This window comes from Actinoplanes subglobosus, assembly GCF_042650585.1.
In the GTDB taxonomy this organism is placed as follows: Bacteria; Actinomycetota; Actinomycetes; order Mycobacteriales; family Micromonosporaceae; genus Actinoplanes; species Actinoplanes subglobosus.
Genome location: NZ_JBHSBL010000028.1, coordinates 576,508 through 618,228, shown reverse-complemented (window position 1 = coordinate 618,228; position 41,721 = coordinate 576,508). Strand labels below are relative to the sequence as shown.

General features: G+C 68.6%; 32 protein-coding genes (1 of these 32 only partly in view). 9 read left to right on the top strand and 23 right to left on the bottom strand.

Annotated features, from left to right (window positions below; genetic code table 11):
- Positions 1-471 (top strand): hypothetical protein (locus tag ACFO0C_RS43075; protein WP_378072633.1); only part of this gene is annotated, 471 nt, incomplete at its 5' end.
- 104 nt (positions 472-575) lie between these two features.
- Here the strand turns inward: ACFO0C_RS43075 and ACFO0C_RS43070 are convergent.
- Genes ACFO0C_RS43070 through ACFO0C_RS43060 form a run of 3 tightly spaced genes read right to left on the bottom strand, consistent with a single transcriptional unit; the run spans position 576 to position 7,718 of the window.
- Positions 576-3,842 carry an MGH1-like glycoside hydrolase domain-containing protein gene (locus ACFO0C_RS43070; RefSeq protein ID WP_378072632.1) on the bottom strand — a complete coding sequence of 1,089 codons (3,267 nt, stop codon included), beginning with the start codon at positions 3,840-3,842 and terminating at the stop codon, positions 576-578.
- Positions 3,839-5,278: a glycoside hydrolase family 43 protein gene (locus ACFO0C_RS43065; RefSeq protein ID WP_378072631.1), complete on the bottom strand. Its 1,440-nt coding sequence runs from the start codon at positions 5,276-5,278 to the stop codon at positions 3,839-3,841. Before ACFO0C_RS43065 ends, ACFO0C_RS43070 begins: the two co-directional genes overlap by 4 nt.
- 13 nt (positions 5,279-5,291) lie before the next feature.
- Positions 5,292-7,718 carry a beta-L-arabinofuranosidase domain-containing protein gene (locus ACFO0C_RS43060; protein WP_378072630.1) on the bottom strand — a complete coding sequence of 809 codons (2,427 nt, stop codon included), beginning with the start codon at positions 7,716-7,718 and terminating at the stop codon, positions 5,292-5,294.
- Between the two features lie 307 nt (positions 7,719-8,025).
- On the opposite strand from ACFO0C_RS43060, the gene ACFO0C_RS43055 reads away from it, so the two are divergent.
- Positions 8,026-8,463, top strand: a complete 438-nt coding sequence (locus tag ACFO0C_RS43055) for a DoxX family protein (RefSeq protein ID WP_378072629.1) — start codon at positions 8,026-8,028, stop codon at positions 8,461-8,463.
- Between the two features lie 121 nt (positions 8,464-8,584).
- Here ACFO0C_RS43055 and ACFO0C_RS43050 read toward each other — a convergent pair whose 3' ends face one another.
- Positions 8,585-10,768, bottom strand: coding sequence for a putative bifunctional diguanylate cyclase/phosphodiesterase (locus tag ACFO0C_RS43050; protein ID WP_378072628.1), 2,184 nt, complete (start codon positions 10,766-10,768; stop codon positions 8,585-8,587).
- A gap of 229 nt (positions 10,769-10,997) precedes the next feature.
- On the opposite strand from ACFO0C_RS43050, the gene ACFO0C_RS43045 reads away from it, so the two are divergent.
- Positions 10,998-11,777 carry an NPP1 family protein gene (locus tag ACFO0C_RS43045; protein ID WP_378072627.1) on the top strand — a complete coding sequence of 260 codons (780 nt, stop codon included), beginning with the start codon at positions 10,998-11,000 and terminating at the stop codon, positions 11,775-11,777.
- Here ACFO0C_RS43045 and ACFO0C_RS43040 read toward each other — a convergent pair.
- The 7 genes from ACFO0C_RS43040 to ACFO0C_RS43010 form a co-directional block, all read right to left on the bottom strand.
- A complete protein-coding gene (locus ACFO0C_RS43040) occupies positions 11,769-12,377 on the bottom strand; it encodes a GyrI-like domain-containing protein (RefSeq protein WP_378072626.1) in 609 nt (202 codons plus the stop codon). The genes ACFO0C_RS43045 and ACFO0C_RS43040 overlap by 9 nt on opposite strands.
- Positions 12,374-13,180, bottom strand: coding sequence for a MerR family transcriptional regulator (locus ACFO0C_RS43035; RefSeq protein ID WP_378072625.1), 807 nt, complete (start codon positions 13,178-13,180; stop codon positions 12,374-12,376). The genes ACFO0C_RS43040 and ACFO0C_RS43035 overlap by 4 nt, the downstream gene beginning before the upstream one ends.
- 67 nt (positions 13,181-13,247) lie before the next feature.
- Positions 13,248-14,612: a hypothetical protein gene (locus ACFO0C_RS43030; protein WP_378072624.1), complete on the bottom strand. Its 1,365-nt coding sequence runs from the start codon at positions 14,610-14,612 to the stop codon at positions 13,248-13,250.
- 124 nt (positions 14,613-14,736) lie between these two features.
- Positions 14,737-15,765 carry a LuxR C-terminal-related transcriptional regulator gene (locus tag ACFO0C_RS43025; RefSeq protein ID WP_378072623.1) on the bottom strand — a complete coding sequence of 343 codons (1,029 nt, stop codon included), beginning with the start codon at positions 15,763-15,765 and terminating at the stop codon, positions 14,737-14,739.
- A 30-nt stretch (positions 15,766-15,795) separates the two neighbouring features.
- Entirely contained in the window at positions 15,796-16,821 is a 1,026-nt protein-coding gene (locus ACFO0C_RS43020) for an ATP-binding protein (RefSeq protein ID WP_378072622.1), read from the bottom strand.
- A gap of 24 nt (positions 16,822-16,845) precedes the next feature.
- Positions 16,846-17,136, bottom strand: a complete 291-nt coding sequence (locus ACFO0C_RS43015; RefSeq protein ID WP_378072621.1) for a hypothetical protein — start codon at positions 17,134-17,136, stop codon at positions 16,846-16,848.
- A gap of 37 nt (positions 17,137-17,173) precedes the next feature.
- Positions 17,174-17,548 carry a hypothetical protein gene (locus ACFO0C_RS43010; RefSeq protein WP_378072620.1) on the bottom strand — a complete coding sequence of 125 codons (375 nt, stop codon included), beginning with the start codon at positions 17,546-17,548 and terminating at the stop codon, positions 17,174-17,176.
- A 320-nt stretch (positions 17,549-17,868) separates the two neighbouring features.
- Between ACFO0C_RS43010 and ACFO0C_RS43005 the strand changes: the two genes are divergently transcribed.
- Complete coding sequence (locus tag ACFO0C_RS43005) at positions 17,869-18,099, top strand: hypothetical protein (RefSeq protein ID WP_378072619.1); 231 nt, start codon at positions 17,869-17,871, stop codon at positions 18,097-18,099.
- 52 nt (positions 18,100-18,151) lie between these two features.
- Here the strand turns inward: ACFO0C_RS43005 and ACFO0C_RS43000 are convergent, their stop codons facing one another.
- Positions 18,152-19,711 carry an ABC-F family ATP-binding cassette domain-containing protein gene (locus ACFO0C_RS43000; RefSeq protein WP_378072618.1) on the bottom strand — a complete coding sequence of 520 codons (1,560 nt, stop codon included), beginning with the start codon at positions 19,709-19,711 and terminating at the stop codon, positions 18,152-18,154.
- Positions 19,712-19,949: 238 nt separating this feature from the next.
- On the opposite strand from ACFO0C_RS43000, the gene ACFO0C_RS42995 reads away from it, so the two are divergent.
- On the top strand, positions 19,950-20,678 hold the full coding sequence (locus tag ACFO0C_RS42995) for an alpha/beta fold hydrolase (RefSeq protein ID WP_378072617.1): 729 nt from the start codon (positions 19,950-19,952) through the stop codon (positions 20,676-20,678).
- Here ACFO0C_RS42995 and ACFO0C_RS42990 read toward each other — a convergent pair.
- The gene (locus ACFO0C_RS42990) at positions 20,671-21,261 is read right to left on the bottom strand and encodes a TetR/AcrR family transcriptional regulator (protein ID WP_378072616.1); all 591 of its coding nucleotides are present in this window, start codon (positions 21,259-21,261) and stop codon (positions 20,671-20,673) included. The two genes, ACFO0C_RS42995 and ACFO0C_RS42990, sit on opposite strands and share 8 nt — an antisense overlap.
- 121 nt (positions 21,262-21,382) lie before the next feature.
- On the opposite strand from ACFO0C_RS42990, the gene ACFO0C_RS42985 reads away from it, so the two are divergent.
- Positions 21,383-22,357, top strand: a complete 975-nt coding sequence (locus ACFO0C_RS42985; protein ID WP_378072615.1) for a 2-dehydropantoate 2-reductase — start codon at positions 21,383-21,385, stop codon at positions 22,355-22,357.
- A 176-nt stretch (positions 22,358-22,533) separates the two neighbouring features.
- Here the strand turns inward: ACFO0C_RS42985 and ACFO0C_RS42980 are convergent, their stop codons facing one another.
- Both ACFO0C_RS42980 and ACFO0C_RS42975 read right to left on the bottom strand, forming a co-directional pair.
- The gene (locus tag ACFO0C_RS42980; protein ID WP_378072614.1) at positions 22,534-23,754 is read right to left on the bottom strand and encodes a hypothetical protein; all 1,221 of its coding nucleotides are present in this window, start codon (positions 23,752-23,754) and stop codon (positions 22,534-22,536) included.
- Complete coding sequence (locus ACFO0C_RS42975; protein WP_378072613.1) at positions 23,751-24,257, bottom strand: SigE family RNA polymerase sigma factor; 507 nt, start codon at positions 24,255-24,257, stop codon at positions 23,751-23,753. The genes ACFO0C_RS42980 and ACFO0C_RS42975 overlap by 4 nt, the downstream gene beginning before the upstream one ends.
- A gap of 79 nt (positions 24,258-24,336) precedes the next feature.
- On the opposite strand from ACFO0C_RS42975, the gene manD reads away from it, so the two are divergent.
- Positions 24,337-25,545, top strand: coding sequence for a D-mannonate dehydratase ManD (manD, locus tag ACFO0C_RS42970; protein WP_378072612.1), 1,209 nt, complete (start codon positions 24,337-24,339; stop codon positions 25,543-25,545).
- On the opposite strand, the gene ACFO0C_RS42965 is transcribed toward manD, so the two are convergent.
- Together ACFO0C_RS42965 and ACFO0C_RS42960 are read right to left on the bottom strand one after the other, a co-directional pair.
- The gene (locus tag ACFO0C_RS42965; protein ID WP_378072611.1) at positions 25,546-26,382 is read right to left on the bottom strand and encodes a dienelactone hydrolase family protein; all 837 of its coding nucleotides are present in this window, start codon (positions 26,380-26,382) and stop codon (positions 25,546-25,548) included.
- A gap of 257 nt (positions 26,383-26,639) precedes the next feature.
- Entirely contained in the window at positions 26,640-30,566 is a 3,927-nt protein-coding gene (locus tag ACFO0C_RS42960; protein WP_378072610.1) for a tetratricopeptide repeat protein, read from the bottom strand.
- 610 nt (positions 30,567-31,176) lie between these two features.
- On the opposite strand from ACFO0C_RS42960, the gene ACFO0C_RS42955 reads away from it, so the two are divergent.
- Entirely contained in the window at positions 31,177-32,130 is a 954-nt protein-coding gene (locus ACFO0C_RS42955) for an amidohydrolase family protein (RefSeq protein ID WP_378072609.1), read from the top strand.
- A gap of 1 nt (position 32,131) precedes the next feature.
- Here the strand turns inward: ACFO0C_RS42955 and ACFO0C_RS42950 are convergent, their stop codons facing one another.
- The 5 genes from ACFO0C_RS42950 to ACFO0C_RS42930 form a co-directional block, all read right to left on the bottom strand.
- Positions 32,132-33,190, bottom strand: a complete 1,059-nt coding sequence (locus tag ACFO0C_RS42950) for a hypothetical protein (protein ID WP_378072608.1) — start codon at positions 33,188-33,190, stop codon at positions 32,132-32,134.
- A 31-nt stretch (positions 33,191-33,221) separates the two neighbouring features.
- On the bottom strand, positions 33,222-34,406 hold the full coding sequence (locus ACFO0C_RS42945) for an extracellular catalytic domain type 1 short-chain-length polyhydroxyalkanoate depolymerase (RefSeq protein ID WP_378072607.1): 1,185 nt from the start codon (positions 34,404-34,406) through the stop codon (positions 33,222-33,224).
- Between the two features lie 39 nt (positions 34,407-34,445).
- The gene (locus ACFO0C_RS42940) at positions 34,446-35,213 is read right to left on the bottom strand and encodes an aminotransferase class IV (RefSeq protein WP_378072606.1); all 768 of its coding nucleotides are present in this window, start codon (positions 35,211-35,213) and stop codon (positions 34,446-34,448) included.
- A gap of 4 nt (positions 35,214-35,217) precedes the next feature.
- Positions 35,218-36,102, bottom strand: coding sequence for a GNAT family N-acetyltransferase (locus ACFO0C_RS42935; protein WP_378072605.1), 885 nt, complete (start codon positions 36,100-36,102; stop codon positions 35,218-35,220).
- A gap of 167 nt (positions 36,103-36,269) precedes the next feature.
- Positions 36,270-37,232 carry an EamA family transporter gene (locus tag ACFO0C_RS42930; protein WP_378072604.1) on the bottom strand — a complete coding sequence of 321 codons (963 nt, stop codon included), beginning with the start codon at positions 37,230-37,232 and terminating at the stop codon, positions 36,270-36,272.
- Between the two features lie 84 nt (positions 37,233-37,316).
- Here ACFO0C_RS42930 and ACFO0C_RS42925 point away from each other — a divergent pair, with 84 nt between their 5' ends.
- Positions 37,317-38,321 (top strand): LysR family transcriptional regulator, encoded by a 1,005-nt coding sequence (locus ACFO0C_RS42925; RefSeq protein ID WP_378072603.1) that lies wholly within the window; start codon positions 37,317-37,319, stop codon positions 38,319-38,321.
- An 8-nt stretch (positions 38,322-38,329) separates the two neighbouring features.
- On the opposite strand, the gene ACFO0C_RS42920 is transcribed toward ACFO0C_RS42925, so the two are convergent.
- Positions 38,330-41,721: the 3' portion of an nSTAND1 domain-containing NTPase gene (locus ACFO0C_RS42920; protein WP_378072602.1), read on the bottom strand. 760 nt of this gene lie beyond the right edge of the window; 3,392 of the gene's 4,152 nt are visible here — the last part of the coding sequence; the start codon falls outside the window, past its right edge; it ends in the stop codon at positions 38,330-38,332.

Genomic DNA, 41,721 nt, shown 5'->3' with positions numbered 1-41,721 from the left:
ACCGCCGCCGCCGTTACCGCCGCCGTTGTTGCCACCGCCGCCGTTACCGCCGCCGCCGTTACCGCCGCCGTTGTTACCGCCGCCGCCGTTACCGCCGCCGCCGTTACCGCCGCCGTTGTTGCCACCGCCGCCGCCGTTACCGCCGCCGTTGTTGCCACCGCCGCCGCCGTTACCGCCGCCGTCACCCGGGGGCGGGGGTCCGGGGTGGTTGGTGATACCGCCGACGGCGTCGGAACTCGCGTTTGTGCGGGAACCCTGAGCCTGCGCAGACGCCGGGAGTCCGATCAGCGAGCCGCACACCATTGCCATGCTGACGGCTGCGATCAGACGTTTGTTAGTCCTCATGTGAACCTTCCGGGTGAAAAGCTGATACGTGCGTACTTCACCACGGTTCAAGACCGTCAGAGCCCACTTTGGAAAACTGGCGACGTCTGGCGTACAAAATATCCGGAAGTGATGTTTATTCAGTAAATAGCCATTACGGCCGCCAGACAGTTTTAGTCTGAAAGGTCTACCAAAAAGCACCCGGCGGCGGTCCGCTGGGACCGCCGCCGGGCTTGCCGTTCACGAATTCGTCAGTTTGCGAAAGCCTTCACTTCCAGGAGCCCGACGGAGGCCGCACCACTCGTTAGAGCTACCCGCAACCGGGTGGTACTGATCTGCCCGAAGGCGACGGCGTTGTACTGGTTGGCGACGACGGGGTAACCGCTGGCCGAAGGCACGTCCACATAGGCGGTGCCGTTCCAGTACTGGAGTTTCCACGACGCGGGCAGGTCGATTCCCTGATTGTCGTCGAAGAAATAGACCTGTGCGGATTTCAGGGTCTGCGCGGTCGACCAGGTCAGTTCGGCCCATTGCTGGCCCTGGTTCGGCCAGGTGCCCCAGCGCGGATTGACGGTGTCGTTCGAGGACGGCGGGTCGATGCCGTCGTTGATCGCGGCCACGCTCTCCCACGACGAGGTGTAGGACGCGCTCGGTACGGCGGAGGCCGCCAGGTTCGGATTCGACGGGACCGTGCCCTGGCCGTACAACTTGATCTCGGTCAGTCCGGTTTTGACCGTGCCGGATGGCTGGGTGAACTGGACCCGCAACCGGGTGGTGCTGACCGGGGTGAAGGTGACCTTGTTGAAGTTGGCCTGCGGTGTGCCGGGCGTCTTGGCCTGGGAGGCGGCGTTGACGTAGGCGCTGCCGTTCCAGTACTGGACGTTGTAGGCGGTCGGCGGCCGGTAGCGGTTGCCGGCCCGGTCGTTGCGGAAGTACAGCCAGGCCTCGTCGACGGTCCGGGCGGTGCTGCCGAAGTTGACCTCGTACCAGTCGGTGGCGTTGGTGCTGCCGTAGCTGCCCCACAGTGGCGCGTTGGTGGGCAGCCCGTCGATGGCGCCGGCCGCCGACGTGCCGGAGGTGGTGTAGGAGGCGGTGCCGGTGGCGCCGGAGGTCAGGTTGGGCCGGTTCGAGGTGAGGTCGACGCCGGCCTTGGCGAAGACGTCGACGACGCGGGCGCTGCTCTGTACGACGTTCTGCGGTGCCTGGAGTGAGGCGAACGCGGTGTTGAACGCGACCGTTCCGGTGGTGGTGACGGCGCCGGTCGCCGGGTTGTAGGTGAACGGCACGAGCTGGTTCAGGGTGGCGACGCGGGTGCCGTCGAGGAAGATGGAGTAGCCCTGCGGCACTCCGGTGTACCTGGTCACGCCGTCGGACGGGTCGTCCCAGACGATCGACAGGTTGGCGTTGCGGTAACGCAGGTTGTTGACCGCGAAGTGGCTCCACCCGATGTTGATCGGCGAGAGTTCGATCTGCGCGTCGTTGCGGGGCCGCAGGCCGGCGACGTCCTCGATGATGGTCCAGTTGCTGCTGCCGAGGATGTTGTGGTGGATCCAGGAGCGGTAGGTGACGGCGCTGCCGTTCCAGTCGGCCCAGAACTCGTTGGCGTCGGGCCAGTTGGTGTCGCCGCCGACGTACTGTGCCCAGGCGTTCCAGTAGAGCAGCTTCTTGTAGTCGTCGGTGTTCATCCACGAGTTGGGGTAGTTGCGCAGCACCGATGAGTAGAGCCGGAACTGCACCGTGGAGTTGATCGTGGAGAAGTTGTTGCTGCCGGGGTTGCCGGCGGCGGCCGCGGCGGCCTTGTCGACCTGGTTGGCGGTGTAGAACGGGAAGATCGGGTACTGGGCGGCGTCGGCGAACAGGCGCAGGGCCTCGCGGTACTGCGCGGTGTTCGGCATCAGCCCGACCGAGTACGGGTAGTAGTTGTTGATCTCCTTCCAGGGCACGAACGCGTTCGTGGACACGTGTTTGTGCTCCAGGAGCTGCCGGTCCGGGTTCCACAGGGTGTTGATGACGCCGTTGCGGATCCGGTCGGCGAGGGTCTGCATCTCGGTGGCCTTGGCCGTGTTGCCGAGCAGGGTGTAGGCGTCCCGGGCGGCGTTGGCGGCGCTCCACACGTAGGCGGTCTCGGCGCGGTCGAGGTTGCCGGCGCGCCAGTGGAAGGAGACGGCGTCGGCGTCGTTGCCGGTCATCGCGCCCCAGTCGTACTCGATGACGCCGTTGTTGTTGGTGTCGTAGGTGGCGAGCTGGCCTTTGGCGTCGCCCTCGGCGTAGCGGGCGAAGTTGTTGAGCATGGCCGGCTGTCCGCCGTGGATCTGGTAGGCGCGCCAGGCCGCCTCGGCGATGTACTGGGTGTACGAGTTGGACCAGTTCTCCGGGTCGCCGGGGTTGTCGACGAAACGGCCGTTCGCCGAGTACTGACCGACGGCCAGGTACGGGCCGTAGGAGTACTCCGGGCTGCGCAGGTACTTGAGGTCGTCGATGTGCATCGGCTGGGTGAGCGCGATCGCGTTGTTGTAGCCGGTGACGCCCTCGATCGACTGCGGGAACTGGAAGTCCTGGCCGGGGATGTCGGCGTCGAGGTTGTTGAAGCGCATCAGCCACCAGCGGTAGTAGATGTTCTTCTTGATCGCGGCGTCCGGGACGTCGATGTAGGGCACGTTGTCGGCCCACCACCGGTTGTAGTCGCGGACGTGGGTGGCGAACGCGTCGGCGGCGGTGCGTGCACGGTAGGCGTCGTACTCGGTGCGTGACTCGGGGATCTCGTTGGCGACCAGGCCGAGCTGCACCTTGACCGTCACCGTCTGCCCGGCCGCGACCGTTACTGATCGGCTCAGTGCCCCGCCGGCGGCGGTGAAGCCGTCTCCGGAGAACCGCGGGTAGAGCGTCGTCAGGTTGTTCTTGACGGCCCGGGTGCCGGTCAGTTCGGTGCCGCTGACGGTGGTCGCGTAGGGCGACGTGGCGTTCAGCGTCAGCGTTGTCGAGGCGCTGCCGTTGTTGACCACGGCGACGTTGGTGACCAGCACGTTGTTGTTGGTGATGAACTTGGTGACATCGAGCCGCAGCGAGCCGTTGGTGTGCACGCTGCGCCAGTGGCTGGGTGTCTGCCGGCGTTGCGCGACCTGTTCGGTGAAGGTGCCGGTGGACGCGGTGATCGCGTAGGCGTTCTGGCTGGAGATGTTGTCCCAGTAGGCGGCGTTGCCGCCGAAACCGATCACCGCGGGGTTGTGCGTGTACATGAACGCGGCTCGCCCACGTGTCATCAGCCAGGTCCCGGCTGGGTCGTTGCCGGTGCGGGCGAGCAGCCGGTCCATCCAGAAGTCGGTGCCGCTGGCCTCGGCGTCGTAGATGGCCCGCATCGTGTCACCGGTCGAATATCCGACCGGCGGTGCCGGGATGGATCCGGCGTTACCGAACGCCGGGAACCCGATGGGTTGCGCGGCCAGCGCCGGCTGCGGGTCGACGGAGAGCGAGGCCCCGATCAACAGCAGACTCGAGAGGTACGCCCACAGCCGCCTCACGACTGGAACGCCTTCCACTCGAGCACGCCCGTCGAGAAGCCGGAACGTGACGTGATCTGCAGCCGGAGCCGTGTCGTGTTGACGGCACTGGTGAACGTGTTGACGTTCTCGACATTGCCGGCCACGCCACATGTTGACTGGAGTTGAATGGATACATATTGACTGCCGTTCCAGTACTGCAGTGCACATGACGCCGGGAGGTCGATGCCCTGGTTGTCGTCGAACCAGTAGACCGAGCTCTTGTTGATCGACTGCGCGGTCGGCCAGGTGTACTCGATCCACTGCGTGCCCTGTTGCGGCCAGTTGCCGTAGGCCAGGTTGGACCGGTCCTGCGAGTTCGCCGGGGTCCCGCCGTTGTTGACCGCGGCCAGGCTCTCCCACGACGACACGTACGAGGTCGAGGCGGTGGCGGTCGGTGCGATGTTCGTCCCGCTGCCACCACCTCCGCCTCCGGGGTTGGGCGGCGGTCCGGTGGTCGTCTGCACGACCTGCTGGATGGTGCCGTCAGCGTTGAAGTACAGCCGGTCGACCGCCACCGACCTGCGGAAATTGCCGCCGCCGGGTGCGTTCGCGTTGTGGTAGACGATGTACCACTGGCCGTTGAACTCGACGACTCCGGCGTGGTTGGTCGTCGACGACACCTGTCCGAGGACGATGCCACGGTGGGTCCACGGGCCCATCGGGTTGGTCGCCGTCGCGTACCGCTGGCAGGCGTAGTTGGAGTTGGTGACACAGCCACTGGTGTCGTTGGCGGCGTACATCATGTAGTAGAGGCCGTTGCGTTTGAACATCCACGGGGCCTCCCAGTAGTTGGTGAGCCCCGTCGGGGTGACGACCGACCCAACGGTGTCGATCATGTTGCTGGCCAGGCGCACGGCTCGCGGCGACCAGTAGCCGCCCCAGTACATGTAGGCCTGCCCGTCGTCGTCGACGAAGACGGTCGGGTCGATGTTGAGGCCGGACGAGTTGGCGGTGCTGTCGCTGATCAGCGGCCCGCCCTTCGCGTCGGTGAACGGGCCGAGCGGGCTGTCACCGACGGCGACGCCGATGTTCATCCAGCCGGCGCCGTTGCCGTTGATCGAGGTGTACCAGTAGTACTTGCCGTTGCGCGGCTCGACCTCGCCGGCCCAGGCGTCGGCACCGGCCCATGGGAAGGTGGCGATGTTGGCGCGGGCCCCGTTGTCGGTCCAGTTCGCCGCGTCGGTCGAGGACAGCACGTGCCATTCGCGCATCACGAAGTTGCTGCCGCCGGTGGGTGCCTCGTCGCGCCCGGCGTAGATGTACATGGTGTTGCCGACGACCAGGGGGGCCGGGTCGGCGGTGTAGATGCTGGTGATGATCGGGTTGGCGGCCTGCGAGGGGGTGGCGACGGCTATCGCCGCGGCCGCGGTGACCAGCGCGCTGAGGACTGCGGCTGATCGTCGTGTTCTGGACATCGAACTGCCTTTCTCACTGTCCGGTGGAAAACAGTTGAGCGACCTCCGCCGCGGACAGTGCCCGGCTGTGGATCCGGAACCCGTCGACGGCGGCGGTCAGATACGGATCGGTGGAGTACTGGGAGCGGCCGATCCAGTTCTGGGTGGTGGACGGCAACGCGGACGGGCGTACCGTCAGTGCGGTGTTGCGGGCGGCCTCGGCGCCGTTGACGTAGAGGACGCCCAGGTTGCCGGTGTGGGTGACGGCGACATGCGTCCACGCCCCGGTTGGGAGCGCGGCCGGGGCGTTGATGCGCTGCTCGGCGCCGGAGCCGCCGTTGGAGATGGCGTACCGGGCGGTGCCGGAGCTGCTGCGCGGGGTGAGGAACAGGTAGGCGCCGGTGCCGGTGCCGAAGTCGAACACCCGGGTCCAGGTGGCGGCGGTGTCGATGCGGACCCAGGTGGCGATGGTGAACGCGGTGACGCCGGCGAGAATGCCACCGGGCAGGCCGACGTATCCGTTGGTGCCGTTGAGCAGGACGGCGTTGCCGCTGCGCCCGGCGGTGCGGGTCACGCCGCCGACCAGGGTGCCATTCCAGCCGTTGCCGGTGGCGTCGGTCGCGACCGTTCCGGAGGTCTCGTCGAACGGGTAGCGGGCCTCCTTCGGGGCGGTGCTCGTGACGTTCCAGTAGACGCTGTAGCGCTGGCCGTGGGTCTTGTAGAACGGCCGGAGCAGCACCGATCCGGTGGTGTACTCCAGCGGCGTGCCGGTCGCTGTCAACGTGGCCGGGTCGAGGACCGGCAGGCTGCCGAGGTTGCTGGTGCCGAACTGCCCGGCCAGCACGATCGGCCCGTGCTTGACGGCGCGCACCGACGGGTTGTCCGGCGCGGCCTCCAGGGTGAGGGCCATCGGGAGGCTGACATCGACGACGTCGCCGGTGGTCCAGGTCCGATTGATCGAGAGGTACGTCCCGGGCGTCGCCGTTCCGGTGAGGACGCCGTTGACGCGCACCTGAGCGCCGCTGGTCCATGACGGGATGCGGATGCGCATGTCGAAGGTGCCGGACCCGGCGGTCACGGTGAGCCGGGTGGACGGGCTCTCCGGGTAGGTGGTGTCCTGCCGGATCGTCACGCCGCGGGCCGCCCACGTCAGCGTCGACGCGATGTACAGGTTGACGTACAACGTCGTGCCGGCCTGGAAGTAGATGCTGTCGGTGAACTTGGTGTTGGTCTCCATGCCGGTGCCGTGACAGCAGGTGAAGTTGTCGTAGTCGTTGCTGTACGTCTTGATCCCGCCGGCCCGCAGCGGCACGTAGTAGCAGTGGTGACCGTGCGCCGAGCTCGGGTTCTGCGCGCCGAGCAGATGGTTGTAGAGCGCCTTCTCGTAGAAGTCCATGAACTCGGCGGCCCGGGACGGGTCGGTGAAGAACAGCTGCCGGGTCAGCTTGAGCATGTTGTAGGTGTTGCAGCACTCGCAGGTGTTGTCCGACAGCTCCGACGCGATCCGGTTCGGCGCCTGGAAGTACTCGCCGTTGGAGTTGCCGCCGATCGCGTACGAGTGCTGGCGTACCACGAAGTTCCAGAAGTTGACGGCGATGTCGCGATAGCGGGCGTCCCCGGTCGAGTGGTAGCCACGGATCGCCGCGATGGCCTTGGGGATCTGGGTGTTGGCGTGGAACCCGGCGAGTGCGTCGACCCCGGCGGCGAGCGGGTCCAGGACCTGGGCGTGGTCGAAGTACTGGGCGGTGAACAGGTGCACCGGGTCTTCGGTGAGCTGGTAGAGGTTGAACAGGGTCTCGCCGATGCCGCCGAACTCGACGCGCAGCATCTGCTGGCGCTGGGCGTGGGTGAGCCGGCTGTTGCGGGCCTGCACCCAGGCGGCCTTGCGCTGCAGCACGGTCAGGGCCTGGGCGCTGCCGGTGAGCAGGTGCCAGTCGAGCAGCCCTTGCACGATCTTGTGGAGGGTGTAGTAGGGCGCCCACACCTGCTGGCCGGTCTCGACCCGGTCGATGAACGACTCCGGATAGGCCGACAGGAAGCCGTTGGAGCGCTGGCAGAGGGCGAGTTGCGCCACCAGGTAGTCGCCTTTGGCCTGGTAGGTGGTGTCGCCGGTGCCGGCGTAGGCCTGGGCGAGCGCGCTGAGCACGTGCCCGATGGAGTGGCCGCGCAGCTCGGTCGAGGGTGACTCCCAGCCGCCGCACGGGGTGGCCGAGGAAGACAGGCCGGCGGTCACCCGGAACATGTGCAGCAGCCGGTCGGCGTCGAGGAACCGCAGGTAGGACTGGGTGCGCCCGGCGTTGTCGGCGAACGGGCCGGAGCCGAGCCGGACGGCGGTGAGCGGGAAGGGATACACCGAGACGCCGAAGTCGGGCCGGACAGCCCGGGCCGGGCCGGCGGGGAGCAGAACTCCGGCGGCCCCGGCGGCGCCGGCGATCAGGACGGTACGACGGTTGAAACGCATGAGGACACCTCTGCAATCGAGTGATTTCGATGCATGGGGAGCGGAGGCGCCCCGGAAAGATGCAGCGTGCGGCACCCCTGGGCAGCCCCGGCAGACCCGCCCCCGTGATGCGGCTCGCCTGCGGCACACGCTGCCTTACGAAAACGTTTTCGGCAAGATGTAGAACCGGTTACGAATAGATTTCCGTCATCCCAGGTTCTTAGATGAAATTTATGATCATCTATATAAAGCGAGCCCCGGGGCGCCTACTGTGGATTTCCAGATTGTCCACTTCCTGACAGAGGAGCGTCTATTGTCATCCCCGCGCGTGTCCGAGATCACCTGGTTGCTGTTCCGGGTCGTCGTCGGTCTGCTGTTCACCTGTCACGGGCTCGCCAGCATCTTCGGCCTGCTCGGCGGCAGCCGCGGCACGGGTGAGCCGGTGGCGGTCGGCCTGTGGCCCGGCTGGTACGCCGGACTCATCCAGCTCGTCTGCGGCCTGCTCGTCCTGGTCGGGCTCGGCACCCGTCCCGCCGCGATCCTGGCGTCCGGCTCGATGGCCTACGCCTACTTCGTGGTGCACCAGCCGGACGGGCTGATGCCGATCCAGAACGGCGGGGTCACCCCCGCGCTCTACTCCTGGTCCTTCCTCCTGATCGCGGTCGTCGGCGGCGGGCCCTGGTCGATCGACGCGCTGATCCGCAACCAGCGTGCCTCGGTTCCCGCGGTCACCGAGGAGAAGGCGAAAGCGAAGGCCTCGGCCTGACCTCAGCGGGGCAACGGCGCCCGGCTCGACATCGGAGGACGAACACCGTTGTCCCGGCCGTGCCAGCGGCCGGGACCGTCCAGCCGACGGCCAGGCGAGTGGGGCGAGGACGGGAGACCGGTTACGCCACCAGGTCCTGGCGCCGCGCCGCCAGGGCGAACACCTGCTCCGGCGCCACCGGCCGGGAGAACAGGTATCCCTGGCCCCGCTCCGAGCCCAGTGCCCGCAACTCGACGGCCTGCTGTTCGGTCTCGATCCCCTCCGCCACGGTGGTCAGCCGCAGGATCTGCGCCAGCCGGATCACCGCCTCCGCGATCGCCGCACCCTCGGCGGTGCCGTCGAGCCGCGCCACGAAACCGCGGTCGACCTTCAGTACGTCCACCGGCAACCGCGTCAGGTATTGCAGGGACGAGTAGCCCGTACCGAAATCGTCGATGGCAATCTTGACCCCCGCGGACCGCAACCGTCGCAGCACCGCGATCTCGACCGCCTCGTCGACCATCGCCGACTCGGTCACCTCGACCACCAGGCTCCGCGGCGGCACCCCGGCACGTTCCAGCACCGCGAGCACGTCACGCGCGAGCTGCGGTTCCTGGAGCTGGCGCGGCGACACGTTCACGGTGACCGTGAGATCGGCGCCGGCCTCACGCCATGCGGCCACCTGGCGGACCGCCTGCTCCAGCACCCACCGGCCGATGCCGACGATCTCCCCGGAGCGTTCGGCCACCGGGATGAAGGTGGCCGGCGACACCGCGCCGTGCAGCGGGTGCTGCCAGCGCAACAGCGCCTCGGCAGCCACCACCCGCCCGCTGGCCAGGTCGACGATCGGCTGGTAGACGACGGTGAACTCGTCGCGCTGCAGCGCCCCTTCGAGGGCCTCGGCGAGCGCCGCGTCCAGGGCCCGCCGGTCGTTCATCGACGGCTCGTGGATGGCGAAGGTGGGCGTCGCCGACCGCGCGGCGTGGCTCATCGCGATCTCGGCGTTGCGCAGCACCGTCTTGGCGGGCTCGCCGGGTCGCGCGACCGCCACGCCGATGCCGCACGGAATGCCCTCGTCCTGCGCCGCGGCGAGCACCCGCTGCGCCGCGATGGTCGCCTCACCGGCCACGCTGGCGTCGGTGAGCAGCACACCGAACGTGTCCGGGCCGACCCGGGCGATCAGGTCGTCGGCGCGGACGTTGGCCCGCAGCACCGCCGCCATGCTGTGCTGCACACCCGTCTCGGCCACCGCGATCGCCAGCACCGCGAACGGGTCCCGGCCGCGGACCACCCGGGCCAGCGCCTCCTTGAGACCGGCCCGGTTGGCGAGCCCGGTCTCCTGGTCACGGCCGGCCTGTGCGCGGCTCGACCGCAGCGACAGCCAGTAGCGGAACGTGACGGCGACGAGCATGACGGCCATCGCGACGACCAGGCCGCTCCAGCGCAGCCAGCCGGACATCGACACGATCACGAGCAGCAGCGCGACGCCGGTGACCAGCGCGGCGAGCGGGATGTAGGCGATCCAGCGCGGCGGCTCGGTCCGGCGGGCCCGGTCGGTGACGCTCCCGACGCCGGACGCCGACATCATCGGCGACAGGGTGAGCAGCAGGTGCGCGGTCACCACGAGGGCGCCACCGATCGGCTCGACCAGGTGTTCCACGCCGGCGGGCAGGCTGTTGGCCCATCGGGTGTCGGCCAGGATCGCCAGCCCCATGCCGGTGATCAGTACGGTGATCGGGTCCCGCCAGTGGCTGACCATGCCGCGCAGCAGCATCGCGGCGATCGCCATGGCCAGCATCAGGTCGGCGATCAATAGCCCGGCGACGATGCTCCAGCCCGCACCCGGACGGCCGGACAGCAGGAGCGGGTCCAGCCCGGCGAACCAGACGAGCATCACCGCGGCCGCGCCGACCGCCACCATCTCGGCGACGAACGCCTGCCGGTGCGGGCCGCTCAGCCGGCACAGCGGGCCGATCACGGTCGACAGGCCGAGAATCGCCATCCCGCCGACGTGGGTCGCGACAGCCGCCCACCACAGCCAGGTGGGACCGCCGGACAGCCACGCCACCAGGGTCAGCGCGTTGACGACGCCGATCCCCCGGGCGAACGCGCCGATCCGGCACGGCAGCGCGTTGAGCCCGAGCCGGGCCACCCGGATCAGGTAGTGGACACCGAAAGCGTCCAGGACCGCCAGCGAGACCGCGAGGATCATCGGATACCAGGCCGGGACGGCGAAGCCCACGGCCTGCGCGGGAAGGATCGCGATCAGCGGCAGCAGGGCACGGCTCGGCACCGGTCCCGCCCGCGTCACCATCTTCCGCCTCATGTCCGCACTGTCGGCCCACGGTCACGGGAGTTGAGACAATCTATTGCCCAAAGGCTCCTGAACCGTCACGCTGATCGATTGTTACCGGCGGGTACGCCGCCGGCCGCCCGTGGATGTGGTGTTCGCCGAGCGTTGATCCCCGCGCAGCCCGGCAGATGCCTCACCACCCAGGCGGCCGTGCGGAAATCCCTTCGGAAACGATTCCCCCCGATCGATGCCAAGGAGTCAGATGTCCCCCTCCACTCCCCGCCGCCGGGCGCTGCGCTCGGCCTTCGTCGCCGGCGGCGCGCTCGCCCTGCTCGCGGCCACGGCCGTGCCGGCGCTCGCGGCCCCCCCGACCGAACTGCCCGGCAACGCCGAGGCGATCGAGAGCAAATGGCAGCCGGCGTACGACTACGACACCGACGGCTGCTACCCGACCCCGGCGATCGGCCCGACCGGCACCGTCAACGGCGGTCTCAAGCCGACCGGCTCGCTCAGCGGCGACTGCCACGACAACGCCGACCTGGACAACACCAACGGGTACTCGCGGTACAAGTGCAACAACGGGTGGTGCGCCATCGCGTACGGCCTGTATTTCGAGAAGGACCAGGCGCTGGCGAACAGCTCGATCGGCGGCCACCGGCACGACTGGGAGCACGTCGTGGTGTGGGTGCAGAACGACGTGGCCAAGTACGTCTCCACGTCGGCGCACGGTGACTTCGACATCGCGGCGGCGAGCGCCGTGCGGTGGACCGGCAACCACCCGAAGATCGTCTACCACAAGGACGGGGCGAGCACCCACGCGTTCCGGCTGGCCGGTTCGAACGACGAGCCGCCGGAGAACGGCTACGCCACCTGGCAGTACCCGTCGCTGGTCGGCTGGAACGGCTTCCCGACCACCGCGATCCGCACCACGCTGAGCAACTACGACTTCGGCAGCGCCAACTTCGGCCTCAAGGACGCCAACTTCGTCGGTCTGCTCACCGAGGCGATGCCTTCCGGCATCACGTTCAACCCCTCAGCCTGAGGTACGCCGTCCCGCCCCGCCCTCCTCCCGGGGCGGGGCGACCGGTTGCCGCAGGATGGTCCGCAGCCGCTCCGGCGCGGTCCGGCGCGGGTCGCTCAGGTAGATCTCGTGGTGGCGGCCGGTCATCCGCAGCCCGTTGGCCGGGATGAACTCGTGGTGCATCCGCTCCAGCGTCTCGGCCTCGGCGTCGAACGGCCCGACGTGCAGGGTCTGCACACATCGCCCCTCCGACAGGGTGCCGAGCCGGACGCCGTCGCCGACGAGGTCCTCGTCGATCCCGTCCGGCACCATGATCATCAGGGTCCAGTGCCATCTGCTCTTGTCTCGTGACGCGGTGAACGACTCCATGTCGTCGGCCCACCACAGTCCCTCCAGCGGCATCACGACATAGTCCCGGCCGGCACGTTTGCTGGCGAACTTCAACCGGTAGGCCACCGGGTAGAGCGCCTCGGCGGCGTCCCCGAACGCCGTTCCCGCGTTCGGGTCGCCCTCCCCGTCGACCATCAGATAGCGCAGGTCGGGCACGTCGACGATGTCGAAACGGCCGCGCCGGGCGGAGTAGCCGGACAGCTCCCGCTTGAAGTCGGTCTTCGCCGTCACCGGTCGCCCTCGATCGGGAACTGCACCTCGGTGAGCAGCTCGTCGGGGGTGACGCTCTGCGGATCGTTCAGGTAGATCTCGCGGGGCGGCCCGGACGGGGTGCTCCCGTTCTCCTCGATCCAGCCGGTCACCACGTGGTAGGCCGGGGCGATCTCCGCATACGGGCCACGATGAACGATCGACGCCACGGTGCCGCCGGGCACCTCACGGGAACCGGCCATCCCCCCGGTCACCGGGATGCAGATCTCCACGTCGCCCTCGGCTCCTTCCTCGAGGACGTCGTGGTAGATCAGGAAAGGCGCTCCGGCCGGGGACGCGCCGGCCGTACCGATGGATCCGATGATCGTGCCGAAGCCCTGCCGGACGGCCTCGCCGATGGTGACCAGACCGGCCCGCACCGTCAGGCTCGCAACCGTGACCGGCGCGACCATCTTGACCGTGACCTCGTCGGACATGAGATCTCCTCCTCGATCGATGAGACGTTCGAGGAACCGCAGCATCCGCTCCTGCTCGGCCAGCCTGGCCCGCAGCCGCTCCCGGTGCGCCGACAGTCGCTTTCCGATCAGCTCCTGATCGTCGTCGGCGAGCAGGTCACGGATCTCCCCGACCGGCATGTCGACCGCCCGCAGCACGCGGATCGCCTCGGCCCGCGCGGCCTGTCCCCGCCGGTAGTAGCGGTAGCCGGACGCCGGATCCACCCACGCCGGTGCGAGCAGGCCCTGATCGTCGTAGAAACGCAACGCCTTGATCGAAAGCCGGCTCATCCGGGAGAAGCGACCGATCGGGATCAGGCCTTCCGCCACGGTTCCTCCTTCTCACCGAGGTTCCAGTCTCCCCCGGCGGGAGAGTCAAGCCCGCCGGGGGAGACACTCAGATCCGGGCGGCAGAGGTCACCCCGTTGACGCGGGGCCCCGGAATCCGAGGATCGGCCACGGCCCGTCCGCCGGCGACGGTCGCGCCCTTGCCGAGGCTGACGCCGCAGTCGGCGATGGTGTGCTGGCGCAGCAGTAGCGACGTCGGCACCGGGGCGATCTCCCGCCAGGCGAAACACGCGCGGATGATCTCCACGTTGTCGCCGCCGGTGATCTCCCGGTCGGCCTGCAACAGCGCCCGCAGGATGCCGTGGTAGGTGAGGAAGTCCGGCGAGATGTTCCCCCACGTGACGGCGAGCAGCCGGCCCAGATAGTCGCGCGCACGCAGCAGCGAGTCCTTGAACGCGGCCTCGTTGCCGGTGTACGCGGCGGTGAACTCGGCCTGGATCTCGACGAGGTCCTGGGAGGTGCCGGGCAGGTTCGTCGACCGGGTCCGCAGGTCGTCGCTGATCAGTTTCCTCGCCACCAGGTCCTGCTGGAACACCTCGACCATGGTGTCGAAGATCGCGCCGGTCAGCGGCAGCGACCGGTCGTGCGGCTCGTCGCCGACGTCGGACATGCGGCGGGAGTTGAGCGCGACCCGGATCTCCCGGCTGTCCGACAGCTCACCGACCCGGTCCAGGCCGTTGATGGTGAGCAGGTTGCCCTTGGTCGAGTCGAGCAGCAGGTCGACGACCGAGTGGAAGTGCAGCGACGCCACGATCGCGACCAGGTCACCGGCCGACTCGTGCATGCCGCCGTAGTCGATACCCTCGTCGAACGGGCTGGCCGGCACCCCCACCTCGGCGAAGATGATGCTGTGCCCCAGCTCGTGGGCGAGGACGTCGAAATTCTCGCAGAACGGCCGGTCGTGATCGATGGTCCCGTTCGGCTTGCGCCCGAATCCGAACTCCAGGAAGCCGTAGCCGGACTGGGCGTTGTCCCATTCGATCAGCGGGATCAGTTCCAGCCGCGAGAAATCAGATTCGAAATGCCATTGAATGGTACGGCCGAAGTAGTCCTCCCAGATGTCGAGGACACGGCGGACCGTCGCGTACATGGTGGCCGCCGAGAATTCCCGGCTCGCCGGATCGAGGTGGTCGAAATGACCGTCGTCACCGGGGCGGACCGGCGGGCGGGCCGCACCCCGGAACGGCGGGCGGAAGAAGCTGTTGTACGGCAGCTTCCCGATCGCGTCCACCACGAACATCCGGTCGTCACCGGGCCCGGCCTGCATGCCACCCGGTTCGACGGAGACCGTGACCAGCTCCGGCTCGGGAAAGAGCGGCCCCGAACCGTCCGCCTTCTGCAGGAACCGTGGCTGCGGGAAGATCCGGAATCGGGTACCGACGTCGGCGAGCCGGCGATCCAGTTCAAGGGACATGAGTGCCTCCACCCACTGGAGATTCTTTCAGGAGGCCTCCATGCGATCTCCCGATCCCGGTGAAGTCAACGTGAGTGTCCAAGACCCATCCCAAATACCTCCGGTCAGGTGTCACTCCCGCCGGTCATCGCCGCTTCCGGCGAGGAGACGGCACGATCTCCACCGGGTTGAAGCCGTATCCGAGCAGCAACCGGTGGGCCAGGTCCGGATTCGTGTGCCGGCCGGTCACGAATTGGGCGACCAGCATTTTGAGGTGGGCGGATTGACGATGCCCGCTCATGCTGTACCTCTGCATCGCCTGGCTGGTGTGGGTCTGCACCGTTCTCGGCTGGATACGGAGCTCCCTCGCCGCCTGCTCGTTGGTCAGCCCGTCGGCGAGATGCTCCATGACGGCCCGCTGCATCGGGGTCAGCACGGACAGGTGGGGCTTGGGATCGAACATCTCCACCTTCTCGACGCCCCATCGCAGGGTCATGTCGGGCATCAACCCGAGCCCGTACCCCGCACAGTCGAGCCGGAACTGTTCAAGCTCGCCGACATAGCGCGCGCGGGCCATATGCGGATCCGGCACCGCGAACGCCTTGTGGATCCTCGGGTCCTGGAGGATCGCGTCAATCCGTCCGTTCATCTCCATCCGGGATAGCGCCTCGATCAGGCCGACCGATACGGTCAGGCCCGCGTCGACACCGGAGGACTGCTGGGACCCCTGGGAGTCCACCTTCAACGCGGAGGCCCCGGCATGTTCGATGGTGAGTCGCAGAGCCGCCGCGACGTGGCTGCTCAGCTGGACCGGCTGGCCTTCCGGCCGGGCGGCTCCGGCCTCCAGCACGGCCTGCCTGATGGTCGCCGGATCATCGTCGGTCCGGAGGATGTCCCGGGCGCCGCCCACCCAGGCAGCGGTCAGCGCCTCGAAATGGTCCACGGCGGTGAGCACCACCGTCGAGCTGGTGCGCAGGCGGTCCCTGATCTCCTCCGGTGTCCCGACGCGGTGAATGTCGGAGACACAGACGTCGAACGCCCGTGACAACGACGCCAGGGCCGGCACCGGGTCCAGGACGAGGAAACGGCTGTCACCGGCCAGTATCGAATACAGGCCGGTACGAACCATCCGATCGGAGTGGGCTATCGACACATGAAGTTGTCGTTCGGTCACGTCATCTCCCGGGGCTGTTCCGAGAAGGTGTCAACGCGAAGCTGTCAAACTCGAGCGTGGAACACGGTTCGCCTTGATCCGCTCGGCGGCGGATCGCAACGACGACTGGTCGACCTCGGTGCGGCCCGCCATCGCCGTTGCGGTGGCAGCGTCCAGAACAGCGTTCTTGATGTCCCGGCCGCCCATCGCACCGATCCCGGCGAGTTCGTCGAGGGACACGTCCGCCGCGATCGGAAGCTCCGGTGGAAGATGACGACGCCAGATCTCCAGCCGCTCCGCCCGGCCCGGGTCCGGGAAGTACACGTGCTGGAGCCGGCTGTGGAACGCCTCGTCGTAGCTCTCCGCGAGGTTCGACGCGAAGACCACCACGCCCTCGAACGAGTCGAGAGCCACCAGCATCTGGCTGCGCATGGCATTGATCGCCTGCTCGGACCCCTGGGTGACGGCCGAGAACCGTCGTGACAGGACCGCGTCGGCCTCGTCCAGGAACAGGACCGCACCATGCCGTGCCGCCAGCTGGAAGGCGGCCGCCACGTTCTTGGGACCCTCACCGTGATACTTCGACTCGAGATCGCTGCACCGGACCGACACGATGCGGCGGCGCAGCCGGGAGGCGATCGCGTGGGCGGCGATCGTCTTCCCGGTGCCCGGTCGGCCGTGCAGGCTGATGATGGACCGGGGATGCGGCTCGATGGCCTTCAGACCCCAGCGCCCGTAGATCTGACCGGCCAGTTCCGCCCTCGCGATCGCCAGCGACAGTTGCTCCATCGTCTGCGGCGGCAGGACCAGGAGGTCGAAGCCGTACTTCGGCGCCGTCACCGCGAGATCCAGGGATGACGCGTCCACGGCGGGGCTCTCGCTCACGACGCTTGCGGGGATCCGGTCGCCGGGACGATTCGTGACGGTGACAGCCAGCGCGGTCTGTGGACGGTCCTTCGTGAACTCGGTAGCGGCCGAGATGAGGCGGCTACGCAGAACGGCGGCTGCGGTGGCGTCCGTGTCCTGGGGGATCCCGGTCACCCGATACTCACCGCGATCCGCGAGAAACCGTCGCATCAGGTCTCCGACACTCATCAGCGGTTACGACCAGATCGTCACGGTCTGGCCGGCATGTGCGGCGACGACCCGGGCGTCGACCCGGTCGCCCTCCACCCGGCGCGCCTCCAGCACCGTGCCGGAATCGGCCTCGAAGATGCCCTGGACGATCGCACAACGGCCGTTGGCCAGCTCCTCCTTGATGGTGAAGGCGAGCCTGCTCGGCTGGTCCTTGATCTTGCTGACCCGGGACACGAACCAGTCGACGATCATGCTGAAGGTGATCACCGCCACGGTGATCACGGCGACGCCCAGACCGAACAATGCGGTCAACATCAGAACAGCCAATGGCGCAGGCAAATCTCCGCCCTCCTCAGACGACGACGATGACATCGTACGAACCAAACGTGTCGGCGAGCTCCTCATCCAGCTCATCGACCGCACATCGCATGCCGGCCACCTGCCCCTCGGAGTCGGTGACGATCTCCGACTGCTCGTCGAGGAAGAACAGACAGAGCTGGAATCCCCCGTCGCGGTGCCCACGCCGCAGAACCACACCGCATCGCGCGTCCGGCAGCCGTGCCTGCCCGTCGACGAGAAACCGGATGACCTCGGTATAGGACATCGACTGCCATCGCGGAGGCACTCCGGCGATCGCCGCGTCCACCACTGTCATCAAACGCCGGACCTCGGTGCCGGACGTCGTCAGAAGCTCCAGCACCGCTTCCCTCAGCCGCTGCGGGCGCATCATGGCCTCCCATCGCTGGGTGCCAGCATCCTTGATGGACCGCTGCGCCGGGTAGGCAGCCAGTGACGAGATGTCAGCGGCGAACTAGTACCAGGGGATTAGGTGACCGCCCTGCGGCGCAGGTTGCTGCGGCGTGAATGCAGTCGGGTGTCGTCCGATTCTGCACACGGCAGCGACTCGGAGAGCACCTCCCCGGTGGCACGCTGAGCGGACCGGGCGATCCCGCCTCGGCGCACAGAAGACACCACGACCGTACGGCAGCTGCTCTCCGGTCGTGAAGCAACCGAAAGGCCACATTCCAAGATCGGAGTGGTGTCGACATGCCACAGTTGCGAACCCCCGGACCACGACGGTCCCCTGATCACCGGCCCGCGGTCGTGAAGACCGCCGCCTGGGCGGCAGGCGGTTTCGCCACCGCCGTGGGCTCCCTCGTAACCGCCGCGGGCGAGTTGCAGATCCCCGATTCGACGGTTCGATTCGCGATCACCGCCATGGGTGTCATCGCCGCGCTGGCCCAGTTCGTCGCCGCCGCGTACATCTGGCGGAGGTAGCGACGCCGCCCGGCGGGGTCCGGCCTCACCTGGCCGGATCCCGCCCCTGCGGCTATTCCACAGGCAGATGCAATCGGCGGCCGACGGCGATCCGATCCAGGAAGCGTTCGTCGTGGCTGACCACCACGAAGGCGCCGCGATAAGCGTTCAGGGCACTCTCCAACTGGGCGACGCTGACCAGGTCCAGATTGTTGGTCGGCTCGTCGAGCAGCAACAACTGTGGGGCCGGCTCGGCGAACAGGATGCACGCCAGGGTGGCCCGCAGCCGCTCGCCGCCGGAGAGCACCGACACCGGCAGGTGCGCGCGGCTGCCCCGGAACAGGAACCGGGCCAGCAGGTTCATCCGCTCGGCGTCGGGCAGCGCCGGTGCCGACACGGCCAGGTTCTCGGCCACCGTACGGTCCGGGTCGAGCAGGTCCAGACGCTGTGACAGGTAGGCGACCGGGCCGGCCGCGCCCTTCTCGATCAGCCGCAGCAGTGTGGACTTGCCGGCCCCGTTGGCGCCGGTCAGGGCGATCCGCTCGGGCCCGCGAACGATCAGGTCGACGCCGGAGAAGATCTCCCGATCGCCGTAGCGGGCCGACAGTCCCTCGCCGTGGAAGACGGTGCGGCCGGCCGGGACCGTGGTGCCGGGCAGCTCCAGGACGATCCGGTCGTCCTGCTTCGCGGCCCGGCTCGCCTGGTCGTACCGTGCCTGCGCCTGACCGACCCGGTCACCGTGCACGTCGGCGGCGCGGGCCGCGGACACCTCGGCGCCCCGTTTCAGGTTCCCGGCGTGGATGCGGGCCAGACCGGCGCTGGCCAGGTTGCGTGACGCCGTCGACGCGCGGCGGGCGGCGCGCTCGCGGGCCTGCTGGGCCTCACGTTTCTGCCGCTTGAGGTCCTGCTCGGCGTTGCGGACCTGCCGCTCCAGGGTCTCCCGGCCGGCCGCCGTCGCCTCCTCGAAGGACGTGAAGTCACCGCCGTGCCACTCCACCTCGCCGTGGTCGAGGGCGGCGATCCGGTCCATCTCGTCGAGCAGCTCACGGTCGTGGCTGACGGTCAGCAGCGTGCCCGTCCAGGAACGGACCACACCGATCAGGCGCTCGCGGGCGGCCCGGTCGAGGTTGTTGGTCGGCTCGTCGAGCAGCAGCACGTCGGGCCGTTTCAGCAGCTGGGCGGCGAGACCGAGGGACACGACCTGGCCGCCGCTGAGGGTGCCGAGACGACGGTCGAGGGCGACGTCGGCCAGGCCGAGACGGTCCAGCTCGGCACGGCTGCGCTCCTCGACGTCCCAGTCGTTGCCCACGACCGCGAAATGCTCCTCGGCGGCGTCGCCGCCTTCGATGGCATGGAGCGCGGCGATCGTACGGTCCACGCCGAGCACCTGCGCCACCGTCTCTTCCGAGGCGAACGGCAGGTGCTGGGGCAGGTAGCCGAGCGTGCCGCGCACCGTGATCGTGCCCGCGGACGGCTGGAGGTCACCGGCGACGAGCTTGAGCAACGTGGACTTGCCGGCCCCGTTGACGGCGACGAGGCCGGTGCGGCCCTCCGGCACGGTCAGTGACAGGCCGTCGAAGACGATCGTGTCGTCCGGCCACGAGAAGAAGAGGTCAGAGACAGAAAAAGACATGGTGCACCCCACGGGTGGAATCGGATCTCAGGACACGACGAAGGAGGCCACCACGCGGGCGGCCGGGGCGGGGTCTTCACCCCGCGATGTCGTCGTCCCCTGCCATGTCTCTCTCCCGATCCGAAGGTCGTCGGCAACGATAGCTCACCGGCCCCGGACCGATGCACTCGTTTGTCACTGACCGCCCACAAGACCTCCGTAAGTTCCGGGATCGTCGAAACACACACGGGAGGTACTCATGTCGGAGAAACCGGTGGTCGTCCTGGTGCACGGCGCGTTCGCCGAGTCGGCCGGCTGGAACGGCGTCGTCCAGCGCCTGGCCGCGGCCGGGGTCACCGCGCTGGCCGTGGCGAACCCGCTGCGCAGCCTGTCCGGTGACGCCGCCTACGTGCGCGACGTCGTCGCGTCGCTGGGCCGGCCGGTGATCCTCGTCGGTCACTCCTACGGCGGTCAGGTCATCACGCAGGCGGCGGCCGGCGTCGAGGCGGTCAAGGCACTGGTCTACGTGGCGGCGTTCACCCCGGACGCCGGGGAGAGCGCGCTGCAGCTGTCCGGCAAATTCGAGGGCAGCACCCTCGGAGGCGCCGTGGTCCCGCGCACCCTCACCGGTGGCGGGGTCGAACTGTCGATCGAGGCGGAGAAGTTCCCGCAGCAGTTCGCGGCCGACGTCGACCCGGACACGGCGGCGCTGATGGCGGTCACCCAGCGGCCGGTCACCGAGGCCGCACTCACCGAGGGCCTCACCGTCGACCCGGTGGAGGGTGCGCCGGTATGGCGTACCCTCCCCGGCTTCTTCGTCTGGGGCGACGCGGACCGCAACATCCCCGCCGAGGCCATGCGATGGATGGCCGATCGGGCCGGAGGCCGGGTCCAGCGGGAGATCCCGGGCGCCGGGCACGCCCTGCCGGTCTCACAGCCGGACGCCGTCGCCGAGACCGTCCTCGCGGCGGTCGCCGCGGTCAGCTGACCGCCGGCACGGCCAGGACCCGCAGCAGCGCGCCGGTGAGGTGATCGGTGACCTGCTGCGGGGTCCAGCCGAGGGTGTGGGTCAGGTCCACGACGACGCGTTCGTCGAAGATGGTGACCCACATCAGGACGGCGAAACGGACATCCTGCCGCGGCGCCGCGCCGCTGTCGACCGCCCGACCGACCAGGCCGCCGAGCCGTTCGTAGAGGCCGCCGACGAACGAGTCCTCGCGCCGGGCCAGGACGCCGCGCGGTGAGCGGACGTGCACGGCCGCCGCACCCCACCGAGATGCCTGGCCCACCCACTCACGGCAGGCCGCACGGATGTCGGCGATCGGGTCGGCGGAGGCCGGCAGCCGGTCGAAGGTCTCCAGCAGTTCGCCGCTCAGCTCGGCGTAGAAGGCGTCGATCGCGCTCGCCGTGTCGGAGAAGTTCCGGTAGGCGGTGGCCGCCGAGATGCCGGCCAGCCCGGCCGCCTCGGTCAGCGAGAACGCCGGGCCGCGCTCGGCCAGCAACTCCCCCACGGCGGCCAGCAGAGCCGCCCGCCGCATCCGCGCGTCACCGCGCTGCGGCCTGCTCCCCATGCGGTGATCTTAGGAGTGGCCGGGATCACCGCGGATTTCCGGGGCCGTAACAACGACGAAAAGGATCTCCCGCAGACTGGGAAGTGAGAAAACCTTCTCAGTTACTTCGGGAGGCTGGTGCATGTCCACAAGACGAACCCGCGTCGCGGTGATCGGAGCCGGCGCCGTCGGCACGGTGGTTGCGGCAGCCGCGGTCGACGCCGGGCACGACGTCGTCGTCTGCGCACGGCGGCCGCTCGACCGTCTGGTCATCGAGCGGACCGACAGCGTGCGCGAGATCGACGTGCCGGTGCTGGTCGACCCGTCCGAGGCGACCGAGGTCGACTGGGTGCTGCTGGCCACCAAGGCACAGGACGCCGCCGGGGCGGCCGCCTGGTTCGGGCCGCTGATCGGGCCGAACACGACGGTCGTGGTGCTGCAGAACGGCGTCGACCACGCCGAGCGGATCGGGCCGCTGGTGCCGCGCGGCACGCGGGTCATGCCGGCTCTCGTCTACGTCGCCGCCGAGTCGCTCGGCCCCGGCCATGTGCTGCACCGGATGGGCGCGCGGATCACCGTTCCCGGCCCGGCCGGCCTGGCCCCGACCACGCGTTCCGACTTCGACGAGTCCCGGCCGCCGGTCACCGGCCGGGCCAGTGCCAGCTCGGCGGATCCGGCCGAGCGGTTCGCCGCCCTGCTGGACGGCTCGTGGCTGCACGTCGAGCGGGTCGCCGACTTCTCCACCGCCGCGTGGCGCAAGCTGCTCACCAACGTCGGCGCCAACCCGGTGACGTCGCTGACCATGAAGCGGATGTCGGTGATCCAGCACGAGCCGGCGGTCCGCGAGCTGACCCGCGCCCTGCTCGACGAGGCGATCGCGGTGGGCCGCGCCGCCGGCGCCCGGCTCTGCGACGACGACATCGAGCACACGCTCGACATCTACGACGGCTTCGCCGGCGACGACGGCACGTCGATGCTCTACGACCGGCTGGCCGGCCGCGCCACCGAGCACGAGCTGATCACCGGAGCCGTGGTCCGCCTCGGCGAGCAGCACAACGTGCCGGTGCCACTCAACCGGGCGATCCTCGCGCTCATGCACGGCGTCAACCACAAGTAGCTCAGCCAGGCCATCCCCAGCATCCGCCGGACCGTCACGGGCCAGGCTCGGCATCCGCTGGACCCTCTCCGGCCAGGCTCGGCATCCGCCGGACCGTCACAGGCCAGGCTCGGCATCCGCCGGACCCTCCCCGGCCAGGCTCGGCATCCGCCGGGACCTCTCCGGCGGTCCTCGCGTCAGCCGAGCCGGACGGAGAGCGTGACGCCGATCGGGCCGGCGGTGATCCTGGTGATCTCGCCGGTCCTGATGTCCCAGGTGATCAGGCCCTCCTTGTCCGTATGCGCCAGCACGGTCCGGTCGTCGAGCCAGTCGAGGATGTCGCAGCAGACCTTCGAACGGCCCGCACCGAGGTCGAGCAGACGGTCGACGCGACCGGTGGTGCTGTCGACGACGGTCAGCATCTGCACGCCGCCGTAGTTCCCGGGGCCGCTGGGTGGCACATGGTCTCCCCACGCGGCGGCCGCGATGCGTCCGGCTCCATCGGGCACGGCTGCGCCGTACCACTGATTGATGCCGTAGCCCTCCGGCCGGACCACCGTGAGGTCGACGGGGACCTCACGCACCGGTGTGGCGTCGCCCGGCCGCCACACCCGGACCTTCCGATCGAGACCGGCCACGACGAACTCCGCGATGTCGGCGGCAGCGTCGCGGCTTCCGCCGCCGATCCAGGCATTCATCGCGGCCGGCTCGGCGGAGACGGTCCCGGTGGCCCAGTCGACCCGGGTCACCCCGACCGACCCCTGCCCGACGAAGACGGTGGCGTCGCCGGACCACATGACCTGCTCGTTCAGGCCGGGCAACGGAATCCGGTGCGCCTTTCCGGCGGGCAGATCGATCACCACGAGCGCCTCCGGCTGCGGCACGGCGACGCGACGCCCGTCCGGCGAGAGCGCGGTCGAGCGCAACGGGTCCGCCTCATTTCCACTCTCATCACGGGTACGGGTGAGGTCGCCCACATCCACCACGGTCCACTGCCCCATCACATCGATCACATACAGCGGCCGCATCGACTGATCCAGCTGCTCCCATGTGTGGTGCTGGACCACCGCGACGGCCCGGTCCACCGGATGCTCGGAGAGTTTCCGGACGTCGGCCGGGATCGCGAAGGTGGCGGGCAACGGGGCCAGGGACTTCGTGGCCGGCTTCTCCGGCATCACGTCGACACCGGGTGTGACCGGTGACACCGACGGTGCCGGTGGGGCGGGGTCGATGTGGTCGCCGCGGTCACGCAGCGGCACCGTGGCCGCGACCACGGCGGCGAACGCGGCCACCGAGGCAAGCACCTGACGACGGCGGCGCACCCGCCGGGCGGTAGCCCATGCGGTGGCCGCCAGGGCTGGGGCCGCGACATCCGCGGCCGTCTCCTCGAAGAGCTCCGTGAGCCGGTCGGCCGTCATTTCCGTCCCCTCTCGACCATCTCGCCGAGCTCCGGCGCGAGCTCCCGCAGTTTCCGCAGAGCCGCACTCGCCTGGCTCTTCACCGTGCCGACCGTGACGCCGAGGATCTCCGCGGTGCGGGCCTCGGTCAGGTCGTCGAAGTAACGCAGCACCAGCACCGCCCGCTGTCGTGGTGGCAGCCGCCGCAGTGCCGCCTCGAAGACCACCCGGCTGGGCACGTCGTCGTCGCCGGCCGGACGCTCGGGCGGCGCGTCGCTGAGCTGCTCACGCCGGAACCGGCGCCACCACGAGACAGCGTCCCGGTACATCACGGTGCGCAGGAACGCCTCCGGGTCGCCCTCGCGCACCTTGGCCCAGCGCAGCGCGAGTTTGACCAGGGCGCCCTGGAGCAGATCCTCGGCGAGATGATGGTCCCCGCAGACCAAGTACGCCGAGCGCAGCAGCCGGTGCTGTCGTGCCTCGACGAAGGCGGCGAAATCGCTGTCCACACCTGTCCAACGCATGAGCACTCGTGAATGGTTGGCCGGGCCGATCGAGATCGATAAAGTCGAATCCCCCGGCACCCGCCTCAGGAGGACCCTAGTGAAAATCGCCGACGCCCGGGTGATCGTGACCTGCCCCGACCGCAACTTCGTCACTCTCAAGATCGTGACATCGTCGGGGGTGTACGGGGTCGGCGACGCGACACTCAACGGGCGGGAGCTGGCCGTTGCCGCCTACCTGCAGGAGCACGTGGTGCCCGCGCTGATCGGGCGGGACGCCTCCCGGATCGAGGACACCTGGCAGTACCTGTACCGGGGCGCCTACTGGCGGCGCGGGCCGGTGACCATGTCAGCGATCGCCGCCGTCGACACCGCCCTCTGGGACATCAAGGGCAAGGTCGCCGGGCTGCCCGTCTACCAGCTGCTCGGTGGGCGCTCGCGGGAGGGCGTCACCGTCTACGGCCACGCCAACGCCGACACGGTGGAGGACGTGCTGACCGAGGTGGCGACATATGTCGATCTCGGCTACCAGGCGGTCCGGGTGCAGACCGGCGTGCCCGGGCTGGCCAGCACCTACGGGGTGTCGAAGGACCGGCTCTTCTACGAGCCGGCCGACTCCGCGTTGCCGACCGAGAACACCTGGTCCACCGCCCACTACCTGGACCACGTGCCCGAGGTGTTCGCGCGGGTCCGTGACGAGTTCGGCCCCACCCTCAAACTGCTGCACGACGTGCACCACCGGCTCACCCCGATCGAGGCGGCCCGGCTCGGCAAGAGTGTGGAACCCTACAACCTGACGTGGATCGAGGACCCGGTTCCGGCCGAGCTCCAGGAAGGGTTCCGTCTCATCCGGCAGCACACCACCACCCCGATCGCCGTCGGGGAGGTCTTCAACACCATCTGGGACTGCCAGCAGCTGATCACCGAGCAGCTCATCGACTACATCCGCGCGACGGTCGTGCACGCCGGCGGGATCAGCCACCTGCGCCGCATCTTCGACCTGGCCAACCTCTATCACGTACGCAGCGGCTCGCACGGCGCCACCGATCTGTCACCGGTCTGTATGGCCGCGGCACTGCACCTGGACCTGGCCATTCCCAACTTCGGCCTGCAGGAGTACATGCGCCACACCGAGGCCACCGATGCCGTCTTCCCGCACGGGTACCACTTCGCCGACGGATATCTGCACCCGTCCGAGGCACCGGGCCTCGGCGTGGACATCGACGAGGAACTGGCCGCGCGGTACCCGTACCGCCCGGCCGCCCTCCCGGTGAACCGCCTCCAGGACGGCACCATGCACAGCTGGTGATCAGGAGAGGTTCCTGCTGGTCACCGTCCACGGGGCGGTGGTGCAGAGCCCGCAGGACGGTCCGGCGAACAGGGCCCGGCTCGTCTGGTCACCCTTGAGCTGCCATTTCAGCCAGGCGGTGCCGACCCGGCCGTACTCCCCGCCGTTGGTCTGGGAGAACGTCCCGTAATGGCCGACCGGCAGGTGGCCGAGGAACGCGGGAAGGGCGGCGGGCAGGCGGGAGTAGTCGTCGACCGCGTTCGGGTACGCGATGTCGTCCGGCCCGCCGGTCAGGTAGGCGACCGGGCCGTGCAGCCGTGCCAGACGGACGTTCTCCCGATCGGAGAGCAGGCCGCTGTTCCAGAACACCGTCGTGTCGACGCGGGCGTCGGCGCTCGCCTCCAAGGCTTCGAGGCCGCCACACGACTGGCCCATCACCGCCACCTTGCCGGTGTCGATGCGGCCCCGATACCTACTGCCCGCCCGGGTGTTCTCGGCGACGGCCCAGTCGATCGCCTCGGTCAGCATGTCCGCGTCGGTGCTGCCGGTGCCGCCCGGGCGCCCGTTCGCGATCACCAGGAAACCGTGGGAGGCGAACTCCCTCAGGATGTTCTGGAACCAGGTGCCGTCGGCTCGGCAGGCGCCGTTGCCCCAGACCACGATCGGCAGGGTCAGCCCGGTGGGGATGGTGTCCGGGCGGTAGATGGTGTGGTCGTAGAGGCGCAGGGTGGTCTCGTAGTCGGCGGGGAACGGGCCGGAGCCGCCGGGTGCCGCCTGCGCGCTGCCGGGGCCGGCGGCGACCGCGGTCACGGTGGTGACCAGGGTCGCCAGCAGTCCGCGGACGAATCTGTTCGGCATGGGAGTGCTCACTTCTCGTCGGGGGACGGAACCCTGACGATGGCGCAGCCCCCACCCCCGGCGAATCGGCAGAATCACCTGCGTCGATGCGATCACTCTCGGGCACCGTTCACTGCCGCCACAAGAATCTCGGCCACATTTTGACCAGCCAACTCGCGACCGCGCCAGCGATCCCCTCCTGCCAGCGGGAATGCACCCGGCCGAGAAGGGTGCCCGTGAAGAATCGCGACATAGCTGGCAGATGTGCGTTCCTGCCGCTATTCGGTCGCTCTTTCAATCAGCTCTCCGAGGTGTGCGGATAGTGCCGTTGCACCGATTTTGTCGGCGGCGGCACGGCTGATCGTCAGGACGGTGACGGCTTCCTCACGTTGTTTTGCCGCGAGTAGAATCTGTCCGAGTATGTCGCCGACGGTGGCGATGCCGTCTGGGCGCTGGAGTTGTCGGAAGAGGCGAAAGGAGTCGACGAGCAGCGGGAATACGGCGTTGTAGTCTTCTCGAGCGAGTTCGATCTGAGCGAGTGCCCATTTGGCCGATGCGATACCGTCGAGGTCACCCATAGTCTCGTTGACCTTCAGCCGTTTGAGCTGAAGGTCAGCGGCCTCGTCGTAGTCGCCGCGCTGGTAGTGGATATCGGCGATATCGCCCCAGGTGACCGCCGCCGATCGGGTGTCACCGAGCCGCTCGTAGACCGGCAGCTCGACCTCGCGTCGAATGCGGAATGCCTCGTCATAATCACCGCGCTGGAAAAGGATGTCGGCGATACTCCCCCAGGTGATCGCTTCCTCGCGGGTGTCGCCGAGCCGCTCGTAGACCGGCAGCGCTTCCTCGCGGTGGATGCGCAGGGCCTCATCATAGTCACCGCGCCGGTAGAGGAGGTCGGCGATATCGCCCCAGGCGATCGCCGCTGATCGGGCTTCGCCGAGCCGCTCATAGGCTGGCAGTTGGACCTCGCGTCGGATGCGCAGAGCCTCATCGTAGTCACCACGCTGGTACAGGATGTCGGCGATCTTGCCCCAGGTGATCGCCGCCTCGCGAGTATCGCCGAGCCGCTGGTAGACCGGCAGTGCCTTCTCCTGGTGGATGCGCAGAGCCTCATCGTAGTCACCACGCTGGTACAGGATGTCGGCGATCTTGCCCCAGGTGATCGCGGTCGATCGGGTGTTGCCGAGCCGCTCGTAGGCTGGCAGTTGGACCTCGCGTCGGATGCGCAGGACCTCATCGTAGTCACCACGCTGGTACAGGATGTCGGCGATCTTGCCCCAGGTGACCGCCGCCTCGCGAGTATCGCCGAGCCGCTCGTAGACCGGTAGCTGGACCTCGCGTCGGACGCGCAAGGCTTCGTCGTAGTCACCACGCTGGAACAGGATGTCAGCGAGGGCGCCTTGGCAGACGGTGGCCTCCTGTTCGGAGCCGGCATCGGTGAACAGTAGGTGGGCTTGATGCAGGAGTTGTTCGGCCTGGTCCGGCTCACCGCGGTCGATCAGGTTGCGAGCGTGTTCAGCGACCGCCCGGGCCTGCTCAAGGGGGTCGGCGAGTTCGGCGCCGTCGGCGTGGGCACGGTCGACGGCGCGGGTGAACAGTTCGTGGGCGGCATCGCCGTCGCCGCTGGTCTTGGCCGCGGCGGCGACCCGCCGCAGCAGAATTGCCGGGACCGGCCGGTAATGACGGTCCAGCAGGCCGATGGCCTCATGGCCGAGGCGGAACGCGTTGACGGCCGGCCCGGACCGCAGCGCGTGGACGGCGTCGGCGGCGCAGGCAGCGGTGACATCCGGGTCGTCGGCGTGCAAGGCGAGGCGGGTCAGCTGCAAATCCATGTCGTAGCTGCGGCGGTCGCCGAGTTCGGTGCCGCCCCACGCGGCGAACAAGGGACCGACCACCACGCTGGCCAGGTCGACGGCCTCAGCATCGGTCAGCGGGTTGATCCGGCCGGCGGCCAGAGCGTTGGCGGCCACCGCACGACGCTGCGAATCAAAACCAGCGGGATACACGTCGAGCAGACCCAACCCGATCAGACGGGCCGGTGATCCCCCGCTGCGCTCGGCCAGCACTGCCACGACCGCCTCGGGTAGCGGCAGGTCGAACAAGGTCAGATCACGCAGCAGTGCCCGATGAGACGGGCCGGCCTGATCGAGGAGTTCGTCGAGGGCCAGCCTTTCAAGGAAAGCCCGGATCTCAGTCTCCGACGGCAGATCGCCCTGCTCAAGGTAGGACTCCATACCGGCGACGGCGGACTCGGCGCGGGCCAGGTCGACCTGCTCCCCATACACCATCCGAGAGCCGATCAGGTCCTGCAACCCCGGATTGCCCCGGCTGACCGCCACCGCCCGACCCGCCAGCCCGTCCCGCTCGGCCCGCCGCTGCGACGACACCAACGCCCGCTGCCGACTCAGGAGTTTGCGTTGCGCGACCACCGACAACGGCCGCAACGCAATCTGCTCCAGGCGGTCCGGCAGGGAATCCAGAGTGAACTGGAAACGGCTGGTCGCCAACAACCGGCTGTCCGTATCCGCCGGATCGAACGCCCGCAGCACCGCAGCCAGCACCGGCGCGACCGCCGGAGCGACCCGGTGCGGGCCGTCCGGACTGGCGACCAGCACCTGCTCGAGATCATCAATCACCAGCAGCAACGGACGACGGCCCGCCTCACTGCTCGCACACGGGCCGGACAACAAGTCGATCAGCAGGGTCTCCAACGACTCCGGCCGATCACGCACCTCACTACGGCGCGAATCGACCAGGGCGCGGGCGGCAGGGTCGGTGCGGACCGCGTCAGCGATCGCATCCACGATCGCGGCGGCGGTGTAGTCACCGAACACCACCGCCAACGCCAAATCCGGCCGCCGGTCAGCAATCCGCGCCGCCAGACTCGACTTACCCAACCGGCCCTGCCCGTGCAACAACACCCCCGCCCTATCACCTGAGCTCAGGGCGCGTAGCGCCCGCTGCAGCTCCGGCCGGCGCCCGACGAACATCTGCGGCGCCGCCACGGGCACGTGTTTCTTACCGTCCAGGAACGCCTTGGTTCCGGCCACCGCCGACACCCGCGAACGGCGCCTGGTGCCGCCGACCACGGGGCCGCCGCCGGCCGGGCCGAGCCACAATCGCGCCAGGTGCCAATCCGACCGGATCGTCTCGTCGGCGGATTCGAGCAGGCTGCGGCGGGCGTCACCGACCGCGGACGCCAGATCCACCCGGTTACCCAACTGCGCATACAACTGCCGAGCGAACACCGTCGCCGCCCGATCATCGACCGAACCATCCCAGCCCAGCACCGCCGGAACCCCCGCCGCAACCAACGACGTCGCCATCGAATGCGCCACCATCACCCCCGCCTCACCCGCGACGGCCCGCCGACCCTCACCCGCCGGCAACACACCCTCCGCATTCGCCGCAGTCGCGGTCAAACACGCCGACACGAACAACAACCGAGGCAGCACCGGCAACAACCGGACCAGATCAGCAGCCGTGGTCGGCAGACCATCGCCGAACTCGTCCTCCATCATCAACACCGGCACACCAGGACCACCCGACCGGGGCCGCCAACTGTTGACGCCATGACACGACAGGTGCAACACCGGCAGCCCACCCACATCAGCCAAACGCCGACCCAACTGGCCCGGATTACCCGTGTCCTCCACCAGCAGATCCACCCGGGCGTCATCCACCGCCGACAGGATCGCGGCCTCCTCCGCCTCGAAATCCAGCTCGTGCTGACCCCGCGGCGACGACGCCATGAACGCCAGCCCCAACCGGAACCCATCCGCACCCGCCGCTACCGCCGACGGCGCACCGAGTCGGCGCACCACCACGAACCGGACCACCGCATCCGCAGCCAGGAACCCGCCGTCAGGACGCGCCAGCAACTCCAACGGCGCCCGCAACAACGCCCACACCCGACCCGACGGCGACCGTGGCCCCCGCACCTCGAACGTCACCTGCCCCGGCACCAACTCCAACAACCGCGACAACCCGCCCGAGTCACCATCCAGCCACGACCACAACTGCCGGCCCAACCCGAGAAGCACCTCGTCAGCAGCCCCGGCCTGAACCGCCCGCACATACCGCACACCGACATCGGCCAGGAAGGTCTCGTCCGCCTCCGACAGCACCCGCCGCGAGCCGACCCGCTCACCATCGGCCTGCAACTCCCAGCCAGAACCGTCGACCACGATGCCGGTGACCACCCACCCACCCCCAACGACGACCCACCGAGAATGACGAACAGCAAAACGAATCTAGAACATCAACCCCAACAACAACCAATTGATCAAGCCCTCTCGGCCACCCCGACCCGAAACCCGCACACAACAAGATCAAAAATCGAAAATGCCAGCTCAGAGCCGAACCGTCGACCAGCTCCAAGGAGCGAGAGCAAATCAAGAATCACCACGGATAATCGTGTCCACATCGCCCGCAAACGCGCGAATAACCCAACAACCACACGAAGTGCTTTCACATTTTGTCCGCTACCACCTCGACCTCACCTCGGCCGAAAGCCCGGCTGCTACGTAGAGACTTTTCGTTCACCATGGACGGCGTTGACGAATGCGTCCGTCTCCGGAGGACCGAGATCGGCGAGGATCAGTGCCAGCACGCGTGTCCCCACCTGCCGGGCAGGCCGGCTGCCCATCGGTGCCGCTCGGAGCAGCGGGCCGATGAGGTGTCATGCTGACGATCCGAGTGGAGCGGCACGGGGGTGGCGTGATGACGGTCTTGCGGGTCCGCGGTTTCGCTCTTCCCGAGGGCGAGCCGATTGATCTTTATGCCGACGGTGACCGGTGGACCCTTGATCCGGTGCCCGGTGCGGAGCTCGTAGCCGAGGGCTGGATCCTGCCCGGGCTGGTTGACGCGCACACCCACCCTGGAGCCGAGACGCCGGGTCAGCCACTCGATGTGGCCGTCCTGGAAGAGGACCTTCGCGCGCACCTGAACGCCGGTGTCACGCTCATCCGTGCGCCCGGTCTTGCCGGCGATCCTCCCGACTGGTTCGGCCAGGCCGACGACAACCCGCGCGCCTTCCATGCCGGACCGTGGATCGCTCAGCATGGACAGTTCATGCCGGGATGGGGCGTGCGCCCGGAGCTGGCAGAGCTGCCGATCATTGCGGCCGAGCAGGCCGCCCGTACCGGGTGGGCCAAGGTGGTGATCGACTGGCTGCCGGACGATGATGTGATGCCGGTCGAGGTGCTTCGTGAGGCTGTCGACCGGGTGCATGCGGTCGGCGGGCGCCTCGCGGTTCACTCTCAGCAGGCGGCGGGAGGCTCGGTCGCCGTCGCGGCGGGCGTGGACTCCGTGGAGCACGGCATGGGCCTGGATCTGGACCTGTTGCCGCGCATGGCGGAGCAGGGCATCGCGCTCACCCCGACCTTGTCGGTGATCACCGCTTCGCTGGCGAAGATCGTCGCCGATCCGGAGCGTGCACGGAAAAGCTGGTATGTGCACGGTGCAAGCGCGCACGCCCGGCTCACCGCTGCCGCGGTCGAGGCCGGGGTCGTCGTCCTGGCCGGCACGGACTCCCGGCCGCACGGCGGCATCGCCGAGGAGGTCCGCGCGCTGGTGGCGGCAGGCGTCTCGCCGCATCAGGCGCTCGCCGCGGCCTCCTGGTCCGCCCGCTCCTACCTCGGACTGCCCGGCCTGGTGGAGGGCGGGCCCGCTGACGCGGTGGTGTTCGAGGAGGATCCACGAACCGATCTCGATCAGCTCGGCGCACCCCAAGCCGTCATCGTCCGGGGAAAACGGGTGCGCTGAGTCATCCCTTTCGGAGGCGGCGGACCTTTCCGACACGGCTCAGCAGGGCCCGGTTGCGGACTGTGCGAGACAGGTGGGACAGCGTTTCGGCTGGTCGGTCGCCTGGGCGGGCCGCTAGGGCCTCCACCGCGGCGGAGGCGGTCAACGGGGCGAACGGGGAACCCGGTGCCCCCGGCGCGGCGCCGCTCGCTGCCAGGGCGGTCTCGGCCAGCAGGTCGGTGGCCGTCTCGGAACGGTCCTGCGACAGCATCCACACCAGACCCCGCAGCAGCTCGTCGGTGCCGAACCAGACGTAGCCGGACCAGCCGGAGAAGCACTCCAGCACCGCCTGGATCGGCCACCTGCCGGGGAACGTCGCCGCCTCTCGCAACCAGGTCTTCGTCGGTGTCGCCCTCGTCAGCGACGTGGCGTGGCGCAGCAGAGCGGTGACGGGTGGGCTGTCCAGGTCGGCGGCCAGTTTGCGGCGGGCCAGATCGCCGAAATCGCAGGACCACGGCAGGAGGTCGAGTGGCAACGTGCCGGTGGCCCGGCCTATCGCGGTGCCGTAGAGCTCGGCCAACTGCCGCCGGACATGGCGTGGTGTGTCCCGCTCGTCGATGAAATCGTCGAGCACGGCACGCAGGGCCGGGGCGAAACCCGTCAGTTCGGCGGCCGTCAGCGACACCGCCATGTAGCCGGGCAGGAGGTAGCCGGCGCCGTCGAAGTAGAGGTAGTCGTCGGCGGGGCGCAGCGCCCACGCCAGATCCGAGCGGGTCCAGCGGATGTCGTCGGCGATGAGGAACGGCATCAGACCGGCGGGGCCCTCGTCGGGAGTGCGGTCGCAGTCGGCGACGGCGGTCGCGTGCATCCCGAGAGCGGCCATGCGGCGAAACTCGGCTGGCCGCTCTCGCAACACAGCCGGTGCACGCCAGCTCGCCCAGGCGGTCCGGGCAGCCTGCCAGGCAGCCCGGTGCGATGGTGGTGGCTGCCCCTCGGACCCGCTCCACGACGCGGGTGACGCGGGATCCAGCAGGCCCGCCGGCTCCCTGCCCTGCTCCGGGAGCAGCTCGGTCCAACTCATGCCGCGATCCTGCCCGAGGGGTATGACATTTTCAGTCGCAGCTGGTCACGCGCGTGTAGTAGCCGGGGGCGGTCTGTTCCAGGCTGCGCTGCACGGCGCTCGACGCCAGGCCCAGGTAGTCGGCGCTGCCTACCGCGTACGCGGAGAAGCCCGAGTCGCGGGCGCGCCCGGCGGTGATGTGGACCGCGTTGGTCGAGGTCCAGCATCCGGTCTCGGCCGGCGGTGGGATGAGACCGAAAAAGGTCATGGCGTGGTACGGGCCACAGATGCCGGGATAGCCGACTCCGGAAACGCCGCACCGGTCGATGCCGGTGCCCGGTTCGACGGGTTGCTCGTGGCCCATGTCGGCGACCAGCCAGGTCTCGACCTGCCCGGATCCGTAGACGTTCCGTGTCACGCCGGTCTTCGGGGTCGTCGTCGTAACGGGAGTGCGGCTGACGCCGAAGACGTTGGTCCACTGGTCGCGCTGGTAGTCGAGGGAGCGCGGACTGATCAGCGGGTCGGCGCCGCCGTGCCAGATCTGCACCGGCGGATGTGTGCCGGTCCAACCCGGGTAGGCGGCGCGGACCCGGTCGCCCCACTGCTGCGGGGTCACCGTGGAGGTGGATCCTGAGCAGGGGCCGAGAGCACCCGTACGGAAATAGGCGGTCTCGGTGTCGGCGCAGCCGTAGGGCATGCCGAAGAAGACCGCTCCGGCCCGGAACCGGTCGGGGTAGGCGGCGAGCATCACGTTGGCGGCCGCGCCGCCGCCGGAGTAGCCGGTGACGAAGACCCTGCTCAGGTCGGCGTCGTAGGTGGCGCCCAGGTGGTCGACCATCTGCACGACCGAGCGGGCCTCCCCGTTGCCGTCGTGGGTGCGGTCCTCGGCGTTCCAGGCGCTGAAACATTTGTGCGGGACGATGCCTCCGGAGCCGACGTTCTCCGGTTTCTGTTCGGGCAGAATCAGGTGTACGCCATACAGGTCCGCATATTTGCGCCAGCCGGTGTTGACGTCCAGGTCCTGTGCCTGGCCGCCGCAGCCGTGGAACAGCACGATCACGGGGGCGCCGGGTGCCGCGGCCGGCGGGACGTAGGTGAACATGCGCTGATTACCGGGGTTGGTGCCGAACGCGGTGACCTCGGTGAAGCCGGTGGCGGCCGTCGCCGGGCCCGCGGCGGTCAGCGCGGTCACCGCCGTCACGAGCAGGGTGAGAGCCGTGGCGAGTCGTCTTCTCATCGACCCACGATCGGCCACCCATCGGCGTTCACGAATCGGCTAAATCGCCTGCCACGGGACTTCGTTCCAGCCTCTTCGCAGCAACGCGGTCAGGTGGCCGTACATCGGGAAATTGATCTCGTCGATCTGGAGGATCGCCTGGTCGGGGAAATGGGAATTCGTTGCGGCGGCGGCTTTGAGGCCGGATTTCTCGCTCAGCGAGATCGGCATGGTCGTCTGTGGGACGTCCATGCCGGCGAAGGCGCGGTGCAGGACCTGCATGGTGATGCCGGCCAGCATCGGTGCCTGCGGCCAGATGATGCGGTCGCCGTCCCAGAAGGCCGCGTTCCAGACCGAGCCCTCCAGGACGAGGCCGTCGGGACTCAGGAAGAGGACGTCGTCGAAGCCGGCCCGTCGAGCTCCGAGGGCGTGGTGGGTCTGCGCGAGCGTGCCGCGATGCTTGAGGTGGGGCAGGTCACGCTCGAAGCGGACCGTGCGCACTCGCAGTGGCGGTCGTGGGGTGTCGGGGATCGGGGCGCTCACCGACACCATCACGTCCATCCCGGGCAGGATCGTGACTCGGACCGAGGCGTCGCGCTCGTCGCGCAGCGCGTGGCCGATCAGATCGGTGATCGTGTCGTCGGCGGGCGCGAGGTCGTCCGGGAACAGTTCCGCGGACGCCTCACGCAGCCGTTTCAGGTGCAGGTCCAGGCCGGCCACCGCACGCCCGCGCACCTGCATGGACGTGTAGTGGCCGAAACCCTGGACCGCGGCCTGATACAACGCCTCGATAGCCGGGGCTGCGCCGTTGATCTCGATGTGGGTCACACGACTACCAGATCATGTCGACCTGCCGTTCGAACGTGCGGTACCCGCCGCGGGCGAACGCGGCCGCCATCGGGGCATTACCGACATCGGTGGCCGCGCGGATGCGGGGCACGTCCTCGGCGGCCAGGATGCGGGTACCCTCGGCGAGAAGATCGTCGATATGGCCCCGGCCACGGTGGGCGGGGACGATCCCGATGTAGGCGATGATCGGGTTGTAGCCGTTGTGCGCGGGGATGACGAAACCGACCGGGTCACCGTCGGGCAGCGCCGCGATCCGCCACCAGTCCTGCGGGCTCGGGTATTTCTGGAGCTCGGTGCGGAACTGCTCCTCGGCGCACTCGCGTGGGGTCATCCTGGTCAGCTCGTCGCGGCTGTGCGCGTCGAGGCTGCCCTCCAGGACCATGGTCATCAGGTCGATCAACTCGCCCTCGCGGGGCCGGCGGAACGTCAGGCGGCCTGTCGGTGGCGGCACCGGGGTTCCCGGTTCCCACTGCAGGCGCAGGCGCTCGACGAAGGGTTTCGCGCCGCACTCCTCCAGGACCGTCATCCAGGTGTCGGCTTCGGAGCGCTGCCACGTCGGCGGAAGGAAACGGGTGAACTCGGGGGCGGGGTCGGGCAACGCGGCTCGAACCAGCTCGACGGCGTCTCCGGTGTGGCCGTCGGCGACGTCGAGAATGTCCATGACCAGGGGGTGCTCGTCGCCGGGACGGGACCACCAGGCCGCGCGGGCGGTCACCCGGTCGCCGCGCAGTGCCAGCCATAGCCACTCGGGGCGGCGACGGCCGGAATCCAGGTCGGTGGCGATCTCCCGGTTCAGGGCGTACGGGAAGGAGTTGAAGAGATCCAGCTCGCCGGGCATGACGGCGTGGCGGATGGTCAACGATGTCAAGGCGTTCTCCTGTGAAGAGGCGCCCACTCCTTGGTCGGGCGGCTGGTCAGCCTTGTGCCCGGGAGGAGGTGAGCGTGGGTGCGTCGCGGTACATGGCTCAGGCCTCCTTTCTGGTCTCGTCGTGGACGCCCATCCCATCAGGCGGCTTCGCTGCCGCGCCACCCGTTTTAAGGTCGGGCGCCCGCCCGTTCGGCGCCGATACCCGCGATGACGACCAGGAAGATGCCGGCAAGGGCCGCCCAGCCGGGAGCCTGGTGCAGCAGGACGAAGCCGACCACCACCGCGAGCGCCGGTTCCAGGCTCATCATGGTGCCGAACGCGGCTGTCGTCAGACGGCGCAGCGCCAGGAACTCCAGGACGAACGGCACCACCGGCAGCAGGATCGCCAGGAACAGGCCGGTCAGCACGATCTCCGGGGTCAGCAGCGCGATCGCGGACGGGGCGGCGACAAGGGTGGCTGCCAGGCCTGCTACCGGCATCGAGATCGCCAGGCCACGGATTCCGGAAATCTCGTCGCCGACATGCTGGGTGAGCAGGATGTAGGCGGCCCAGCAGGCAGCGGCACCGAGCGCGTAGGCGACGCCCAGCAGGTCCACGTGGCCGTTCCAGGGCGAGGTCAGGAGCAGCACTCCGGCGGCCGCCAGCAGGGGCCAGAGAATGCGGCGGCCACGGAAGACCGCGACTCCCAGCGGGCCCAGGAATTCCAGGGCGCTGGCCGTACCCAGTGGAAGCCGGGCCACTGCCAGCATGAACAGCAACGTGACACCGGCCGTCACCACGCCGAGGGCGATCGCGCCGATCGAGCCGGAGGTGCTGATCGGCTTGGTCTCCCCCGCGGTCGGTGTTCCCGTCCTCGTTCCTGGGGTGGTGGCACCGACGAGCGTCGCTGCTGCGCGGGTGGTGCGGAGGAAGACGGCCCGAAGGGTTCCCGTCACCGCCGGGTGCGCGAGGATCAGCAGAAGGACGCCCGCCCAGGCCAGCCGCAGCCAGGCGACGCCGAGCGCACCGATCTCGCCGGCCAGCCCGACCGAGACGGCGAGGCCGAGCTGCACACAGGTCATCGATGCGAGGGCGAATCCCGCACCCGTACGGGCAGCGGTGCGAGGCGGCGAAGCGAGGACGGCAGTCATGCCCCGTAGTAGACGGTCGCGAGACTGTTCGCGTCCACGTGATGATGCTGTACATACCGTTCACCTCTACTTGACAATCATGAGATGGACGTGCGCCGCCTGGAAACCCTGCTGATGCTGTCCCGCCTCGGGTCGATGCGGGCGGTCGCGGATGAGATGTACACCACCACCTCGACGATCTCCCAGCAGATCGCGGCGCTCAGCCGGGAGGTCGGCACCCCGCTGATCGAGCCGGAGGGGCGCAGGGTGCGGCTGACCCCCGCCAGCCGACGGCTCGCCGAGCATGCGGTGACGATCCTGGCCGCCATCGAAGCCGCCCGGCTCGATCTGGACCCGGCCGCCGAGCCCGCCGGCACGCTTCGCGTAGCCGGGTTCGGCACGGTCATCCGACGGTCACTGATGCCGGCCGTGGCCCGCTTGGCGGTCGATCATCCCCGGGTACGAGTACACATCCACGAGCACGAACCCACCGAGGCGCTGTCCCTGCTCGCGTCGGACGACATCGACCTGGCCCTGACCTACGACTTCAACCTGGCGCCCGCGCCCCTGGATCGGGCGGTGACATCGCGGCCGTTGTGGTCGGCGGCGTGGGCACTCGGCGTACCGGCCGCCCACCCGATGCCCGCTGTTCATTCCGAGCCGAACGACCGGCCCGACCCAACCGCCGTGGCCACCCCGACCTCCCGGGCCGTCCTGACCTCCCGGGCCGTCCTGACCGGCGACCCCGTGTTGGACGCGGCCGCCCCTGAGGTCTTCAACCGCTATCGGGACGTCGAGTGGATCGTCAACTCCCGCGGTTCGTCGGATGAGGAGGTGGTCCGCGTCATCGCGGGGATGGCCGGCTTCGACCCGGTCGTCACCCACCGTGCCGACAGTCTGATCCTGCTGCAGGACCTGGTCGTCGCCGGGCTCGGCGTGGGACTGCTGCCGGCCGACCAGCCGACCCTTCCCGGCGTGCGGCTGTTGCCGCTCCGCGACCCGGCCCCGGTCCTGCGAACCTACGCCGTGGTGCGCGCGGGCCGCACCGGCTGGCCGCCCCTGGCCCTGCTCCTGAACCTGCTCCAAACCACACCCGGACCGGACCGATAACGACACGGTCAGCTGCAAACATCGCGGCGCGGGAAGCCTTTGGCGTACTTCTGCCATTCCTCATCACTCAACTCAATACTTACCAGGTGACAAATGTGGCGCAGCGATACATTGATGTCCAATGGGTATTCGGTCAGCACCTCGTCGAACCTGGCGACGAGCCCTGTTCCGTCAGCGTTGAAAATCACATCGGTGCCACCGAAGTCGCCGAGCTGAAATATCAGTTCCGGACCGTGCAGCCGGCGAACCTCGACCACCTGGGCATAGAAGCCCTTGCCCGGAACGCGGAGCGCGATCAAATCGTTCTTCCGGTCGAACGCGGCGACGCTGGTCGCCGAGAAGCGACGCAATTCGGTCTGCCGCGCAAGATCCCACACCACCACGGAATCGTCGCTGCTCATCCCGAGCAGCGTGCCATCGGGACTGAAAACCGTGTCAGTGGCGGCCGGTATAGGGACGGTACGGACGCCGTCGGAGGTGATCTGCCACAATGTGGAACGGTTGGAATCCTGGTTCGTGACGGATAGATACCGGCCACCCGCGCTGAGCGCCAAGGTCGTCGGGAGAAATCCCTCACCCAAGGCGAAATTCGCGATGGTCGCCCCGGTCGAGAGGTTGACGACGTAGGCACGGGATTTGTCGACCGTCGCGAGGAAATTGTTCGTCGGGTCCAGGGCTGCCGCACGAAGCGGACCCCACGGGCCGTGGACCGGGTGAGAGGAGGGAGCGTTTCGCAGATCCCATTGCCGAAGCGTGCGGGTTTTGTCGACGGCCACTACGAGGCCACCCGAGATCTCCGGCGAAAGGACGGTCTCCTCGTCCGAGAACGGCTCGATCTTGACACGGGCGACCACTCGCGGTGGCGCCAGGGACCAGGTGGTCACTGTCCTTTGGGAAACGTCGGGGTGATGTATGTCTCCGTATTCAAGCGTGGTGACGCGGCTCCCGTCATCCCACATGGAGAATTCCGCGGCCGGCCCCATCGGGAGCGGATCGAAGTCGTCGAGATGAACGACTGCAAGCGATCCTTCGAAACTAGCGACCGCCACTTTTCCATCTCTGCTCAGTGCTACCACTTTTCCGCTTTCACCGCCACTTGACAACCCGTCACTGCCCGCATATATCGGCACCTTCCTGACGGGTTCCCGATCACTTTCCCTCATTAACGATCCGTCGGTGAAGAATGCCCAGCGGCCATCGGCGCTATAGGTGGGAGCGCTCGGCGCGTTGAGCAGATCAACGCCATATCCGGGTAGGGATTTTCTGCGTTCAAGATCCCACCAGATGATCCCGCCAGGCGCTTTGACAAAGGCCACATGACCGTGAGGTGCCACCGAGAACCCGTTGATCACGTTGTCCTGATTCGTGACGCGATCCTCAAGTGCGGGTAGGGGCAGTCGCACAGAACCGCGTCGTTTGCGCGTCGAGATGGTCCAGGTCTCCAACCTGTCGTCCTCGGCGATGGTCAGGTCGGCACCGTTGCTGGTCCACGAGAAGAGGCAGGACCCCTCGGCCGCGCGAGGAATCGACAGCAGCCGGACAGACGCATCGAGGGACCACACCTGATAGTCCTTCGCCCTGCAGACGGCCACACGCTCACCGGCCGGATCGAACCTGATGTCGACGACCGCTGCCTCCGGACCCTGATCCGTCCACAACGGCACGGCATCACCGGCGGCGAGGCGCCAGAGCTTGACCCGCGTTCCCAGCCGCCCGTTCTCGGCGAAAGCCAATGAACCACCATCGGGGGCGAAGGCCATCGGCATACCGTGGCCCCATCCCGGACCCGACAACTGCGTCGGCGTGCTCTGGATCATCTTTCGGCTTTCCACGTCCCAGAGTGCGATCTGCCCGTCGATACGCACCGCCAGCACGTTCGGCTCGGATGGGCTGAACTCCATCTCGGCCGAGCCGACCGACATCAGGCCCGGGAGAATGACGCCGGGGACCAGATGGGAGACATACCGGTATTTGCTGGCCACCGCGGTGAGGTTGGCCCTGGTCTGATTGTCGTCGTAGAACCTGTAGGCGGCGGCGGAAAGTAGCAGGCCGAGAATTCTGCCGTTCGGGACAGAGGCCTCGTTGAGCATCTCGGCCTGACTGGTGAGGTAACGAGCCTGGGACTGGGCTGCCTGCCTCGCCTTATCGCGGCCGATTTTGACCGCGAACGCACCGAGGCCAGCGACGAGTACGGTGAGCACCGTCAACGCCGCGACGATCACCCGCAGCCGGCGAATCGAACGCCCCTCGAACACCTGGCTCGACTGGATGTAGCGCCGCTCCGCCGCGGCGATGTCGTCCTCCCGCTCGTCGAGCCATTGCGCCGCCTCGGCCAGCGCCTTCCCGCGCAGCAGAGCCCCCGAATCCTGCTTCAGCCGCTCCCAGTCGGCGACGTCGCCACGTAGCCCCTCCTGCCACGCCCGGAAGGCCCGATCCTGCTCGGCCCAGCCGCGCAGCCGATCCCACCCGTCGATCAGCGCCTCGTGGACCAGCTCCAGCGTCTCCGACCCGAGCTCGTCACGTCCGGCCGTCACCAGCCGGGTGGTAGCCAGCTTCTGCCCCAGCAGCCACTGTCCCTCGGCCAGCTCCTGCCTGCGTGTGAGCCGACGGACGAACTCGCCGCCCTCGTCCGGCCGGACGAGCTGGGTCAGCAGGCGCCGGAAGGACTCACGGCCGGACTCCTCTGCCTGCTGCCGGTAGACCTGCTCGGCATACTGGGCCAAGGCTCCCTTCACACCACCCAGCTGCTGATAGGCGGCATGGGTGAGCCGGCCACGCTCCCGTCGCTCCCACAGCAGGGTGAGGGCGAACTCCAGGAGGGGCAGGCTGCCGCTGGGCGAGTCGCCCACATCGTCGAGGATCCGGTCGACCAGCCCCGGCTCATAGGTCGTGCCCCTCGGCAGCGGCCCCTCGATGACCCTCTGCAACTGGCGCCGATCCATTTCGCCGACCGCCGCCACCGACTCACCGAGCGCCTGTGCCAGGGCCGGCAACTGCAGTGCCTGGCCGAAGAAGTCGGCGCGCAGCGTGATCACGGCGGTCACCTCACCCAGGCCGAGGCCGGCCAGCAGAATCTCGGTCAGCTCGGCGGTGTCGGGCGTGCCGAAGACCTCCTCGAACTGGTCGATGATCAACAGCAATCGGTTGGCACCGGACCGCATCAGCATCCGGCTCAGCACGGCGTGCACGTGACCGTTACGCAGCACCTCGGTGAGCTGGCTCAACGAGAGAAGCCGCTGCGTCTCGCTCTGGCTGGGCTCCAGCACGGGGAGCAGAGCAGCCGCCAGAGCGGCGACCCCGGACGAGGCCTGCGCCGGGCGCATGGTGGCGGTGACCCACTTCATCGAGCGGTGCACGATCGGAAGCAGCCCACCGAAGACCAGTGAGGACTTGCCACTGC

Coding starts and splice junctions, on each gene's coding strand:
- ACFO0C_RS43060 (WP_378072630.1), bottom strand. CDS start 7,718: ATGCGTTTCAACCGTCGTACCGTCCTGATCGCCGGCGCCGCCGGGGCC.
- ACFO0C_RS42965 (WP_378072611.1), bottom strand. CDS start 26,382: ATGCCGAACAGATTCGTCCGCGGACTGCTGGCGACCCTGGTCACCACC.
- ACFO0C_RS43020 (WP_378072622.1), bottom strand. CDS start 16,821: ATGCGACGGTTTCTCGCGGATCGCGGTGAGTATCGGGTGACCGGGATC.
- ACFO0C_RS42985 (WP_378072615.1), top strand. CDS start 21,383: ATGTCCACAAGACGAACCCGCGTCGCGGTGATCGGAGCCGGCGCCGTC.
- ACFO0C_RS43005 (WP_378072619.1), top strand. CDS start 17,869: ATGCCACAGTTGCGAACCCCCGGACCACGACGGTCCCCTGATCACCGG.
- ACFO0C_RS43050 (WP_378072628.1), bottom strand. CDS start 10,768: ATGAGGCGGAAGATGGTGACGCGGGCGGGACCGGTGCCGAGCCGTGCC.
- ACFO0C_RS43045 (WP_378072627.1), top strand. CDS start 10,998: ATGTCCCCCTCCACTCCCCGCCGCCGGGCGCTGCGCTCGGCCTTCGTC.
- ACFO0C_RS43010 (WP_378072620.1), bottom strand. CDS start 17,548: ATGCGCCCGCAGCGGCTGAGGGAAGCGGTGCTGGAGCTTCTGACGACG.
- ACFO0C_RS42925 (WP_378072603.1), top strand. CDS start 37,317: ATGGACGTGCGCCGCCTGGAAACCCTGCTGATGCTGTCCCGCCTCGGG.
- ACFO0C_RS43000 (WP_378072618.1), bottom strand. CDS start 19,711: ATGTCTTTTTCTGTCTCTGACCTCTTCTTCTCGTGGCCGGACGACACG.
- ACFO0C_RS43015 (WP_378072621.1), bottom strand. CDS start 17,136: ATGTTGACCGCATTGTTCGGTCTGGGCGTCGCCGTGATCACCGTGGCG.
- ACFO0C_RS42980 (WP_378072614.1), bottom strand. CDS start 23,754: ATGACGGCCGACCGGCTCACGGAGCTCTTCGAGGAGACGGCCGCGGAT.
- ACFO0C_RS43065 (WP_378072631.1), bottom strand. CDS start 5,278: ATGTCCAGAACACGACGATCAGCCGCAGTCCTCAGCGCGCTGGTCACC.
- ACFO0C_RS42995 (WP_378072617.1), top strand. CDS start 19,950: ATGTCGGAGAAACCGGTGGTCGTCCTGGTGCACGGCGCGTTCGCCGAG.
- ACFO0C_RS42990 (WP_378072616.1), bottom strand. CDS start 21,261: ATGGGGAGCAGGCCGCAGCGCGGTGACGCGCGGATGCGGCGGGCGGCT.
- ACFO0C_RS42930 (WP_378072604.1), bottom strand. CDS start 37,232: ATGACTGCCGTCCTCGCTTCGCCGCCTCGCACCGCTGCCCGTACGGGT.
- ACFO0C_RS42945 (WP_378072607.1), bottom strand. CDS start 34,406: ATGAGAAGACGACTCGCCACGGCTCTCACCCTGCTCGTGACGGCGGTG.
- ACFO0C_RS42950 (WP_378072608.1), bottom strand. CDS start 33,190: ATGAGTTGGACCGAGCTGCTCCCGGAGCAGGGCAGGGAGCCGGCGGGC.
- ACFO0C_RS42975 (WP_378072613.1), bottom strand. CDS start 24,257: ATGCGTTGGACAGGTGTGGACAGCGATTTCGCCGCCTTCGTCGAGGCA.
- ACFO0C_RS43030 (WP_378072624.1), bottom strand. CDS start 14,612: ATGTCCCTTGAACTGGATCGCCGGCTCGCCGACGTCGGTACCCGATTC.